The sequence below is a fragment of the Streptomyces sp. NPDC031379 genome, from assembly GCF_055569615.1.
Genome location: NZ_JBVIIT010000013.1, coordinates 1 through 55429 on the forward strand (window position 1 = coordinate 1; position 55429 = coordinate 55429).

General features: G+C 72.0%; 54 protein-coding genes (1 of these 54 cut by a window edge). 21 read left to right on the plus strand and 33 right to left on the minus strand.

Annotated elements, in window-relative coordinates:
* Positions 1–137: 137 nt before the first annotated feature.
* The 5 genes from ACZ5CW_RS19760 to ACZ5CW_RS19780 all read right to left on the minus strand — a co-directional run bounded on the left by ACZ5CW_RS19760 (position 138) and on the right by ACZ5CW_RS19780 (position 7223).
* Entirely contained in the window at positions 138–1139 is a 1002-nt protein-coding gene (locus tag ACZ5CW_RS19760; RefSeq protein ID WP_468602983.1) for a TerC family protein, read from the minus strand.
* A 221-nt stretch (positions 1140–1360) separates the two neighbouring features.
* Positions 1361–3352 (minus strand): TerD family protein, encoded by a 1992-nt coding sequence (locus ACZ5CW_RS19765; protein ID WP_468602985.1) that lies wholly within the window; start codon positions 3350–3352, stop codon positions 1361–1363.
* Positions 3353–3423: 71 nt separating this feature from the next.
* Positions 3424–4002 carry a TerD family protein gene (locus ACZ5CW_RS19770; protein ID WP_468602987.1) on the minus strand — a complete coding sequence of 193 codons (579 nt, stop codon included), beginning with the start codon at positions 4000–4002 and terminating at the stop codon, positions 3424–3426.
* Positions 4003–4156: 154 nt separating this feature from the next.
* The gene (uvrB, locus tag ACZ5CW_RS19775) at positions 4157–6304 is read right to left on the minus strand and encodes an excinuclease ABC subunit UvrB (protein WP_468602989.1); all 2148 of its coding nucleotides are present in this window, start codon (positions 6302–6304) and stop codon (positions 4157–4159) included.
* A 40-nt stretch (positions 6305–6344) separates the two neighbouring features.
* Entirely contained in the window at positions 6345–7223 is an 879-nt protein-coding gene (locus tag ACZ5CW_RS19780) for an MHYT domain-containing protein (protein ID WP_468602991.1), read from the minus strand.
* 277 nt (positions 7224–7500) lie between these two features.
* On the opposite strand from ACZ5CW_RS19780, the gene ACZ5CW_RS19785 reads away from it, so the two are divergent.
* Positions 7501–8394 (plus strand): glycerophosphodiester phosphodiesterase, encoded by an 894-nt coding sequence (locus ACZ5CW_RS19785; RefSeq protein WP_468602993.1) that lies wholly within the window; start codon positions 7501–7503, stop codon positions 8392–8394.
* 42 nt (positions 8395–8436) lie between these two features.
* Positions 8437–8991, plus strand: coding sequence for a methylated-DNA--[protein]-cysteine S-methyltransferase (locus tag ACZ5CW_RS19790; protein ID WP_468602995.1), 555 nt, complete (start codon positions 8437–8439; stop codon positions 8989–8991).
* Positions 8992–9005: 14 nt separating this feature from the next.
* On the opposite strand, the gene ACZ5CW_RS19795 is transcribed toward ACZ5CW_RS19790, so the two are convergent.
* Positions 9006–9437, minus strand: coding sequence for a VOC family protein (locus tag ACZ5CW_RS19795; RefSeq protein WP_468602997.1), 432 nt, complete (start codon positions 9435–9437; stop codon positions 9006–9008).
* A gap of 98 nt (positions 9438–9535) precedes the next feature.
* Between ACZ5CW_RS19795 and ACZ5CW_RS19800 the strand changes: the two genes are divergently transcribed.
* Positions 9536–10444 carry a pseudouridine-5'-phosphate glycosidase gene (locus ACZ5CW_RS19800; protein WP_468602999.1) on the plus strand — a complete coding sequence of 303 codons (909 nt, stop codon included), beginning with the start codon at positions 9536–9538 and terminating at the stop codon, positions 10442–10444.
* Positions 10429–11367 carry a carbohydrate kinase family protein gene (locus ACZ5CW_RS19805; RefSeq protein WP_468603001.1) on the plus strand — a complete coding sequence of 313 codons (939 nt, stop codon included), beginning with the start codon at positions 10429–10431 and terminating at the stop codon, positions 11365–11367. The genes ACZ5CW_RS19800 and ACZ5CW_RS19805 overlap by 16 nt, the downstream gene beginning before the upstream one ends.
* A gap of 132 nt (positions 11368–11499) precedes the next feature.
* Here ACZ5CW_RS19805 and ACZ5CW_RS19810 read toward each other — a convergent pair whose 3' ends face one another.
* Complete coding sequence (locus tag ACZ5CW_RS19810) at positions 11500–12294, minus strand: methyltransferase (RefSeq protein WP_468603003.1); 795 nt, start codon at positions 12292–12294, stop codon at positions 11500–11502.
* A gap of 216 nt (positions 12295–12510) precedes the next feature.
* Here ACZ5CW_RS19810 and ACZ5CW_RS19815 point away from each other — a divergent pair, with 216 nt between their 5' ends.
* Positions 12511–13638, plus strand: coding sequence for a magnesium and cobalt transport protein CorA (locus tag ACZ5CW_RS19815; protein WP_468603005.1), 1128 nt, complete (start codon positions 12511–12513; stop codon positions 13636–13638).
* 94 nt (positions 13639–13732) lie between these two features.
* On the opposite strand, the gene ACZ5CW_RS19820 is transcribed toward ACZ5CW_RS19815, so the two are convergent.
* Both ACZ5CW_RS19820 and ACZ5CW_RS19825 read right to left on the minus strand, forming a co-directional pair.
* Complete coding sequence (locus ACZ5CW_RS19820; protein ID WP_468603007.1) at positions 13733–14146, minus strand: PPOX class F420-dependent oxidoreductase; 414 nt, start codon at positions 14144–14146, stop codon at positions 13733–13735.
* Positions 14147–14214: 68 nt separating this feature from the next.
* Positions 14215–14847 carry a nucleoside/nucleotide kinase family protein gene (locus ACZ5CW_RS19825; RefSeq protein ID WP_468603009.1) on the minus strand — a complete coding sequence of 211 codons (633 nt, stop codon included), beginning with the start codon at positions 14845–14847 and terminating at the stop codon, positions 14215–14217.
* A gap of 268 nt (positions 14848–15115) precedes the next feature.
* Between ACZ5CW_RS19825 and ACZ5CW_RS19830 the strand changes: the two genes are divergently transcribed.
* The 3 genes from ACZ5CW_RS19830 (at position 15116) to ACZ5CW_RS19840 (ending at position 18283) form a co-directional block, all read left to right on the plus strand.
* Entirely contained in the window at positions 15116–15811 is a 696-nt protein-coding gene (locus tag ACZ5CW_RS19830) for a DUF2293 domain-containing protein (protein WP_468603011.1), read from the plus strand.
* 225 nt (positions 15812–16036) lie between these two features.
* On the plus strand, positions 16037–16516 hold the full coding sequence (locus ACZ5CW_RS19835) for an anthrone oxygenase family protein (protein ID WP_468603397.1): 480 nt from the start codon (positions 16037–16039) through the stop codon (positions 16514–16516).
* A 279-nt stretch (positions 16517–16795) separates the two neighbouring features.
* Positions 16796–18283: a glutamate synthase subunit beta gene (locus ACZ5CW_RS19840; RefSeq protein WP_468603013.1), complete on the plus strand. Its 1488-nt coding sequence runs from the start codon at positions 16796–16798 to the stop codon at positions 18281–18283.
* Between the two features lie 185 nt (positions 18284–18468).
* Here the strand turns inward: ACZ5CW_RS19840 and ACZ5CW_RS19845 are convergent, their stop codons facing one another.
* Positions 18469–19002, minus strand: a complete 534-nt coding sequence (locus ACZ5CW_RS19845; RefSeq protein ID WP_468603015.1) for a carboxymuconolactone decarboxylase family protein — start codon at positions 19000–19002, stop codon at positions 18469–18471.
* A 46-nt stretch (positions 19003–19048) separates the two neighbouring features.
* Between ACZ5CW_RS19845 and pdxR the strand changes: the two genes are divergently transcribed.
* Positions 19049–20503, plus strand: a complete 1455-nt coding sequence (gene pdxR / locus ACZ5CW_RS19850; protein WP_468603017.1) for a MocR-like pyridoxine biosynthesis transcription factor PdxR — start codon at positions 19049–19051, stop codon at positions 20501–20503.
* A gap of 221 nt (positions 20504–20724) precedes the next feature.
* Here the strand turns inward: pdxR and ACZ5CW_RS19855 are convergent, their stop codons facing one another.
* Positions 20725–20979, minus strand: a complete 255-nt coding sequence (locus ACZ5CW_RS19855) for a DUF397 domain-containing protein (RefSeq protein WP_071375516.1) — start codon at positions 20977–20979, stop codon at positions 20725–20727.
* Positions 20980–21840 carry a helix-turn-helix domain-containing protein gene (locus ACZ5CW_RS19860; RefSeq protein ID WP_468603020.1) on the minus strand — a complete coding sequence of 287 codons (861 nt, stop codon included), beginning with the start codon at positions 21838–21840 and terminating at the stop codon, positions 20980–20982.
* A gap of 214 nt (positions 21841–22054) precedes the next feature.
* Here ACZ5CW_RS19860 and ACZ5CW_RS19865 point away from each other — a divergent pair, with 214 nt between their 5' ends.
* The 3 genes from ACZ5CW_RS19865 to ACZ5CW_RS19875 all read left to right on the plus strand — a co-directional run bounded on the left by ACZ5CW_RS19865 (position 22055) and on the right by ACZ5CW_RS19875 (position 25490).
* Positions 22055–22762 carry an ATP-binding protein gene (locus ACZ5CW_RS19865; RefSeq protein ID WP_468603022.1) on the plus strand — a complete coding sequence of 236 codons (708 nt, stop codon included), beginning with the start codon at positions 22055–22057 and terminating at the stop codon, positions 22760–22762.
* 122 nt (positions 22763–22884) lie between these two features.
* Complete coding sequence (locus tag ACZ5CW_RS19870) at positions 22885–23283, plus strand: hypothetical protein (protein WP_468603399.1); 399 nt, start codon at positions 22885–22887, stop codon at positions 23281–23283.
* A gap of 263 nt (positions 23284–23546) precedes the next feature.
* On the plus strand, positions 23547–25490 hold the full coding sequence (locus ACZ5CW_RS19875) for an ABC transporter ATP-binding protein (RefSeq protein ID WP_468603024.1): 1944 nt from the start codon (positions 23547–23549) through the stop codon (positions 25488–25490).
* A gap of 48 nt (positions 25491–25538) precedes the next feature.
* On the opposite strand, the gene ACZ5CW_RS19880 is transcribed toward ACZ5CW_RS19875, so the two are convergent.
* The 6 genes from ACZ5CW_RS19880 to ACZ5CW_RS19905 form a co-directional block, all read right to left on the minus strand.
* A complete protein-coding gene (locus ACZ5CW_RS19880; protein ID WP_468603026.1) occupies positions 25539–25715 on the minus strand; it encodes a hypothetical protein in 177 nt (58 codons plus the stop codon).
* 152 nt (positions 25716–25867) lie between these two features.
* Entirely contained in the window at positions 25868–26512 is a 645-nt protein-coding gene (locus tag ACZ5CW_RS19885; RefSeq protein WP_468603028.1) for a DUF899 domain-containing protein, read from the minus strand.
* Between the two features lie 230 nt (positions 26513–26742).
* The gene (locus tag ACZ5CW_RS19890; protein WP_468603030.1) at positions 26743–27909 is read right to left on the minus strand and encodes a cytochrome P450 family protein; all 1167 of its coding nucleotides are present in this window, start codon (positions 27907–27909) and stop codon (positions 26743–26745) included.
* Positions 27910–27929: 20 nt separating this feature from the next.
* A complete protein-coding gene (locus ACZ5CW_RS19895) occupies positions 27930–29300 on the minus strand; it encodes an amidohydrolase (protein ID WP_468603032.1) in 1371 nt (456 codons plus the stop codon).
* Positions 29301–29497: 197 nt separating this feature from the next.
* A complete protein-coding gene (locus ACZ5CW_RS19900) occupies positions 29498–31351 on the minus strand; it encodes an FUSC family protein (protein WP_468603034.1) in 1854 nt (617 codons plus the stop codon).
* Positions 31352–31590: 239 nt separating this feature from the next.
* Positions 31591–32361, minus strand: coding sequence for a nucleotidyltransferase domain-containing protein (locus ACZ5CW_RS19905; protein ID WP_468603036.1), 771 nt, complete (start codon positions 32359–32361; stop codon positions 31591–31593).
* 181 nt (positions 32362–32542) lie between these two features.
* Here ACZ5CW_RS19905 and ACZ5CW_RS19910 point away from each other — a divergent pair, with 181 nt between their 5' ends.
* On the plus strand, positions 32543–32956 hold the full coding sequence (locus ACZ5CW_RS19910; protein ID WP_468603038.1) for a RidA family protein: 414 nt from the start codon (positions 32543–32545) through the stop codon (positions 32954–32956).
* Complete coding sequence (locus tag ACZ5CW_RS19915; protein WP_468603040.1) at positions 32953–33408, plus strand: GNAT family N-acetyltransferase; 456 nt, start codon at positions 32953–32955, stop codon at positions 33406–33408. Before ACZ5CW_RS19910 ends, ACZ5CW_RS19915 begins: the two co-directional genes overlap by 4 nt.
* A 108-nt stretch (positions 33409–33516) precedes the next feature.
* Here the strand turns inward: ACZ5CW_RS19915 and ACZ5CW_RS19920 are convergent, their stop codons facing one another.
* Positions 33517–34239 carry an aspartate/glutamate racemase family protein gene (locus ACZ5CW_RS19920; protein WP_468603042.1) on the minus strand — a complete coding sequence of 241 codons (723 nt, stop codon included), beginning with the start codon at positions 34237–34239 and terminating at the stop codon, positions 33517–33519.
* A 5-nt stretch (positions 34240–34244) separates the two neighbouring features.
* Positions 34245–35708 carry an NCS1 family nucleobase:cation symporter-1 gene (locus tag ACZ5CW_RS19925; RefSeq protein WP_468603044.1) on the minus strand — a complete coding sequence of 488 codons (1464 nt, stop codon included), beginning with the start codon at positions 35706–35708 and terminating at the stop codon, positions 34245–34247.
* A gap of 211 nt (positions 35709–35919) precedes the next feature.
* Here ACZ5CW_RS19925 and ACZ5CW_RS19930 point away from each other — a divergent pair, with 211 nt between their 5' ends.
* Entirely contained in the window at positions 35920–36582 is a 663-nt protein-coding gene (locus tag ACZ5CW_RS19930) for a GntR family transcriptional regulator (RefSeq protein WP_468603046.1), read from the plus strand.
* Between the two features lie 164 nt (positions 36583–36746).
* On the opposite strand, the gene ACZ5CW_RS19935 is transcribed toward ACZ5CW_RS19930, so the two are convergent.
* Entirely contained in the window at positions 36747–37442 is a 696-nt protein-coding gene (locus ACZ5CW_RS19935; RefSeq protein WP_468603048.1) for a uracil-DNA glycosylase, read from the minus strand.
* A gap of 175 nt (positions 37443–37617) precedes the next feature.
* Here ACZ5CW_RS19935 and ACZ5CW_RS19940 point away from each other — a divergent pair, with 175 nt between their 5' ends.
* Positions 37618–38334 (plus strand): RNA-binding S4 domain-containing protein, encoded by a 717-nt coding sequence (locus ACZ5CW_RS19940; protein WP_468603050.1) that lies wholly within the window; start codon positions 37618–37620, stop codon positions 38332–38334.
* A gap of 179 nt (positions 38335–38513) precedes the next feature.
* On the opposite strand, the gene ACZ5CW_RS19945 is transcribed toward ACZ5CW_RS19940, so the two are convergent.
* From ACZ5CW_RS19945 to ACZ5CW_RS19955, 3 genes are all read right to left on the minus strand, one after another.
* Entirely contained in the window at positions 38514–38999 is a 486-nt protein-coding gene (locus tag ACZ5CW_RS19945; RefSeq protein ID WP_468603052.1) for a DoxX family protein, read from the minus strand.
* Between the two features lie 166 nt (positions 39000–39165).
* On the minus strand, positions 39166–39858 hold the full coding sequence (locus tag ACZ5CW_RS19950) for a class I SAM-dependent methyltransferase (protein ID WP_468603054.1): 693 nt from the start codon (positions 39856–39858) through the stop codon (positions 39166–39168).
* 62 nt (positions 39859–39920) lie between these two features.
* Positions 39921–40832: an acyltransferase domain-containing protein gene (locus ACZ5CW_RS19955; protein ID WP_468603401.1), complete on the minus strand. Its 912-nt coding sequence runs from the start codon at positions 40830–40832 to the stop codon at positions 39921–39923.
* A 194-nt stretch (positions 40833–41026) separates the two neighbouring features.
* Between ACZ5CW_RS19955 and ACZ5CW_RS19960 the strand changes: the two genes are divergently transcribed.
* On the plus strand, positions 41027–41323 hold the full coding sequence (locus tag ACZ5CW_RS19960) for a DUF6343 family protein (protein ID WP_468603056.1): 297 nt from the start codon (positions 41027–41029) through the stop codon (positions 41321–41323).
* 41 nt (positions 41324–41364) lie between these two features.
* On the opposite strand, the gene ACZ5CW_RS19965 is transcribed toward ACZ5CW_RS19960, so the two are convergent.
* The 3 genes from ACZ5CW_RS19965 to ACZ5CW_RS19975 form a co-directional block, all read right to left on the minus strand.
* Positions 41365–41745, minus strand: a complete 381-nt coding sequence (locus ACZ5CW_RS19965; RefSeq protein WP_190017763.1) for a tetratricopeptide repeat protein — start codon at positions 41743–41745, stop codon at positions 41365–41367.
* A gap of 69 nt (positions 41746–41814) precedes the next feature.
* Positions 41815–42444 carry a dephospho-CoA kinase gene (gene coaE / locus ACZ5CW_RS19970; RefSeq protein WP_468603058.1) on the minus strand — a complete coding sequence of 210 codons (630 nt, stop codon included), beginning with the start codon at positions 42442–42444 and terminating at the stop codon, positions 41815–41817.
* Positions 42445–42662: 218 nt separating this feature from the next.
* Positions 42663–43601, minus strand: a complete 939-nt coding sequence (locus ACZ5CW_RS19975) for a PAC2 family protein (protein WP_468603059.1) — start codon at positions 43599–43601, stop codon at positions 42663–42665.
* Between the two features lie 241 nt (positions 43602–43842).
* Between ACZ5CW_RS19975 and ACZ5CW_RS19980 the strand changes: the two genes are divergently transcribed.
* Positions 43843–44802, plus strand: coding sequence for a right-handed parallel beta-helix repeat-containing protein (locus ACZ5CW_RS19980; protein WP_468603060.1), 960 nt, complete (start codon positions 43843–43845; stop codon positions 44800–44802).
* Positions 44803–44967: 165 nt separating this feature from the next.
* Here the strand turns inward: ACZ5CW_RS19980 and rpsA are convergent, their stop codons facing one another.
* Positions 44968–46461 carry a 30S ribosomal protein S1 gene (gene rpsA, locus ACZ5CW_RS19985; RefSeq protein WP_009322963.1) on the minus strand — a complete coding sequence of 498 codons (1494 nt, stop codon included), beginning with the start codon at positions 46459–46461 and terminating at the stop codon, positions 44968–44970.
* Between the two features lie 226 nt (positions 46462–46687).
* Between rpsA and ACZ5CW_RS19990 the strand changes: the two genes are divergently transcribed.
* Together ACZ5CW_RS19990 and hrpB are read left to right on the plus strand one after the other, a co-directional pair.
* The gene (locus ACZ5CW_RS19990) at positions 46688–47662 is read left to right on the plus strand and encodes a class I SAM-dependent methyltransferase (protein ID WP_468603061.1); all 975 of its coding nucleotides are present in this window, start codon (positions 46688–46690) and stop codon (positions 47660–47662) included.
* A gap of 88 nt (positions 47663–47750) precedes the next feature.
* Entirely contained in the window at positions 47751–50294 is a 2544-nt protein-coding gene (gene hrpB, locus ACZ5CW_RS19995; protein WP_468603062.1) for an ATP-dependent helicase HrpB, read from the plus strand.
* On the opposite strand, the gene pgfA is transcribed toward hrpB, so the two are convergent.
* The 3 genes from pgfA to ACZ5CW_RS20010 form a co-directional block, all read right to left on the minus strand.
* Positions 50284–51276, minus strand: coding sequence for a cell envelope lipid trafficking protein PgfA (pgfA, locus tag ACZ5CW_RS20000; protein WP_468603063.1), 993 nt, complete (start codon positions 51274–51276; stop codon positions 50284–50286). The genes hrpB and pgfA overlap by 11 nt on opposite strands.
* 27 nt (positions 51277–51303) lie before the next feature.
* Positions 51304–51438: an SPW_0924 family protein gene (locus tag ACZ5CW_RS20005; protein ID WP_400134884.1), complete on the minus strand. Its 135-nt coding sequence runs from the start codon at positions 51436–51438 to the stop codon at positions 51304–51306.
* A 163-nt stretch (positions 51439–51601) separates the two neighbouring features.
* Positions 51602–53359, minus strand: coding sequence for a lytic transglycosylase domain-containing protein (locus ACZ5CW_RS20010; RefSeq protein ID WP_468603065.1), 1758 nt, complete (start codon positions 53357–53359; stop codon positions 51602–51604).
* Between the two features lie 318 nt (positions 53360–53677).
* On the opposite strand from ACZ5CW_RS20010, the gene ACZ5CW_RS20015 reads away from it, so the two are divergent.
* Complete coding sequence (locus ACZ5CW_RS20015; protein ID WP_468603067.1) at positions 53678–54556, plus strand: DUF4184 family protein; 879 nt, start codon at positions 53678–53680, stop codon at positions 54554–54556.
* Here the strand turns inward: ACZ5CW_RS20015 and ACZ5CW_RS20020 are convergent.
* A complete protein-coding gene (locus ACZ5CW_RS20020; protein WP_468603069.1) occupies positions 54456–54887 on the minus strand; it encodes a hypothetical protein in 432 nt (143 codons plus the stop codon). The genes ACZ5CW_RS20015 and ACZ5CW_RS20020 overlap by 101 nt on opposite strands.
* 233 nt (positions 54888–55120) lie before the next feature.
* A protein-coding gene (gene polA / locus ACZ5CW_RS20025) for a DNA polymerase I (RefSeq protein WP_468603071.1) crosses the window boundary here: on the minus strand, positions 55121–55429 show its end. It continues 2418 nt past the right edge of the window; the window shows 309 of its 2727 coding nt (coding positions 2419–2727); the start codon falls outside the window, past its right edge; the stop codon is at positions 55121–55123.

Genomic DNA, 55429 nt, shown 5'->3' on the forward strand with positions numbered 1-55429 from the left:
CGTCGGGAGGATGAGAGGCCGGGTGACACACCCCCCGGCTTTTTTCTCCTTCTCTTTTCCTCCCCTTCCCCTCCTTTTTTTTGTGGCTTCCCTCCCCCCCCCCCCCCCCCCCCCCCCGCGTCGTCGGTCGAATGTGGTCAGGCGTCGAGGCTGTCCTTCGCGGCGGCCTCGCCGCCGGTGCACTCCGCCTCGGCGGCCGCCTGCTTCTTGCCGGCCATCAGGCTGGTGATCGTGGTGACGACCAGGACGGCGCAGATCACGCCGAGCGAGACCGGGATGCTGATCTCGGGCACATGGACCCCTGACTCGTGCAGCGCGTGCAGCACCAGCTTGACGCCGATGAAGCCCAGGATGATCGACAGGCCGTAGGAGAGGTGGACCAGCCTCTTCAGCAGGCCGCCGATGAGGAAGTACAGCTGACGCAGACCCATCAGAGCGAAGGCGTTGGCGGTGAAGACGATGTACGGGTCCTGGGTGAGGCCGAAGATCGCGGGGATGGAGTCCAGGGCGAACAGGACGTCCGTGGTGCCGATGGCGAGCATCACGACCAGCATCGGGGTCATGACCCGCTTGCCGTTCTGCTGGATCCACAGCTTGGTGCCGTGGTACCGGTCGGCCACACCGAACTTGCGCTCCGCCGCCTTCAGCAGCTTGTTCTCCTCGTACTCCTCGTCGTCCTCCTCGGCGCGGGCTTCCTGGACGAGTTTCCAGGCGGTCCAGATCAGGAAGGCGCCGAACAGGTAGAACACCCAGGAGAAGCTGGCGAGGATCGCTGCACCCGCGGCGATGAAGACGGCCCGCAGGACCAGGGCTATGAGAACGCCGACGAGCAGCACGCGCTGCTGGTACTGGGTGGGTACCGCGAACTTCGCCATGATCAGGACGAAGACGAAGAGATTGTCGACGCTCAGCGACTTCTCGGTGATGAAACCGGCGAAGAACTCACCGGCGGGCTGTCCGCCACCGAAGACGAGGAGGCCGAGGCCGAACAGCCCGGCCAGGGTGATCCAGACGACGGTCCAGATTCCGGCTTCCTTGATCGACACCTCATGGGGCTTGCGACCGATGAAGAAATCGACGGTGATCAGGGCGGCGAGACCCAGGATGGTAAGGACCCACAGGGTCATGGAGACTTCCACTGCACCTCCGGCATTACGTAACGGCAAACATCAGCGTTGACACTGCCGGAGGTCTCTTCCACCCGCGCGGGGCCGACGCCCCGGGACCGGAACCGGTCCGTATTGACGGGTGCGCCGCACTCAGGGAGTACTCCCCTCCGTACGGAAAACAGTACCCCAATCACCAAGGAACGGTAAAGAGCTTAGTAAAGGAAGGACCAAGTCGCCTGGTCAGCGGTGCTTTACCTGTGCTTGGTCCGGGCTCTCGCCACCTCGGCGAGCACCTGCTGGACGATCCGGCTCCCGGCCGGCACGAGCGACGGCTCGTAGGTCCAGGCGTGGCCGACCCAGGGGTCGGCGAGGTGGTCGTCGGGTACGGGGGTGAGTCGCATCAGCGAACGCCACAGCGGGTCGAGCAGGGGGCCGTAGGCAGCGGCGTCCCGGCGGTCCGCGATCATCAGCAGGTGGACGCCGACCGCCGGGCCCTCGTCGGCGAGGTAGCGCAGCCGGGTCACCGCCCGCTCGTCGAATCCGTGCGGGAAGTCGTTGACGATCAGCAGCTGCTGCGCGGTGTCGACGTCGGCCGGCAGCGACGCCGCCGCGCCGGCCCGCATCGCCATCTGCACCAGGTCGACCCGCCGGGTGAGCCTCTCCAGCACCTCTGTCACCCCCGCCGCCCCGGTCGCGGACGGAGCGGCGAGCACCCCCGCTCCCGTCAGCGGCAGGAACGCCCTCGATCCGGCGCCGGCCGGATCGATGACGTGCACGGCGAACTCCTCCGCCGGATGCGCGGCGAGCAGCCGGGTCGCGAGGGCGACGGCCGCCGCCATGGCCAGGTCCCGCAGTCCGGCGGGGTCCGGGAAGGAGTCGTCGAGCGCCGGCGTCGGACCGCTGTCGATCCACAGGCCTCGCTCGAGCGGCAGCCTGACCAGCATCGGGATGCGCAGCGGCGCGCTTTCGGGAAGGTGGAGGTCGCCGAGCCGCACAGCCATCGGCGGTTCGGCCGGCACCCGGTAGCCGTGCCACACGGGGCTGTCCCAGCCGGCGTACGCGGGCGGGAGCGCGGGCTCGACCACCTCTGCCTCGGCGGTGAGCTGGGCGAGGTCGCGGTCGAGGGCGGCGCGCGCCTGGTCGACCAGTTGGGTCCGGCGGGCGTGCGCCGCCTCCCGCGCGGCGTCTCCCGAAGTACCGAGCCGGCCTCGGGGGTCGGCGAGGGCCTGGTCGACTTCCTTCTCCATACGGGAATCGGCGAAGTCGACGGCGCTGCGGTAGGCGGCCGTGGTCCGGGCCAGATCCTCGAACATGCCCCACACCTGGTTGTACAGCCGTTCCTCCATCGACCAGCCCACGGCGTCGCCGGCGACGGGCTGGGCGGGCAGCCCGGCGGCCACCGGGGCCGCGGAGGGCGGGGGTGGGGGCGGGGTGCTGTGGCGGCGGGGGTGCGTGTAGTCGACCGGACCACCGAGGTCCTGCTGTCGGGGTTCGGCGCCCGGGGCCGGGACCTGGTACGGGTTGCGGCCGTCGTGGGAGGGGGCTTGCGGATCGTACGAGGAGGCCGCATCGGCCGTCCCGGGCGCGGAGGGCGCCGGACCGGAGGCGTCGTGCTGCGCGGGAGTCTGGGGCGCGGGGGCGGAGACGTCGTGAGGCGCGGGCGCGGAGGACGGTGCCGGGATCGCGCGGGCCTGGCTCTGGCCCGCGGACTCCTGGACGGCGGCCGCGAGTCCCGCGGCCTCCCGCAGCCCCTGGTCGGCGAGGAGCGCGGGGAGACCGCCCGCATAGCCCTGGCCCATCGCGCGTACCTTCCAGGCACCCTGACGGCGGTAGAACTCCAGGGCGATCACGGCGGTCTCGGCATCCAGGCCGGTGAGGGTGTAGGAGGCCAGGTCGGTGCCGTCGGCGCCCTCGACCGCGGTATGCGGGGCGGGCACGGCACCGAACCGGAGCGGCCCCGTGGTCCCGGCGGGCAGGGCGAGGAACACGTCGAGGCGGTGCACGGCCTCGGGCAGGGCGGCGAGGTCTACGGCCAGGCGGTGCTCGGCCACGGCCTGCCGGGACACCTCGACGCCGGGCAGTGCGGGGGTGCCGGGGTGGGCCACCCACTGGGGGCCGGGCACCGTGCCGTTCTCGTCGCCGAGTGCGGCTCCGGCCAGGACCGGCACTCCGGCCGAGATCCGGATCGTCAGCCGGACCTGGGACAGCGGGTGATTCTGTCCCCTCACCAGCTCGGCCGTCATCGCCGTCGCCCCCCTGTGTCGTGTTGTCGTGCGCCCGCCCCCGTGGAGGCGGGCGCTCCGGTGTGCCGGTCCTACAGGTGCGGCAGGATGGCCGGCATCAGGTCCTGGAAGGTGCGGCCGTTGGCCGGGCTGCCCAGGGCGGTCATCGTCCAGCCGGAGCCCGCCCGGTGCACCTTGGCCATGATCTGGGCGGTGTACTCGCCGCCGCCGGCCAGCGTGTAGCGGGCGAGTTCCTGGCCGTTGGTCTCGTCCACGAGGCGGCAGAACGCGTTCTCCACTTCATGGAACGTCTGGCCCGTGAAGGAGTTCACGGTGAAGACGATCTGGTCGATGTGGACCGGAACGCGCTGCAGGTCCACCAGGATCGCCTCGTCGTCCCCGCCCTGGCCGACGCCGCCCACGAGGTTGTCGCCGGTGTGGCGCACGGAACCGTCGTCGCTCACCAGGTGGCGGAAGAAGACCACGTCGACCGGCTGCTTCTCGGCGAAGAGCACGGCCGAGGCGTCCAGGTCGATCTCGCGGGTGCGGGAGCCGAACAGGCCGCGCCGCTTCGCCGCCTGCCAGCCGAGTCCCATGCGGACCGCGGTCAGGGTTGCCCCGTCCTTCTTCTCCAGGCTGATGGCCTGACCCTTGGTCAAGTTCACGGACACGGCTGGTTCCCCTCTCGACGTCCCCTGTTGCCGCGCAATGCGGTTGCCCAGAACCCTACGCAGGGGCACCGATCGTGCCGAACCCCGGCCCACGCTTTGTGTCGGTGTTGCAACACTTGGCGTATATGCCGAGGTCCGGCACGGTGACGGCATCTCAGGCGAGGCCCGCCTCACGCATCTGGCGCAGTTCCTTCTTCATCTCCGATACCTCGTCACGCAGCCGGGCGGCGATCTCGAACTGCAGCTCCGCGGCGGCGGCGCGCATCCGCTCGGTCATCTCCTCGATCTGCTCGGCGAGTTCGGCCGCCGGACGGTCCGTGGGCACCGCGGCCCCCGCCTTGCCCTTCGCGGACCTGGTGGCCTTCGCGCCCTTGGCCGCCTTGTCACCGAGCGACGGTACGGGAGCCTTGGCGCCCTTGCCGTCCTTGAGGTTGCGGTAACCGGAGCCGAGCAGCTGTTCGGTGTCGACCTCTTCGCGGGCGATCTGCGCGACGATGTCGTTGATCTTCTTGCGCAGCGGCTGCGGGTCGATGCCGTTGGCCTTGTTGTACGCGACCTGCTTCTCCCGGCGGCGGTTGGTCTCGTCGATGGCCTTCTCCATCGCCGGGGTGATCTTGTCGGCGTACATGTGGACCTGGCCGGAGACGTTGCGCGCCGCACGGCCGATGGTCTGGATCAGCGAGGTCCCGGAGCGCAGGAAGCCCTCCTTGTCGGCGTCGAGGATGGCCACCAGGGACACCTCGGGCAGGTCGAGGCCCTCGCGCAGCAGGTTGATGCCGACCAGGACGTCGAACTCTCCGGAGCGCAGCTCGCGCAGCAGCTCGACGCGGCGCAGGGTGTCGACGTCGCTGTGCAGATAGCGCACCTGGATGCCGAGTTCCAGGAAGTAGTCGGTGAGGTCCTCGGCCATCTTCTTGGTGAGCGTGGTGACCAGGACGCGCTCGTCCTTCTCGGTGCGCTTGCGGATCTCGTGCACCAGGTCGTCGATCTGGCCCTCGGTGGGCTTGACCACGACCTCGGGGTCGACCAGGCCGGTCGGACGGATGATCTGCTCCACGACGCCGTCGCCGCGGGACAGTTCGTAGGCGCCCGGGGTCGCCGACAGGTAGACGGTCTGCCCGATGCGCTCCTGGAACTCCTCCCACTTCAGCGGGCGGTTGTCCAGGGCCGAGGGCAGCCGGAAGCCGTGGTCGACCAGGGTGCGCTTGCGGGAGGCGTCGCCCTCGTACATGGCGCCGATCTGCGGGACCGTGACGTGGGACTCGTCGATGACGAGCAGGAAATCGTCCGGGAAGTAGTCCAGCAGGGTGTTGGGCGCGGAGCCGGGTGAGCGGCCGTCGAAGTGCATCGAGTAGTTCTCCACGCCGGAGCAGGTGCCGATCTGGCGGAGCATCTCGATGTCGTACGTGGTGCGCATCCGCAGGCGCTGGGCCTCCAGGAGCTTGCCCTGCTTCTCCAGCTCGGCGAGGCGCTCCCCCAGCTCCTTCTCGATGTCGTTGACGGCCCGCTCCATGCGCTCCGGCCCTGCGACGTAGTGGGAGGCGGGGAAGACGTACAGCTGCTGGTCGTCGCTGATGATCTCGCCGGTGAGGGGGTGCAGCGTCGACAGCGCCTCGATCTCGTCGCCGAACATCTCGATGCGGACGGCCAGCTCCTCGTAGACCGGGAAGATCTCGATGGTGTCGCCGCGGACCCGGAAGGTGCCCCGGGTGAAGGCCATGTCGTTGCGCGTGTACTGGATGTCGACGAAGCGGCGCAGCAGCTCGTCGCGGTCCATCTCGTCGCCGACCCGGAGGGGGACCATCCGGTCGACGTACTCCTGCGGCGTGCCGAGGCCGTAGATGCAGGACACCGAGGCGACCACGATCACGTCACGGCGGGTGAGCAGCGAGTTCGTCGCCGAGTGGCGCAGGCGTTCGACTTCCTCGTTGATCGAGGAGTCCTTCTCGATGTACGTGTCCGACTGCGGGACGTAGGCCTCGGGCTGGTAGTAGTCGTAGTACGAGACGAAGTACTCGACCGCGTTGTTCGGCAGAAGCTCGCGGAACTCGTTGGCCAGCTGGGCGGCCAGCGTCTTGTTCGGCGCCATCACCAGGGTGGGGCGCTGGAGCTTCTCGATCATCCACGCCGTGGTGGCGGACTTGCCGGTGCCGGTCGCGCCCAGCAGGACGACGTCCTTCTCACCGGCCTCGATGCGCTTGGCCAGGTCGGTGATGGCCGCCGGCTGGTCGCCGCTGGGCTGGTAGGGGCTGACGACCTCGAAGGGCGCCACCGTGCGTTCGATGTGGGAAACGGGCCGCATGTCATCCACCGTACGACCCCGCACTGACAACGGGTCCGGATCAGCGGTTCTGCGGGGTGCGGGAGCTGTGGTGCTCGGGCCGGCGGACCGGTTCGCGGCCCCCGTGGAGGGCGGGACGGCGGCCGGGGTGGGCGGTGACGGCGTCGGCCGGGACACCGGGTTTCTCCTCGACGGAGGTGCGGGCCGACCGGCCCATGATCATCAGCGGATCGAAGATCACGACGACGCCCGCGAGGAGCAGGAAGGCGAGCGGGCCGATCAGCATCGGCGCGAGCACGGACGCCGTGGGGCCGCCCCCGGCGGTGTGCGGGGCGCCGTCGAGCCGGACGCTGAGGGCGGCCATGCCGGTGTAGTGCATGCCGCTGACCGCGAGTCCCATGACGAGGCTCGCGCCCACGCTCCACAGGAAGCCCCGGACGCGTCCGGCGGCCCACAGGGCGGCGGTGGCCGCCACGACCGCTATGACGACGGAGGAGGCGACGGTGAGCGTGTTGTACGTGAACCGCCCGTGGAAGTGCATGCCGGCCATGCCGAGGTAGTGCATCGAGGCGACGCCCAGGCCGGTGATCGTGCCGCCGGTGAACAGGGCGGTGCCGGTGGCGCCCCGGTAGCCGACTATGAAGATCCCGACGCCGACCATGACGATGGCGAGGGCGAGACTCGCGTAGGTGATCGGCTTGTCGTAGTGGATCGACGTCTCCTGGATGGTGAAGCCCATCATCGCGACGAAGTGCATCGTCCAGATGCCGGAGCCGATCGCGGCGGCGCCGAGGGCCAGCCAGGCGGGGCGCCGGGAGTGCGTGACCAGCAGGGAACGGGTGGTGCAGCGCAGCCCGAGGGCACCGCCGAGGCACGCCATCACGTAGGCCACCAGTGGGGTGACGGCCCCGTAGCTGAATCCGTCGACCGTGCCTTGCATCCGCGGCTGCCCTTCCGCCTTCTTGCCCTGGAATATCTGCGATGTGCCCCCGTCCCAGGACCGCGCCGGCGGTCAGGGTTGTCGCAGAGAGTATGACCCCCACCGGAATGGTCGAACGATTTTCCGGCAAAGAAACACGGCCTTGCCGCAGTTGTGCGGCCCGCGTGAGCGGACCCGGACGCCTCCGTTCCATGTGTGGTCATCGTGCGGTTGGGCGTTGTTGACCCTCTGCTGTCACTCTGGTGCTGTGCGTATCCGCCCGACGTGAGGAGTCTGCATGCACGCGCGCGTGCTTTTCGCCGCGGCCGCCGCTGTCCTGGGGGCGGCGACGACCCTGCTGAGCCCCGCATCCGGCGCCCGGGCCGGCGAGGTCGGCGAGGCAGGCGCCGCGGTCGGCACACCCACGGTGATCGCCCACCGGGGAGCCTCCGCCTACGCTCCCGAGAACACGCTCGCCTCGATCGACAGGGCGGCGCAGCTGGGCTTCACCTGGGTCGAGAACGATGTCCAGCGGACGAAGGACGGCGAGCTGGTCGTCATCCACGACGACAGCCTGCGGCGCACCACGAACGTCGAGGACCTCTTCCCCGACCGGGCACCGTGGAAAGTGAAGGACTTCACCGCCGCCGAGATCGCGCGGCTGGACGCGGGCAGCTGGTTCTCCCCCGCGTACGCGGGCACGCGCGTGCCGACACTGAAGGAGTACATGCGCCGGGTCGAAAGCAACCGCGAGAGCCTGCTTCTGGAGATCAAGAACCCGGACCTCTACCCGGGCATCGAGCGGCAGACCCTCGAGCTGCTCGGCGATGCGGGCTGGCTGGACAGCGGCCACCGCAGACGGCTCGTCGTGCAGAGCTTCAGCGCCGACAGCGTGCGGGCGGTCCACGAACTGAGGCCCTTGGTCGTCACCGGCTACCTCGGTACGCCCACCGTGGCGCAGCTGCACCGGTACGCCCGGTTCACCGATCTGATCAATCCCTCGCACGGGACCCTTTCGTGGGCGTACGTCTCGGTCGTGCATGCCTTCCACGGGCCGCACGGCAGGCCGCTCGGGGTGTTCGCGTGGACGGTGGACGACGCGGACACCAGCCGCGAGGTCGCCGGTTACGGCGTCGACGGGATCATCAGCAACAAGCCCGATGTGGTGCGGTCCGCGGTGGGCTCGGGCTGAGCCGGGCGGGGCGTTGTCAGTCGCGGGTCGTACCGTGGGCGCATGGACAGCCTCGGGCAGGATGAGCAGCGGGTCGTGTGGGCCGTCGTCGGGAGCGACATCGGCCCGCTGATGCTGGCGGCGACCCGCGACGGCTTGGTCAACGTCGTCTTCCACGCCACGGACGCGGTGCGCGACCGGGCCCTGGAGCGGCTGGCGGCCCGGCTGGGCGGCCGGCCCGTGGAGGATCCCGGCTCGCCGTTGCTGGCGGAGGCGGCAGGACAGCTGCGGGCGTACTTCGCGGGCGAGCGGCACGACTTCGACCTGCCGCTGGACTGGTCGCTGATCTCCGGGTTCAACCGGCAGGTGTTGCGGGAGCTGGCGTCCGGTGTGCCGTTCGGCACCGTGGTGGGGTACGGCGACCTGGCCGGGCGGGTCGGGCAGCCCGGCGGGGCACAGGCGGTCGGCGCGGCGATGGGTGCCAATCCGCTGCCGGTGGTCGTGCCGTGCCACCGGGTGGTGGAGAGCGACGGCGGCATCGGCGGGTTCGGGGGCGGGCTGGAGACCAAGCGGAAGCTGCTCGCGCTGGAGGGCGTGCTGCCCGAGCCCCTGTTCTGACCGGCCGGAGCCGGCTACTCGTCGTAGTGCCGGGCTTCGAAGACGTTGCCGTCGGGGTCCCGGAAGTAGAAGTTCCGTGTGGCCTTGCCGCGGGCGCCGTACGCGTCGTGCCCGATGTCGCTCAGGGGGACGCCGTGTTCCCGCAGGCGGCTGTGCAGGGCGTCGAAGGCGTCGGCCGGCAGGGACAGACAGACATGGTTGACGGGGTGGCCCGCGCTGTCGGCCGAGTCCGGCAGCATCCTCATGCGGTCCGCGGCGCTGTGCGGAGCGAGGTCGAGGATCGTCTCCTCGTTGACGCGTACGGAGGGGAACGTCACCTTCCCCTCGGCGAACTCGACGACTCTCAGGGGCTCCAGGCCGACGGCCTCCTCGTAGAAGCCGGCGGCGGCGACCGGATCGGCCACCCACAGGACCACATGGTCGAGGCGCGCGCTCTTGCTCGTCATGCCACCAGGCTGGTGGCGTCCTCCACAGGCCGCAAGCGTTTAGCGGGGGCCGGTGCCCGCCAGAGATGAGGAAGGACCGACGGACAGGAGGCGGACGCGTGGTTCTGGTGGTGTCGGAAGAAGTCCGGGAGGCGATCGGCGGGCGGCGCCCGGTGGTGGCCCTGGAGTCCACGATCATCGCGCACGGCCTGCCGCGTCCGCGCAATCTGCAGGTGGCGCTGGAGCTGGAGGACGCGGTGCGGCGGGAGGGTGCCGTCCCGGCGACCGTCGCCGTGCTCGACGGACGTCCCCGGGTCGGCCTGGACAAGGAGCAGCTGGAGCGGGTCGCGAACGAGGAGGGCATCCGCAAGCTGGGCCACCGTGACCTGCCCCTCGCCGTGGCGGCGGGGGCGAGCGGGGCGACCACGGTGTCGGCGACGGCACAGCTGGCCGCGCTGGCGGGCGTCCGCGTGTTCGCGACGGGTGGTCTGGGCGGTGTGCACCGGGAGTGGACGGTGACGCAGGACGAGTCCGCCGACCTCGGACTGCTGGCGCGGACGCGGATCACGGTGGTGTGCGCGGGGGTGAAGTCGATCCTGGACGTGCCGGCGACGCTGCAGCGGCTGGAGACGCTGGGCGTGGCCGTCGCCGGGTTCGGCACGGACCGCTTCCCCGGCTTCTATCTGTCCGACTCGGGCCATCCGGTCGACTGGACGCTGAGCGGTCCGGAACAGGTCGCCGACGTCATGCGGGCTCAGGACGCGCTCGGCGCGCCGGAGTCGGCGCTGATCGTCGCCCATCCGGTACCGGAGGCGGAACAGCTCGATCCCGAACTGCACGCACGCGTGCTCGCCGACGCGCTCGCCGCCTGTGCGGAGCGGGGCATCACCGGACAGGCGGTGACCCCGTTCCTGCTGGACTACCTGGTCCGGCACACGGACGGCGCCTCCTTGAGCGCCAACCTGGCGGCCGTGCGCGGGAACGTACGGCTGGCGGCGCGGATCGCCGCGGCGTGGGCCAGGGGGTGACCGCGGGGCACCGGAACGGGGCGCTGCTGGTCGTCGGGGACGTGGTCACGGATGTGGTCGCCCGGCACGGGGGGCCGCTCGCGACCGGCACCGACACTGCCGCCGCGATCCGGACGCTGCCGGGCGGCGCGGGCGCCAACGTGGCCTGCTGGGCCGCCCATGCGGGCTGTGCGGACGTCCGGCTGCTGGGGCGGGTGGGCGCGGACGCGGCTGCCTGGCACGAACGGGAACTGGTGGCGGCCGGGGTGCGGCCCCGGCTGGTGGTCGACCCGGAGGCGGCGACCGGGACGGTGATCTGCCTCGTCGACACGGGTGCGGCGGCCGAGCGCACGTTCCTCACGGACAGCGGGGCGTCCTTGCGACTCGAGCCGGCCGACTGGTCGGACGCGTTGCTGGACGGGGTCGCCCGGCTGCATCTGTCGGGCTATCTGCTGTTCACGGAGTCGAGCCGGGCACTCGCCGGTGCGGCGCTCGCGGCGGCACGCGCGCGTGGTGTGCCGGTCAGCCTGGATCCGGCGTCGGCGGGCTTCCTGGTGGGGTTGGGAGTGGACCGTTTCCTGGCGTTCGCGGAGGGGCTGGACGTGCTGCTGCCCAGCCGGGACGAGGCGTGCCTGCTGACGGGGCTGCCGGATCCGGTGGACGCGGCGGCCAAGTTGAGCCGTCTCGTTCCGCTGGTGGTGGCCAAGGCGGGTGCGGACGGGGCGCTGGTGGCCCGTTCGGGCGCCGTGGACGCCCGGATTCCGGCCCCGTCGGCGACTCCTCGGGACACCACCGGTGCCGGTGACGCCTTCACCGGCGCGTTCCTCGCCGCTCTGGTCTCGGGCGCGACCCCGGAGGAGGCGGCGGCACGCGGGTGCGGGGCGGGAGCGGAGGCGGTGCGACGGGTGGGCGGAAGGCCGCCGCATCCGGGCAGGGGCGGCTAGAGCGGGCCGCCCGGGTGGGCGGACGACCGCCTCATCAGGGAGCGGAGGCTGGAGCGCGTCGCACGCCCGCGGACGCGGGCAGGCGGCGCGAACACCCGCGCGGTGACCGCCGGGCGGGCAGCCGACCGCCGTCTACGCCTTCCTGCCCCACGCGGAGATCATCGGAGCGGTGGCCAGGTCCATGCCGCCGGCCTCGACGTGGGTCAGGTGCCGGTCGATCTCCTCGTCGGTGGCCAGCCCGGCGGCGACGAGCCGGTCACGGATCTGACGGACCGTCGCGGCCTCCAGTGCGGTGCAGGCGGGCGAGGTCAGGGGGAAGTAGGCGTCGGCCTCCACCTCGTGCAGGCCGGCCTCGCGGAGGAGCCGCGGGAGTCTGCGGCCGTACGACAGGTCGGCGCCGCGTTCGGCGAGCAGGGTGGGGAAGCCCTGGCGAAGCCGGTTGGCGAGCCGCTGCTCGGGGCCGTGCTCGTCGGGACAGATCAGGGGTTGCAGAGCGGGGTCGGCGTCCTCGATCAGCAGCCGCCCGCCGGGCCGCAGCGCCTGGATCATGGAGCGCAACGCCCTTTCCCGGTCCGGGACGTGGACCAGGACGAGCCGGGCGTGGACCAGGTCGAAGCCTTCCCCCGGCGGTTGCCCGGTGCCCACGTCGTGGACGCGGACGTCCACCGGCGGGACGGCCACGGGGGCGAGCCGCGAGGTGTCGATGTCGGTGGCGACGACCTCGCCGGTCGGGCCCACCTTCGAGGCGAGCCAGGACACCACGGAGGTGCCGCCCGCCCCCACTTCCCAGCAGCGCCAGCCGGGGGCGATGCCGAACCCTTCGATGTGCCGGAAGGTCGTGGGATCGAAGAGGGCGGCGAAGGCGTCGAAGCGCCGGCCGGCTTCGCTCTGCCGGTTGTCCAGGAGGTACCCGTCGGATCGCGTCATGTCACGATCATCCCCGTCACCCGGCTTGTCCGGATCGGCCGCCTCCGCTCGCGGCGGGAGCCGAGGCGTGCGCCGGCCGGGCGCTGCGTCCACAGGCGGGAACCAAGCGGAACGTCTTGTTCCCACAGGTCTTTCCGCGTCATGCCCCCCGACTGGCAGACTTGCCGGGCAAGGCGCGCAAGCGTTGTGCGAGGAGATCCACGCGAGGAGATCCAGATGTCCATGGCAGGGAATCTGCGGAAGGTCACGGGGCTGGGCAGGGTCGGCGGCCTGCGCAAGGTGGCGCGGCTGGCCAGGCGGCGGCCGCGGGTGGACCTGAGCCACCCCGCCAGGTCACCGCTGGGCTCGTCGGTGGTGAACTGCGTGATGTATCAGGACGGCGTGCGCGTACCGGAGTGCGCGGATCTGGTGGACGCCGTGCGGCTGGTACGCAAGAGCGGTGAGGGGTTCGTCTGGCTCGGGCTGCACGAGCCGACGGATCGCGAGTTCGCGGGCATCGCCGAGCTGTTCGACCTGCATCCGCTGGCGGTGGAGGACGCGGTCGAGGCGCACCAGCGCCCGAAGCTGGAGCACTACGGGGACACGCTCTTCGCGGTGTTCAAGACCGTCTGCTACGTGGAGCACGAGGAGCTGACGGCGACCAGCGAGGTGGTCAACACCGGCGAGATCATGGTGTTCGTCGGTGAGGACTTCGTCATCACGGTGCGCCATGGCCGGCACGGCTCATTGGGGCCGCTGCGCGAGGAGTTGGAGGCGGATTCGCAGCAGCTCGCCAAGGGCCCGGCGGCGGTGCTGCACGCGATCGCCGACCATGTCGTCGACGAGTTCCTGAGCGTCACGGACGCGGTGCAGGCCGACATCGACCAGGTCGAGACTGAGGTGTTCTCGGAGATCGGCGCCCGGGTCGACCCGGGCCGCATCTACCAGATGAAGCGTGAACTGCTGGAACTCAAGCGGGCGGTGGTGCCGCTGGGCCGTCCGGTGGAGGACCTGGCCACCCGGCCCATTCGGGTCGTGGCCCCGGAGATACAGGCCTACTTCCGGGACGTGCTGGACCACCTGATACGGGCCAAGGAGCAGATCGCCGCGTTCGACGAGCTTCTCAACTCCATTCTGCAGGCGCACCTCGCGCAGGTGACCGTCGCGCAGAACGAGGACATGCGGAAGATCACGGCGTGGGCCGCGGTGATCGCCGTGCCGACGATGGTGTGCGGCGTGTACGGCATGAACTTCGACCACATGCCGGAGCTGCGCTGGCGGTTCGGCTATCCGCTGGTCATGGCCATGATGGCGGGGGCCTGCGTGGCGCTGTACCGGGGCTTCCGGCGCAACGGCTGGCTCTGACGAGGGGGGGTACCGGGGCTTCCGGCGCGACGGGCGGCTCTGACGAGCACGGGGTTGCCGCCGGTTGGCCGGTGCTCGCCACCTGCGCCGGCGGTCATGCCGAGAAGGACACGACCTTCTGCGGGACGATCCTGATGATCACCCGGACCTCGTCCTCCTTCTCGGCCGGCGGGTCGATGCCGAGGTACTTGTGCGACAGCTCGTACGGCAGCCGCTTGTTCTCGTCGGGCAGGATCTCGGCGACACCCCGGATCTCGGCCGAGTGGTAGGGGTTCGCCAGGTCGAAGACGGAGAGGCTGACGCGGGGGTCACGGCGGAGGTTGCGCACCTTCTGACGGTGGTCCACGGATGAGAAGAGCACGGTGTCGCCCTCGCGTTTGATCCAGACCACGGAGTTCTGTGGGGCGCCGTCGGGGCCGAGTGTGGCGACGCCGGCGAAGTTCTTGCCGTCCAGCAGAGCGCGGAGGGCGTCGTCGAAGGTGACGGAAGGGCGGGGCGAAGTCGTCATGACACCACTCTAGTTACATGCACGTGCATGTAAAGAGGTTTGCTGGATCTCCTGACCGGCTTTCCGGGTCAGCCGCCCCAGGCGGGATGGCGTGGGTCGTCGGCACGCACCAGGACATCCGCCGTCCCGGCGGGGTCCGTCTCGGACTCGTAGCGCTCGAAGGCGGCGAGCGTCCAGTGGTCGGCCTCGGGGGTCCGGCGGCGCAGCGCACCCGGAGAGAGGAGGACGTGCACGGTCAGGTCGAACGGGAACCAGTGACGCAACAGGAGGGGGCCATGGAGCAACAGGATCCCGCCGGGCGGGAGTGGGACGTATGGGCTGCGGGTGGCCCGGTCGGTGACCGGGTCCCACAGGTCGGGCAGGACCCGCCCGCTGCCTCCGGGGTCGAGCGGGCCGAAGACCTCGCGCCACAGGGCTCCGGTGTCGAACCATCCGCTGTAGTACGACTCCGCGTCCCGCCGCCCGTGTTCCAGGCGCAGGGAGGCAGGGCGCAGAAAACCCTCGGCGCCGACCACGAGCGAAGGCCGGCCACGCACGCGCAGCGCCTCGCCGACCCGCTCGGCCAGGTCTCCGGGGCGGGCGGCCGGCGCACCGTCGAGGCCGACGCGCGGCCAGGCGCCCCCGTCGGCCGGCTCCAGGCCGGTCAGCCGGTCGGCGAGCAGTTCGGCGAGCCGGTCCCAGGTGATCGCTTCGAGTCGCACAGGGCCCATGATGCCGGGTGCGCCGAGCGACCGGTGCCGCCGGCCGCCGCGAGAGGGGGCGGCGGCCGGAGACGGCGGCGGCGCGGCGAGGCCGCCGGCTCCCGGACGTGGTTGTCGTACGCCGGCATCGCGGTGACGGTGGTGGACGAGACAGAGACACCGGTGCGACGCCGCACGCGGGGGTCGGTGCTCACCTTCCGGCCGGACGAGGCGCCCCGGCGTCGGCCGGACAGGGGAGCCACGGGCCGGGACGGGGAAAGTACCGCGTATGGCACTTCCCTCAACTCCCCACTCCCCCAGTCGGCTTGTCGCCATCCAGCCTCTGAAGCACAAGCGGTGTGCCGGTTGCCGGCGCGGTCCGCTGTCGTTGCTCGTGCTGGAGGACGGGGCGCCGCGCTGCCTGGACTGCGCCGACCTCGGACACCTGGTGTTCCTGCCGCGTGGCGACACGGCGCTGACCCGCAGGTCGCGGGAGGAGAGCACGCTGTCGGTGGTGGTCGTCCGGTTCAACCGGCGCAAGAGCCGCTACGAACGGCAGGGCGTCCTCGTGGAGGAAGCGGCGCTGGCCCGGGCCGAGGAACGCTGCCTCGCTGACGCCGAGGCCCGGCGCCGGCGGCGAGCGCGGGACGCACGGCGCCGGGCGGTGGAGGACGAGCGGTTCGCGGCCGCCTTCGCCGCGGAGATCCTCCGGCTGCTTCCCGGCTGCCCGGCCGAGCGGGCCCGGTCCATCGCCGCGCACGCGTCCGTGCGGGGCAGCGGGCGGGTCGGGCGCAGCCCGGCCGGCCGGGCGCTGTCCGAAGGTGCGGTGATCTCGGCGGTCGTGGCGGCCGTACGGCATGTGGACACGCCGTACGACCAGCTGCTGATGAGCGGGGTGTCGCGGTACGAGGCACGGCGCCGTATCGCCCCGGCCGTGGAGAGCGTGCTGCGGGCGTGGCAGGGGGCCAGGGAGGACGTGGGCTGACGGGGGGAGGCGCGGAGGGGGAGGGGAAGGGGCGGGGAGGAGGTGGGGCGGGGCGGGGGCGGGGGGAGAAGAAGGACAGGGAGGACGCCGGGGAAACGCTCCCCCTGGACGCTCGCGTATGTCGCCGCGTCCCTCGGCCATGGTCGGTCGCCCGTACCGGGCGTTGACTGGAGGCGAGGTCGAGGCCGGGCCCCGGCCCGGGAGGAACGAGAAGAGGGCGTGGAGATGATCGACGGGCCGTTCTTCGTACTGGTCGTGCTGGGAACCCTGGGGACCGGACTGGTGGCCGGGGTGTTCTGCGGGTTCTCGACCTTCGTGATGCGGGGTCTGGCCGCGTTGCCGCCCGCGCAGGGCGTCGCGGCGATGAACGCGATCAACGTGGCCGCGGTGCGGCCCGCTTTCATGGCGGTGTTCACCGGTTCGGCGGTGCTGAGCGCACTGATCGCGGTGGTGGCGTTCGTGGTGTGGCCGGCCGACGGGAAGGTGGAGCTGCTGCTGGGCAGCGCGCTGTACCTGTTCGGCTCGTTCGGGCTGACACTGGTCGCCAATGTGCCCCGCAACGACAGGCTGGCCCGGCTGACCGCGGGTGCCCCGGAGGCAGCCGTGTACTGGCCGGAGTATGTGCGCGAGTGGACGTTCTGGAACCACGTCCGCACCGTCGCCTCCGCGGCGGCCGCCCTCGTCTACGTGCTGGCGCTTACGTGATCCTCACGTCGGCGCCTACCTGATCCCTTCTCGGCCAAGGCCCTCCGGTGCCACCGGTGCCGCCGGTGCCCCCGGCGCCCGCCCCCGGTGCCCCCGGCGCCGCTGCCCCGTCCCTGCCCCGCCCCTCCCCTCCCCCGGAACCCGACCCGGCAGCAAGCGCTGTCCGCCACTCTGCGCGGCTGTCGGCGTGGACGTATCGTGGCCGAAAGAGTGCCGCCGATGACGCACGGCCCGTCGTACACCCGGTGCCTCCGGTACCCGTACGCGAGGAAGACGACCATGGCCGATCCCAAGGGGTTCATGACCACGCCGCGCCAGGAGTGGCCGCGGCGGCCCGTCGAGGAGCGGGTCCGGGACTGGGACGAGGTGTATGTCCCGGGCGCGCTGCTGCCCATCATCAGCAAGCAGGCCGACCGCTGCATGGACTGCGGCGTCCCGTTCTGCCACGACGCCTGTCCGCTGGGCAATCTCATCCCCGAATGGAACGACCTGGTCTCGCGGGAGGACTGGCGGGCCGCGAGCGACCGGCTGCACGCCACCAACAACTTCCCCGAGTTCACCGGGAGGCTGTGCCCGGCGCCGTGCGAGGCGGGGTGCGTGCTGGCGATCAACCAGCCCGCCGTCACCATCAAGAACGTCGAGTGCGCGATCGCCGACCGGGCGTGGGAGGAGGGATTCACCTCCCCGCGGCCTCCCGAACGGCTGTCGGGCAAGACGGTCGCCGTCATCGGTTCCGGGCCCACCGGGCTGGCGGCGGCACAGCAGCTGACCCGGGCCGGGCACACGGTCGCCGTGTTCGAGAAGGACGACCGGATCGGCGGGCTCATGCGGTACGGCATCCCCGAGTTCAAGATGGAGAAGCGGCATCTGGAGCGGCGGATCGCGCAGATGCGGGCGGAGGGGACGAAGTTCCGTCCGTCGACGGCGGTCGGGCGGGATCTCGCGGCGGCGGAGGTGCGGGCGCGGTACGACGCGGTGGTGATCGCCACGGGAGCGACGGCGTGGCGGGAACTTCCGGTACCGGGTAGGGAGTTGGACGGGATACACCAGGCGATGGAGTATCTGCCGCTGGCCAATCGGGTGCGTGAGGGGGACTTGGAGGTCTCGCCGCTGTCCGCGGCCGGCAAGCACGTGGTGATCGTCGGCGGCGGGGACACCGGGGCGGACTGTCTGGGGACGGCGGTGCGCGAGGAGGCCGCGTCCGTGAGCCAGCTGGACATCTACGCACAGCCGGACGCCGAGCGCGACGAGGACACCGAGCCGTGGCCGACGTACCCGAAGATCTACCGCTTGTCGGCCGCGCACGAGGAGGCGCGGGACCTGCGTACGGCGCCGGCGGCGGACGCGGACGCGCGGCTGTTCGCGGCGTCCACGCTCCACTTCACCGGGGACGACGCCGGACACGTACGGTCGCTGGGCCTCGTGGAGGTCGACGCGCGGCGGCAGCCGGTGCCGGGTACCGAGCGGATGCTTCCCGCCGACCTCGTGCTCCTCGCGCTCGGATTCTCCGGGCCCGACCCGGAGGACGGGCTGATCGAGCAGTTGGGGCTGGCGCTCCAGCCGCGCGGCACGATCGCCCGGGACGACGGCTTCGCGACCAACGTTCCCGGTGTGTTCGCCGCCGGGGACGCGGCGCGCGGGCAGTCGCTCATCGTGTGGGCGATCGCGGAGGGTCGGGCGGTGGCCGCGGCCGTCGACCGTTATCTCACGGGAGGTTCACGGCTGCCGGCGCCGGTCTCTCCGAGGGATCGGCCGATGAGGGTGTGAGAGCGGCGCCGGTGGTGGCCGCGGTTGTCATGGTCGAACGCCGTCGTGATCGATGGCGGTCGTGATCGATGGCCGCCGTGATCAATCGCCGCTGCGGCGGGGCCACCACCTCTAGAGGTCGAGGCGGCGGCGCCACCACCTCTGGAGGTCGAGGCGGCGGGGCCACCGCGTCCGGGGGCGCGAAGTCAGCCGCGCCTCTCGTCCGTCCCCGCCACCTTGGCCGTCGCCAGGGCCACCCGGTTCCAGGTGTTGATGGTGAGGATCAGAGAGAGGACGTGGGCCAGTTCCTCCTCCTCGAAGTGGGCGGCGGCCTCGGCGTAGACGGCGTCGGGGACGCCCGCGTCGGCGACCAGGGTCACCGCCTCGGTGAGTGCGAGGGCCGCCTGCTCCTTCGGTGTGAAGAAGTGGCGGGCCTCCCGCCAGACGGCGACCATGTGGAGCCGGTCCTCGCTCTCACCGGCCTTGCGGGCGTCATTGGTGTGCATGTGCAGGCAGTAGGCGCAGTGGTTGAGGTGCGAGGCTCGGATCTGGATCAGCTCGACCAGCGCGGGGTCGAGGCCCGCACGGGCGGCGGCGTCGAAGCCGACGAGGGCACGGAAGACCTTCGGAGCGGCCTTCGCGAAGTCCAGGCGGGTGCGGGCTGCCTCGGCCCCGGCGACCCCGGAGGCGGTGTCAAAGGTCGGGTGGGCCGGGCGAGTTGCGGTGGTGTTCGTCGTCATGTCTTCAATCTAGGGTGCGGAAAGACCGGCTGTAGGGTGCATTTCCATGGCGGAATCGTGGGTCAATTCGGCGGAGCGGATCGGGGCCGATCTGCACCTGGAGCTGTCGGGGCCGGGCGGACGGCGGGCGGCGCTGATCCGGGCGCTGCGGGAGGCCGTGCGCAGCGGACGCCTCGCTCCGGGCACCCGGCTGCCGCCGTACCGGTCGCTCGCGGCCGACCTGGGCCTGGCTCGCAACACGGTGGCCGACGCGTACGCGGAACTGGTGGCGGAGGGCTGGCTGGCCGCTCGGCAGGGTTCGGGGACGCGGGTCGCGGTGGGGGTGCCTCACGCACCTCTCGGGCAGCGCGGGAGGGCCGAGCCGCAGCATCACGCCGTACGGACGCCGGTGAAGGTACCTCCCCGCGCGCGTGGGCCGCGGCACGATCTGCGGCAGGGTGCGCCGGATGCGTCGGCGTTCCCGCGTGCGGCCTGGTCGGCCTCGTACCGGCGGGCGCTGCAGGCGGCGCCGAGCGAGGCGTTCGGGCCGGGGGACCCGGCCGGGCGCCGGGAGTTGCGGGAGGCGCTGACGGAATACCTGGCACGCGCGCGTGGAGTGCGTACCGAGCCGGACCGGATCGTCGTCTGCTCGGGGTTCGCGCACGCGCTGCGGCTGCTGTTCGGCGAGGGTGCGGGCGGGGTGCTGCGCGGCCCGCTGGGTGTGGAGGCGTACGGGCTGGACTTCCACCGGGGGCTGCTCGCTAGGGCCGGTGTGCGGACGGTGCCGCTGCCGCTGGACGAGCACGGCGCGCGGGTGGAGGCGCTCGGCAAGGAGCGGGCCGTGCTGCTCACACCGGCGCACCAGTTCCCGACCGGTGGCCCGCTGCACCCGGAGCGCCGCGCCGCCGTGATCGACTGGGCCCGCGCTCGGGGTGCGGTGGTGCTGGAGGACGACTACGACGGCGAGTTCCGGTACGACCGCCGGCCCGTCGGCGCGCTCCAGGGCCTCGATCCGGAGCGGGTGATCCACATCGGCTCGGTCAGCAAGAGCCTGTCACCGGCGCTGCGGCTGGGCTGGATGGTCCTGCCGCAGCGGTATGTCGGTCCCGTGCTCGCGGCGAAGGGCGAGCGGGAGGCATGGGCGAGCGTGCCGGACCAGCTCGCACTCGCGGACTTCGTGGTCTCGGGGTCGTACGACCGTCATGTGCGGCGTATGCGGCAGTGCTACCGGCGGCGCCGTGACCGGCTCGTCACCGTGCTCGCCGCGCACGCGCCGCACGTCGAGGTGACGGGGATCGCGGCCGGTCTGCACGTGGTGCTGCGGCTGCCGCCCGGCACCGAGCGGTCCACGGTGAAGGCCGCCGTGTGGCAGGGCGTCGCCCTCGACGGCCTGGCCGCGTTCCGACATCCGCAGTCGCCCACGACGGCGGGTGAGGGTCTGGTGGTGGGATACGCGGCCGCCGCCGAGCACGCCTATGAGGCGGCGCTGGAGGCGCTGTGCGGGGTGCTGCCGCCGGAGTGACGGCGATGCGCCGGACGCGCCTACCGCTTGCGTGCCGGCGCTCCGTATCAGCGGCCGCCAGGTTCCTGTCGTGTCGTGTTTCTGTCGTGTCGTGTTCCTGTCGTGTCGTGCGGGGCCTCCGTGGGTGTCGGACACATCGGATGATCAAGTCACTGTCACAATTAGGGAGTTGAGCAAGATACAAAACCGCCGGATCGGCACCGCCGCACCTTCGGCAGGGTTCAGGACAGCAGGAAGTCGGCCTCCCCCGCCTTGGCGCCTTCTATGAACGCGGTCATCTCGTCCGTGGTGTAGATCAGCGCCGGTCCGTCCGGGTCGGTCGACTGGCGTACGGCGATCCGGCCGTCGGCCAGCTTCATCGCCTCCAGGCAGTTGCCGCCGTTGCCGCCGCTCCAGGGCTTGTGCCACCCCTCGCTGCCCAACTCCCGCGCGGGCATGCCGTTGTAGACGTGTCCGCGCGGCGTGATGCGATCCATTCACAGCTCCTTGCGGAGATCCCGGAGGATCTCCTTCGTGCGTTGTGCCGTAGCGGCCTGCGCCGCCATGCGGTCCATGACCTCCAGGTGGGTCGCCACCTCGGCGCGCGCGTCCAGGTAGACGGCGCCGGTCAGGTACTCGCTGTAGACCATGTCCGGCAGTTCTGACATGGCAAATCGGAACAGCACGAAGGGCCCGTACGTCCCCGGGTGCGGCCCGTTGGCGAACGGGGCGACCTGGAGCGTCACATGGGGCAGCTTCGTGGCCTCGAGCAACTTGTCGATCTGCGCGCGCATCACCTCCGGGCCGCCGACCGGGCGGCGCAGGGCGGTCTCGTCCATCACCGTCCAGAAACGGGGGGCGTCGGGACGGGTGAGCAGTTCCTGGCGTTGCATGCGCAGCGCCACATGGCGCTCGATCTCGTCCGGGCTCGTCTGTCCGACGGCACCGGACTTGAGCACCCCGCGCGCGTAGTCCTCGGTCTGCAGCAGGCCGGGGACGAAGTGCGGCTCGTAGGAGCGGATGAGGTGGGCCGCGCCCTCCAGGCTGACGTACATCGAGAACCAGCCCGGCAGGATGTCGTGGAACCGCTGCCACCAGCCGGGCCTGTTGGCCTCCTCGGCCAGCTGGACGAAGACCTCGGCCTCCTCGTCGGGTACGCCGTAGGCCTTCAGCAACAGTTGCAGGTAGGGGATTTTGAGGGCGACCTCGGCCATCTCCATGCGGCGGACGGTGGCGGGGGCGACGCGGAGGACGCGGGCGGCCTCCTCGCGCTTGAGTCCGGCGCGTTCCCGCAGGTCCAACAGGCGTCGGCCGAGGACGACCTGGCCCACGGTCGGCGCGGACCGCGGTTCGCTCACGCTCCACCTCCACCGAAAGCTCCACCGAAAGTTCCCTGACAGCCCTGCGGCGCCATTCGAAGACTCATTCGAAGATCGGGTCGGATCTCCGATGACCCCAATTGGCGCCGCGCGACGTGCTGTTGCGAGCAGTGTGCCACGGCCTCTGACCGAGTCACACAGCACTCTGCAATTTTCAGAGTGACACTTGCCAAGTGTTCACGGCGGGGAGATAGTGGCAAGCGTGATTCCGTCCGCGCCCTTAGGAACAGACGCCGCCGCAGACCGTTCCGGTCTCGGTGCCGCCACGGGAGCAACCCCTCCGGGGGTCGCTGCCCAGCGCCGGTTCCGCTTCGAGCTGGCCGCACATCCGGGTTCCGTCGCCCAGGCGAGACGCCTGGCGCATGCCCGGCTGACCGGCTGGGCGGTGTGCGCGGACACCTGCGACAGCGCGGCCCTGGTCATATCCGAGCTGGTCACCAACGCGATCGTGCACACCGCGAGCAGTCGCGTCGTGTGCGAGCTGCACGACCACGACGACACGGTGCGCATAGCCGTACGCGACGAGGGCTGTGCCCCCGGAGAACCCCACCCGTCCCCGCAGCGGCCCGATGAGGAGCACGGGAGGGGATTGCTTCTCGTCGACGCCCTGTGCCAGGCCTGGGGTGCGCAGGAACACGGCTCCGGGCTGCTGGTCTGGGCCGAGCTGGCCCATCAGGCCGACGCGGCCCACGGCAGCGGTGAGCCGCGCAACGACCTGGGCTGGGGTGCCCGCCCCAAGCCGGGCCGCCCGGACGATTCCGGCGGCGACGACCCGGCCGAGGCCCACCGCCGCTCTCCGGAGCAGCACCGGCACCGCCCCGCGGCCCGGCCCCTGCAGCACACCCCGGCCCAGCCCCAGCACCGGGCCCCGGGGCAGCGGCGTGCCGGGGAACGGCCGTGACCGGCACCGGCGGCTTCGACCGGTACGGCCGGACCGGTTCCGACCGGCACGGCGCCACCGGCTCCTTGCGGTACGAGGCGGCCGGTTCCGCGCCGGGACGGTCCGCCCGGCCCGAGGGGCCGATCGGGCTGGACACCCTGGTGCGTCTGCAGCGTCGCCGGCCGGCTCCGGACACGGCCCGCCGGCTGCCGATGCCGGACGGGATGACGGCCCCGCTCGGCTATGACGCCGTGGCCGTGCCCGACCGCCTCGGCCCCCTCGTCGTACCGCGGCTGCCCCGGCTGGGGTGTGTGTACGCCGACGGAACCCACTGGTGGTGGATCGTTCCGGCGGACTCGGACTACGCCCTGCGCTGGCCGTCCCCCGCCCAATACGCCTCCGGCGCCCTGGTCACCGGTACCGCCCGGCTCATCCACCGCCCCGAGGGCACGGTCCCGTACACCCCGCCGATCCCGCTGTATCTGTCCCTGTGCCGGGTGACGGGGACGAGCCCGGACTGGTCGAGGGCCGTATCGGCGTAAGGGCCGGGCGCCTGCCCCAGCCGTGCAGCGTCCCCGGCACGACCGCACCGCACGCCGCACTACACGCCGCACAACCGCACCGCACGCCGCACGACCGCACGACCGCACCGCACGCTCCCCGCGTCCGGCGCACTCCACCGGCCGTCCCGACCCCCTCACGACCCGCGCCCCCTCCGCGCCCCCCATGACGTCCTCTCGCGCCCTGCCCAGACACGGGGCGTGCCCGCGATAGTGGCCGTTCCGTCGCGATCCGGGAGGTCAGGGTGAGCAAGAGGCGGGCGGCGGCCGAGCCCACGGTGTCGGAGTCGGAGCGGCTGCTGTTCGGGGGGCCACTGCGGTACGACATGGGCTGGAACAAGCATGCGGACGCCTTTCTGCAGCTGAACTTCCGCGCGATGGTGGTCCGGCTGCCCGGCATGCTGGTGTCCAGCCTCCGGCTGGCCCGGCAGGCCGACCCGCGGGCCGCATGGATCGTGCTGGCCGCCGAAATGGGCCGGGGCGCCGCCCAGGCGGTGAGCCTGCTGGCCGTGAACAGCGCGCTCGGCAAGCTGCTCACCGGCCCGGACATCGCCCACCGGCTGCGCGCGGCCGCGCCCGCCCTGGTCGTCGTGGCCGCCGTGATGCTGGTGGGCGCCCTGCTGCGGGCCGCCTCCGTCTACGCCACCGGGCGGCTGGAGCCCAAGGTGGAACGGGTGGCGACCGAGCTGTATCTGGAGCGCGCGGCGAACGTGGAACTGGCCGCGATCGAGGACCATGCCTTCCACAAGCTGCTCGACACGGCGCAGTACGGCGCCCGGTCCGCCCGGCGCATGATCGGGTACGGCACCCAGGTGATCAGCGCCATGATCTCGCTGGTCGCGGCGGCGGGTGTGCTGACCGTGCTGCACCCGGCGCTGCTCCCACTGCTGGTCACCATGACCCTGCCCAGCGCCTGGAGCGCCCTGACCAACGCCCGGCGCCACTACGAGTCGTTCCACACCTGGGTGCAGCACGCCCGTGCCGGTCAGCTGCTCAGCAGTCTGCTCACCGAGCCGGGCGCCGCGCCGGAGATCCGGGTGCACGGGATGGGCCCGTTCCTGCTGCGGCACTTCCGGGCCATGTCGGAGACGGCGGAGGCGGAACAGGCCCGGCTGTCCCGGCTGGCCGCCCGGACCGGCCTGATCGCGGCGGCCTGGACGGGCCTCGCCACGCTCGCGACGTACGCCACGCTGGGCGCGCTGCTGCTGGCCGGCGCGATGGCCCTGTCCGTCGCCGGTACGGCGGTCCTCGCGATCCGTACGGGCGCGGCGAGCCTGGACACGCTGGTGCTGCAGATCAACCAGTTGCACGAGGAGGCCCTGTTCGTGGGCGATCTGGAACGGCTGTACGTCGAGGCGGCCGCCCGGGCCATCCCGGCGGGCGGGGAGGCCCTTCCGGAGAACCCGAAGGAGATCCGGTTCGAGAACGTCACGTTCAGCTATCCGGGTGACGCGCCCCGGCCCGCCCTGGACGACGTCACCCTCACGATTCCCCTGGGCCGGATCATCGCGCTCGTCGGCGAGAACGGCTCGGGCAAGACGACGCTGGTCAAGCTGCTCGCGGGCCTGTACACGCCGGACCAGGGCCGGATCCTGTGGGACGGGGTCGACGCCGGGCGGGCCGACCGTCGGCGGCTCGCCGAGCGCATCGCGATGGTGGCGCAGGACTTCAAGAGATGGCCGTTCACCGCCCGGGTGAACGTGGCGGTCGGCCGCTCCGCCGCGCCGATGACCGAGGAGCGGCTGGCGTCGTCGATCGCCGACGCGGGGGCCGAGGAGGTGGTCGCGGACCTGCCGCGCGGCCTGGACACACTGCTGGCCCGCAACTTCAGCGGTGGGCACGAGTTGTCCGGCGGCCAGTGGCAGCGGCTCGGCATCGCCCGGGCCGCGTACCGGCGCGGGCACATCCTGATCGTGGACGAGCCGACCGCTGCGCTGGACGCGCGGGCCGAGCTGGAGGTGTTCGAGAAGATCCGGGCGCTGGCCGGCAGCGGGCAGACGGTCGTCCTGATCACCCACCGGCTGGCCTCGGTCCGGCACGCCGACCTGGTGCATGTGCTGGAGCACGGGCGGCTGGTGGAGTCCGGCACCCCGGATGAGCTGCTGGCGAGGGGCGGTGTCTACGCCGAGCTGTACGCGCTCCAGGCGCGGCAGTTCACGGCGAAGATCCCGGCACCGAAACCGGCCTGAACGAGCCCGGCGGCACGGTCCTGCCGCGGCTCGTCGGCGTCGGCCGCCTCATTCGACGGCGTCGCCCCCGCGCACGATCACGAGGAACGTGTCCGTCGCGAGGTCCATGACGACCTCCGCGGGCAGGCCCTCCTGACGCCGCGCGTGCGCGAATTCCTCCGCGGGCCAGGATCCGCGTGGACCACCGGCGGGAAAGCGTTCGAGCACCGTTCGCCCGTTCACCATCTCGCACCTCCAGAAGCGTCGTACTTGTAGGAGTTAACGCTTCGGAGAAGGGAAAAGCCTCGCTCGGTGACGGTACTGAGACATTCTCGACACCCGTTCGGCGCGGACGGTGAGGATCCGTTCACGTCGTGACACGAACCGCACCCTCCGTGTCAGTATTCGTACTCGTCGTGAAGGCGGAGGTGGTCGCTGCCCGCGGGGGTGCGGCCGAGCGCGGTCAGGTCGAGGAGGCCGGCGACGGTGCCGAGTCCGTCCAGCCCGTCGTCGTACACCGAGTAGGTGTGGAAGATCCGGTCGCGGTCGCGCAGGAAGCAGCTCAGGCCCGGCCGTTCGACCAGTGCCCCGTCGGCCGCGACGGTGGCCTCGAAGTCGGGGTTGAAGTCGCCGTGCCCCGAGGAGTACCAGGGCACCGCCCAGCCCATCCGCGCCTTGAACGGCAGGATGCGGGTGAACGGCGCCCGGGACACGGCCGCGAACGAGGTGTTCCGGGCGCGCAGGTGGGAGAGATGGCCGACCTGGTCCAGGAAGGCCGCGCAGCAGGGGCAGCCGGCCTCCCACTCCGGCGCGAACATGAAGTGGTGGACGACGAGCTGGGCCCGCCCCTCGAAGAGGTCGAGGAGGGTGACCTTGCCGTCGCCGCCCTCGAAGACGTACTCCGGGTCGACCTCGACCATGGGCAGCCTGCGCCGCTCGGCGCCCAGCACCTCGCGCGCCCGTCTGACCGCCTCCTCCTTGCGCAGCAACTCCTCGCGAGCCGCGCGCCACTGCTCGCGCGAGACGATCTCCGGAAGCGACATGAGACCTCCTGTCCGACGGTCGGTCAGAGGTGGTGACCGTCCTCGGATACGGAACTCATCGCTGCGCACGGGAATTTTTTTCCGCCACTTTCCCGCGGAGTCTCCCGCCACTGTCCGGCTGCGCCTTTCCGGCACTCCCCGGCTGCGCCTCCCTGCACTTCCCGACTGCGCCTTTTCCGGTGCTTCCCGGCTGCGCCTCCCTACACTTCCCGGTCCTCTCGAGCGGACCGTCAGTACGTCACCGGCAGTGCCACCAGTCCCCGGGCGCGCAGCGACGTCCGCCACCGCAACTCGCCCGTTCCCAAGGCGATGTTCGGGAACCTCTCGAGCAGGGCCGCCAGGGCGATCTCCGTCTCGGCGCGAGCCAGTGGGGCGCCCAGGCAGTAATGGATGCCGTGGCCGAGCGCGAGTTGGCCGACGGCGTCCCGGGAGAGGTCGAGCCGGTCGGGGGCGGGGAAGCGGGCAGGGTCGCGGTTGGCGGCGGAGAGCGACACCCAGACCGTCTCGCCGGCCGGGATGGTCACCCCGGCGATCGTCACGTCCTCGACCGGGAACCGGCGCATGGCCAGCAGCATGGGCCCTTCGTAGCGGGCGAACTCCTCGACGGCGGCGGGGAGCCGTTCCGGGTCCTGGCGCAGGGCGGCGAGCTGGTCCGGGTGCCGGAGGAGGGCGAGCACGGCGTTGCCGATGAGCTGGACCGTGTTCTCGTACCCGGCGAAGAGGATGAGGAAGGACAGGGACATCAGCTCGTCCTCGCCGAGCCGGTCGCCCTCGTCGCGTACGGCGATGAGGGCGGAGAGCAGGTCGTCGGCGGGCGCCCGGCGCTTGGTCGCGAGCAGTCGGGCGAGGAAGTCCTGCATGGCGGCCATCGCCTCCTTGGTGGCATGGGGGCGGGCCGGGTCGGGGGCCGTGAGGCTGTCGGTCCACTCCCGGAAGTCCAGCCGGTCCCCCTGCGGGATGCCGAGCAGGTCGCAGATGACGGTGATCGGCAGCGGGGCCGCGTAGGAGGCGACGAGATCGGTGCTGCCGTGCGGGCCGAGGGCGTCGAGGAGCCGGTCGGCGGTACGCCGGATCGGCTCGCGGAGTTGCTCGACGCGGCGCGGGGTGAAGGCGCGGCCGACCAGGCGCCGGATGCGGGTGTGGTCGGGCGGGTCCATGTTGAGGAGGTTGGCGTCGAGCGCGGTCGGCAGGGAGAGACCCTTGTACGTGCCGGCCGTGCCGCGCCGTTTGTCCAGGGAGAGCCGTGGGTCGGCGAGGGCGGCCCGGACGTCGTCGTACCGCGTCACCAGCCAGGCCGGGGTGCCGTCGGGTCCGGTGACGCGGTGCACGGGTGCGGTGTCGCGCAGGCGCCGGTAGACGTCGTAGGGGTGGTCGAGAAGGCCGTCCGCGGGATCCATGGCAGGCAGCCTAGTCCGGCTCAGGTGTCGTACTCCTGGATGCGCCGCCCATGGCCCCGGTCGGTCAGCGCGGGCATCCGCCGCTCCAACTCCTGTACGACGGAGGGTACGTCGACGGTGAGGAGTTCCCGTTCCCGCATCAGTACGCGGCCGTCCACGATGGTGGTGCGGACGTCGGCGGACCGGGCGCTGTGCACGAGGGTGGCGGCGAGGTCGTGGACGGGCTGGGTGTGCGGGCCGCTGAGGTCGACCAGGATGATGTCGGCGCGGCGGCCGGGGGCGAGGCTGCCGACGCTCTCGCCGAGGCCGACGGCGCGGGCGCTCTGCAGCGTGGCGTGGTGCAGGGCCTGACGGGAGGTCAGCCAGCGTGGGTCGCGCTGCGTGGACTTCTGGATCAGGGAGGTCAGTGCCATCGACTCCCATACGTCGAGGGAGTTGTTGGATGCCGCGCCGTCCGTGGCGAGGCCGACGGGGACGCCGGCCTCGCGCAGGGACCGGATCGGAGTGGTGTCGGGCCAGGCGAACTTGAGGTAACCGCGCGGTGCGGTGGCCACGGCCGTGCGGCCGCCGGTGCGGGCCAGCAGCGGCAGGTCCCGTTCGGTGATGCCGGTGCCGTGGGCGATGAGCAGGTCGGTGTCGAGGAGCCCGGCGCGGTCCAGGACCTCGATGGGGGTGAGGCCGTGCCGGGCGAGGCTGGTGTCGGTCTGGTCGCGGTTCTCGGCGGCGTGGATGTGGACGGGCAGGCCGTGGTCGCGGGCGACTGCGGCGGTGGCGGCGAGGTCGGCGTCGGTGACGGTGTAGGGGGCGTGCGGGGCGAGCGCGGTGGTGATGCGGCCGTCGGCGGAGCCGCGGTGCCGGAGCGCGAACTCCAGCGACGTCTCCCGCCCTCGCGGGCCCTGCGAGGAGAAGTAGGCCTCGCCGAGGTGGGCGCGCAGCCCGCACTCGGCGACGACGGCGGCGACCGTGTCCATGTGGAAGTAGTGGTCGGCGAAGCAGGTCACTCCGCCCCTGATCATCTCGGCGCAGGCGAGCCGCGCCCCCGACTCCACGTCCTTCCCGCCGAGGTTGGACTCCACGGGCCAGACGACGTCGTTGAACCACTCCTCGGTCGGCAGGTCCTCGGCCAGGCCCCGCAGTGCCACCATCGGCGCGTGGGTGTGGCAGTTGATCAGCCCCGGCATCGCGACCTGCCCGCGTGCCTCGATCCGCTCCACGGCGGCCAGGCCCGCGACGGCGGCCGACGTGGTCACCGCCTCGATCACGCGGTCACGCACGACGATCGCCGCGTCCGCGCGGAATCCGATCCGCTCCTGCGCGTCGTGGACGAGGACCGTGCAGCCGGTGACGACGAGGTCGGCGGGAGAGGTGCTCAGGGTCCCAGCGGCAGTCATGCGCCCAACGTACGGTCCGGTCGTACCGCGGGGGAGCCGAATCGCGCGGGAGGCCTGCGGCCTGGAGGCGCCCGCGGACCCGACCGGGACGGCGGGCGCCCGACCCGCACGGGAACTCCGGATTCCTTGCTCCTGGCTCCTTCCCCTTGCTCCTTGCTCCGGGCTCCGGCCCCTTGCCCCGGGCTCCGGGCGTGTGGTCATGCCGCCGCGGGAAGCGGCACCCGCTCTCCTTGCAGCTCCAGCTTCCCCAGTGCCTCCTCCAGTCGTCGGACGTGCCGGGCGGTGAGCCGTCCGGTGTCGTCGAGGTGGACGGCGCAGGCCGTGGTCGTGTCCACCAGCCGTTCCAGGGCGTCCGCGACGGTGTCCGTGCCCTCGCTGTGCCGGGCGAGCGGGGGCAACTCGGCGGCGGCGAGCGCGATGGCGGTACGGGCCTCGGAGAGGGTGCGGTAGGCCTCCCGGCGCAGCGCCCACCGCTCGGCACGGTCACCGGACTCGCCGAGGACGTGCAGCAGATAGGCGTGCGCGGCGTCCCCGGCCGCGGCGAGCCGGGCCCGTACCCCGCCGCCGCGCTGCCCCGGCATCGGCAGATGCCCGACGACCAGCACGAGTGCGCAGGCCAGCAGCGTCTCGCCGATCCGGCTGACGGAGGCCTGCGGCTCCCCGCCGACCATGACCAGCGCGAGCACGAGGACCGTGACGGCGGCGGTCAGGGCGGCGAAGTGCCGGGTGGCGACGGGGACGAGCGCCCCGCACACCGCGACCAGTGCGATCAGCCCGGCCGGCCGGGGCAGCAGCGCGGCGAGGCCGGCGAAGACCAGGGCGCCCAGCACGGTTCCGGCCGCCCGGCACAGCACACGGGAGGCGAGCGGCCCGAGGTCGGGTTTGACCAGGAAGACGGCGGTGGCGGGCAGCCAGTACCAGTGCTGGTGCTGGCCGTACCAGCGGGTGTGGTGCAGGGCCTGGGCGATGGCCGCGCTGCCACCGAAGCAGAGGGCGACCCGCAGCCCGTACTCGCGTCCGCCGGTCCCGAACGCGGCCCGAACCACGTCCTGGACGCTGCGGCGCCGGGCGACCAGCCGCCGCTGGGTGCCCTCGGCCCGGTCGAAGGCCTCTGCGGCGCGCAGCAGGGCGTCGTCGAGGGCGCGGAGCGCGGGCGCGGAGCGGTGTGGGGCGGGCAGCGGGCCGGTGCCGGTGTTGCCGCGGACGGCGGCGGCGAGCCGCCGTGGCCCTTCCGCCGCCCGCGCCGCGACGGGCTTCCCCGTCCAGTACAGGGCGGTGGCGGCCTCGGCGAGGGGCAGCGCGGCCGCGTACTGGGCGTGCAGCCGGCGCTCGGCGGCGGAACTGGCGTACCGGCGCAGCCGGGGCCCGGCCAGCGCGTCCTGGGCATGGTCGAGGGCGGCGGTGAGCGCGGCCCGCCGGGCGGTGGCGTGCTCACCGCCCACGGCGTCGAGGAGCGTGGCGATCGCGTCGTACACATCGGCGACCGCCTCCCGCTCCCCGTCGAACCGGAAGTCCCCGGGGAGCGAACCGGGCGTGGGCAGGGCGAGCCGCAGCAGGATCAGCCAGCCGGCGCCGGCGAGGAAGGCGAGGGCGCGCTGCCAGCCGCTCTCGGCCGCCGGCATCCCGGCGCCGACGGCGGCGGCGACGAGCAGTTGCGTCCCGGCGGCGGAGGCGACCGGTCCGACGGCACTGAGGCCTCCGGCGACCAGCCCCAGCGCGGTGAGCACCAGGGTCAGCGGTACGGCGGTCATCCCCTGTCCGGCGCAGGTGCCCACGAGCAGCCCGAGGGCGCCGGCCAGCGCGGGCAGCCCGAGCCGTTTGACGCAGGCGCGCCGGCTGCCGGGCCGGTCGTTGATCCCGGCGAGCATCGCGGCGATGGCGGCGATCACCCCGGCGGGCGTCAGTCCGCCGAGCACACCGGCGAGCAGCAGGGGCCCTGCGGCGAGCGCACCCCGGGTCATCGCGCTCCAGGGAACGGGACCGCGCTGGGCACGGAGGGCGTGGGCGAGCCAGGGAGGTGCGGCGGGCCGGGACACGGGGCTCCTGTTCATTCGAGGGCGGGGTGGGCCTTCGGACGACGGTGGCCGGGCGGTGTTCCCACGGGGTGCCATGGGATCTCTTTCCACGGTAAGCCGCGTTCCCCGAGCAAACGGGACGATCACGTTTCGGGGAGGTGAAAGGTGCCGGGGAGGGGGGTTTCTTTATGAACGCAATGCCCGGACCTCGCGGGCTGCCCGCCGCGCGCACCGGTCGCACCCCGGAGTCCGGCGAGCGTCCGAACCCCGTTCCCTCAGGGGCCGGCGCTGTCGCAGATCGCCCGGGTCCGGGTGATCGCCTGTGTCAGGTCAGCGGCTGTCGCCCCGGCGGGCAATGCTGCGAGGACTGCGTCGACTGCCCGCAGCCCGGCCCGCTCCAGCAGTCGTTTCTCGTTCGTCACCCATTCTCCGCGCGCCGCGAGTACGGCGTGCGCGGTCTGGGCGGTGGCGGTGGCGATGGCGCCTACGGTCTCCGTGAGGCGACCGTGGGGAGCGTGGGCGGACTCGGCGTAGGCCAGGGTGGCGCGGGCGGTGTCGTGCCAGCGTTCGGCGGCGGTGACCCGCAGCGCGGCCGGGTAGCCCGCCGGTCGGGGCAGGGTGCCTGTGAGGACCTGGTTGAGGGCCAGCTCGGCGACGATCAGGTAGGTGGGGATGCCGGCCAGGTGGAACAGCAGCGGCTCCACCCGGAACCGTCCCTCCTCCGCCTCCGCCAGCTCGTGCTCCACGACGTCCAGGTCCCGGTAGTGCACGTCGACCCGGCGTCCGTCGATGGTCAGCCAGGCCCCGCCGTTGAAGACGCCGCCGCCCCAGCCGCCGACCTCGGACACCTCGCCCTGCCAGCCGAGGGCGCGCAGATCGCCGGGGTCGAAGGGGCCCCGGTAGTAGACGGCCAGGTCCCAGTCGCTGTCCGGGCGGTGGGTGCCCTGGGCCCGGGAACCGCCCAGGGCCACCGCCCGGACGGTCGGGAGGGCGGCCAGGCGGTCGGCGGTGGCGGAGAGGAAGACCGGGTCGGACGACTGGTGCATGCGCCCAGCCTGCCGCAGCCACACCCCGGTCCGCTCCTGAAATTCAGTCACGGCGGCAGCGCTCCGGCGCGGTCCGCTTCGTCCCGGCTGCCTGGGGGCGGCCCCGAAATTCGGATGCGTTCGCGGCCGAAGAGACAGATCATCGGGAGATCGTCCGCTGACCGTCGTAGGAGCAGCTCCCATGATCCGGCGAGTGACCGCGCCCGGGCTCTTCCCGCCCCCCACGTACTCCCACGCCTCCGTCGTCGAGGCGGGCACGAAGCTCGCGTTCCTCGCCGGGGCCGTGCCGCTCGACGAGAAGGGGGACATCGTCGGTCCCGGGGATCCGGTGCGGCAGGCCGAGCGGGTGATCGCCAATCTGCGGGAACAACTGCGGGCCGTCGGCAGCGACCTGGAGCACGTGCTGGTGACGGAGGTGTACGTCGTCAGCGCCGAGCCCTCGGTGCTGTCCGCGGTGTGGGAGGTCGTGGAGGCCTCGGGGCTGAGCAAGGGGCCCCACTCCTCCACGCTGCTCGGCGTCGCCTGCCTCGGGTACACCGGGCAGTTGGTGGAGATCACGGCGACGGCCGTGGTACCGGACCAGGGAGCACGGTGACGACGGAGGTCGTCCTCAGGCGCGCCCTGGCGGCCGACGCCCGTGCCGCCGCCGACGTCTGGCTGCGGTCGTTCGCCGCCGCGCTGCCCACCGTCGTCCGGCCGCGCACCGACGACGACGTACGGGACTACATCCGGGACGTCGTCGTACCGCTGCGGGAGACCTGGGTGGCGGAGGCGGCCGGGACCGGCGTCGTCGGCCTGATGGTCCTCGACGGGCAGTTGCTGTCCCAGTTGTATCTGGACCCCGAGTGGCGGGGGCGGGGCCTCGGGGACCGGTTCGTCGCGCTGGCCAAGGAGCGCAGCCCGGGCGGGCTGGCCCTGTGGACCTTCCAGGTCAACGCGCCCGCCCACCGCTTCTACGAGCGGCACGGCTTCACCGCCGTCGAGTTCACCGACGGCAGCGGCAACGAGGAGCGGGAGCCGGACGTGCGCTACGTCTGGCAGCCCTGAGGCATCGGCGACGCCGACCGTGGCGGGAGCCGGAGGTGCGCCGCGGTGGCCCCGGAGTCTGTCGTCAGGGGTGTCGACCGGCCCGGCTCGCGGCCCGCTCCGCGCTGCTCACGCCTCGCCGCGCCCCCACCTCCTCTCCTTGGGCAGCGGCTTGTCGTAGCCGCCCGCCCGGCTCGTCGTCAGGCCCATCGCCACGAGCGACTCCGCGAGTCTCACCGCCGCCGCCACGCCGTCGACCACCGGAAGGCCGAGCTTCTCCCCCACCACCCGCTGCAGGCCCGTCATCCCGGCGCAGCCCAGGACCAGGACCTCGGCGCCGGCGTCCCTGGCCCGCTCGGCCGCGGCCAGGAACGCCGCCTCCGTACGGGCGGGATCGTCGGCGAGGTCGAGGACACCGAGGCCGGTACCGGTGACGACGGCGCAGTTGCGGGCGACGCCGGCGGTCTCCAGGCTGTCCTCGATCTGGCTGCGGGAGCGGTCGAGGGTGGTGACGACGCCGTAGCGGCGGCCGAGGAGACAGGCGAGGTGGGCGGCCGCCTCGGTGATGTCCACGACCGGGACGTCGACCAGCTCGCGTACGCCTTCCCGGCCGTGCTCGCCGAAGCCGGCGAGCACGACGGCGTCGTACGCGGGGCCGTCGTACGTCCGCAGCGTGTCGAGGACGGCCGCCGCCGAGAGGTAGCTGTCGAGCCAGCCCTCGGCGGACGCGGGGCCCCAGGCGGGGGTCAGCCCGGCCACGGTGGTGCCCGGGCCCGCGGCGGCCCGGGCCCCTCGGACGATCTCCTCGGTCATCTCCTGCGTGGTGTTGCAGTTGGTGACGACGATCCGCACGTCCCTCAGACCTCCGCCACCGTCGGCTCCACCGTGCGCTCCCGCCGGCACAGCATCGCGTACACGGCGGCGGCGAGTGCCGTGCCGATGAACCAGGAGTACGGCGCCACGTCGCTGAAGCTCTTCACGAGCGCCAGCACGGCGGCGACCGCGGCGGAGGGCAGGAACGCCCACAGGGCACGGGGGTTGACGCCCTTGCGGTAGTGGTAGCGGGAGCCGGGCGTGGCGTCGAACAGCGCCTGCACGTCGACCCTGCCGCGCTTGACCCAGTAGTAGTCGACCATGATCACGCCGAACAAGGGGCCCAGGAAGGCGCCGAGGCCGCCGAGGAAGTAGTTGACGACGGTCGGGTTGGAGAAGAGGTTCCACGGGGTCACGACCAGCGCGGCGACCGTGCTGATCATGCCGCCGACCTTGAAGGTGATCTTCTGCGGCCAGACGTTGGCGAGGTCGTACGCCGGTGAGACGAAGTTGGCGACGATGTTGACGCCCATGGTGGCGACCGCGAAGGTGAACGCGGCCACGACGAGCACCCAGGTGTTGCCGACCTTGGCGACCAGCTCCGCCGGGTCGGTGATGGCCTGTCCGAACGCCTCGAGCGACCCGGCCGTGACGATCACCGAGACGACGACGAAAGCGGTCGAGTTGATGGGCAGGCCCCAGAAGTTGCCGCGCCGGACCGTCCTGTAGTCGGGGGCGAAGCGGGAGAAGTCGCAGAAGTTGAGCATGAGCGTGCCGTAGGTGGCGAGGATGAGGCCGATCGCGCCGAACCACTGGCGCCACTGCTCACCCACGGAGACGGGGTGCGGGGTGGAGGTGAGCGAGATGCTCCAGTGGGCCTTGGCCAGGACCCAGAGCGCCAGCGCGATCATCACCAGCCAGATCGCGGGACCGCAGAAGTCCTGGAACTTGCGTACCGATTCCATGCCCTGGCTGATGATCAGTGCCTGGATCAGCCAGAGGGAGACGAAGGAGATCCAGCCGAGCGCGTCCAGGCCGAGGAAGGAGTGCCTGGTCAGTGACTCGAGGTCCGGCCAGGCCGCGAGCAGCATGACGTTGACGGCTACGGAGGCCAGATAGGTCTGGATGCCGTACCACATGATGGCGATCACGGCCCGGATCAGCGCCGGGATGTTGGCGCCCCAGACACCGAAGCTGATGCGGCTGACAACGGGGAAGGGCACTCCGTGGCGCTGGCCGATCCGGCCCATCCGGTTCATGCCGACGAAGATCAGCACGAAGCCGACGAGCAGTGAGGTGAACACCTGCCAGACGTTCATGCCGAGAACCAGCAGGCCGGCGGCGAAGGTGTAGTTGCCGAGGTTGTGGACGTCGGACATCCACAGGGCGAACAGGTCGAAGACCTTCCAGTTCCGCTGCTCGGCGGGGGCGAGGTCTTCGTTGGTGAGGCGGGGGTCGGGGACGAACGCGGGAGCGCCGGTGGCTTCGGCACGGTCGGCGAGGGACACGGGGCCTCCTGAACAAGGGGACGAAGGGGCCATACCGCAGGAACTCGGACGGACTACGAGACGGTGGACCGACACCTAGGTGCACCGCGCCCGCAGTGAGCCGCGTTTGGTATACCAAACTGCGGTCATGGTCTCGCCGTCAAGCGTTCGGACCGATGTCGTTGCCATTACGGCCCCGTAAAAGACCCCTCGCTTCGGCGAAGATGGGCCCATGACGAAGATCGAACCCCTGGGCGCGGTGCGCGAACGGGTCCTGGCGAGTCTGCGGGAGGACATCATCGCCGGGCGCCTCGGGCCCGGCGACCGGCTGGTCGAGCGGGAGCTGGCCGAGCGGTTCGGCGTCTCGCGGGTGCCGGTACGGGAAGCGATCCGTGCGCTGGTCGCCGAGGGTTTCGTCCTGTTCGAGTCGGCCCGCCGCGCGGTCGTACGCCGGCTGACCCCGACCGACGTCAAAGAACTCTTCGAGCTGCGCGAGGCGTTGGAGGTGTACGCGGCGGGGCTGGCGGCCTCACGGGTGACGCCCGAGGCGCTCGCGGAGCTGCGCGACCTGCTCGACCAGGCGGCCCGGGCGACGCGGGAGGGCGACGCCGAGACGATCACGGACATCAACACACGCTTCCACGACCGCATCCTCGCCCTGGCCGGCAACAGCCTGCTGATCTCGGTCATGGAGCCGGTCGACGGCCGACTGCGCTGGCTCACCCGGCGGAACGAGGAGTGGCCCCAACTCCTCGCCGAACACCGCGAGTTCTACGAGGCGATCGCCTCCGGCGACCCGGACCGAGCCCGCGCCCACGCACTCGACCACGTCCGCGCCAACTACCGCTCGACGGTACGACACCTCTTCGGAACGGACCCGGCGGACACGGACTGAGGGGCGACCGCGACTGCCGGTCGACTCGGTCACTGAGTGAGGGACGGTTGCGGATGCCGCGGTGATGTCCGCCGCCTGGAGGCGACTGCGGTGCGGCACAGGGCTGCGGCAAACCGGCCGCGTGCGGGGGCGGGAACGGGTGCGGGTACGGGTGCGGGTGCGATCTATGGCAGTCCGGCCGTGTCCGCCGCCGTGCGCAGCACCTCGCGCAGCATCTCGGCGGTGAGCCGGCCGGTGAAGGTGTTGCGCTGGCTGACATGGAAGCAGCCGAAGAGGTCGAGGCCGTCCAGGGCGACCCGGGTGCCGTGGGCGAAGGCCGGACGGGGTCGGGGCACGGTCCAGCCCGCCTCGGCGAGCGCGGGCAGCGCGGCCTGCCAGCCGAAGGCACCGAGGACGACCGCGGTCTTCAGCGTGGGACGCAGCAGCTTCAGCTCCTGGACCAGCCAGGGGCGGCAGGTGTCACGTTCGCCGGGGGTCGGCTTGTTGGCGGGCGGGGCGCAGTGCACGGGCGCGGTGACGCGGACGCCGTACAGTTCCAGGCCGTCGTCGACGCTGACGGAGGTGGGTTGCGAGGCGAGCCCCACGTCGTACAGCGCCTGATAGAGCACGTCCCCGGAGCGGTCACCGGTGAACATCCGTCCGGTGCGGTTACCGCCGTGCGCGGCCGGGGCCAGCCCGATGATCACCAGCCGTGCGTCGGCCGGTCCGAAGCCGGGCACCGGCCGTCCCCAGTACGTCCAGTCGGCGAACGCGGCCCTCTTGGTCCGGGCCACCTCCTCACGCCAGTCGACCAGGCGAGGACAGGCCCGGCAGTCCGCGACGCGCCGGTCGAGCCGGGCGAGGGCGCTGCTGTCGTCCATACCGCCACCGTATGCCCCGGCGACGTGGGCCGATGCGTCCACGCGGGGCCGGACGTGAAGGCGCAGGATGCCGAGGCGCAGGACACGGAAGCGCAGGCCTGGGGCGCCGGGTCGCTGTGTGCGGCGCCGGGAAATTACATCCGGCTCTCGCTCCGTGGGGCGTTAAGGTCGGGGCATGGCTTCCGAGGATGCGGACGAGAACGTGAACCGTGGGACCGGCGGTCCGGGCGGAACGGACCCCGCCCGGAATGCCGAGGGCTCCGGCGCCAGCCCCTCCTCCGATCAGCCGCTCGATCCCAAGATCGCCGCCGCGGTGGCCGCCGCCGAGGCCGCGGGGCCGGCCGGCGGTGAGACGGTCCGGGTCGACAGCTGGATCTGGGCCGTACGCCTGATCAAGACGCGTTCCCTGGGCGCCGCCGCCTGCCGTGGCGGGCATGTACACGTGAACGGCGAGCGCGTGAAGCCCGCCTACTCACTGCGCGTCGGCGACGAGGTGCGCCTGCGGCAGGAGGGCCGGGAACGGATCGTGATCGTCAAGCGTCTGATCCGCAAGCGGGTCGGTGCGCCTGTGGCCGTCCAGTGCTACATCGACAACTCCCCTCCGCCCCCGCCCCGCGAGGCCGTCGCACCCGCCGGTCTCCGCGACCGAGGCGCCGGGCGCCCCACCAAGCGGGACCGCCGCGAGCTGGAACGCCTCCGCGGTCTCACCGGCCCGACCGGCCCGACCGGCGCTGGAGGATTCGGCGGCTTCGCCGGACTCGGCGGCCCAGGCGCGCCGGGCACACCGGGCGGACCGGGAAGCACCCGTGGGGCCGGCGGGCCGGGAAGCACCCGAGGCTCAGGTGGGCCGGGAAGCCCCCGTGGATCCGGGGGGCGAACCCGGGGACGGTGATCCCGGCCGGGGTCCGGCATGGTGAATCCGGGCCGGGGCCCGGCACAGTGATCCGAGCCAGGGTCCGGCATCGCGATCCGGCCCATAGTCCGGCACGGTGATCCGCTCCGGCGTCCGACGCACCCAGTCCGGCGGCCGGGCCCCCGCGCCGGGCCGACGGTGTCGGTGGTCGGCCGGGGTCACCGGCGCCGCATCAGGCTCAGCAGCTCCCTGTTGTACCCGCGCCGGGTCCAGGCGATCAGTGCGAGCGGCACAATGAGGATGAGCGGGGTCGCCGCGTTGTGGCCGTCGAACGCGGTGAGCTGGACGATGAACGCTCCCACCATGAGCGCGCCGAGTGCCGTCGCCGCGACGGACTGCAGGACAGGGATCAACAGTGCCACGCCGCCGGCGAGTTCGAGCGCACCGATGGCGTACATCGCCCCGCTGCCCCAGCCGATCCGGTCGAAGGCCTCCACCGCCGACGGGTGCGCGATGAGCTTGGGCAGGGCGCTCGCGATGCCGTAGAACAGGGCGAGCAGCACCTGCACGGAGCGCAGCGCGATCCGGGCCCATCGCGCCCGGCCGGTGGTCGTGCCGATGGAAGCCGCGGGCGTCGCCATGGACGCTGTGGACGCCGCGGACGTCATCGTCGGGGAGCTGACGGGAGCGGTGGTCTCGGACATGAGGGTCTCCTGGTGAAGCGGTCCTGATTGCTCTCACCGAGATAGACCGGCCGCGGTCCGCGAACTCATCGCCATCCGCCGGCACAGTGCAAACCCGCGGTCTCGCTGGCCGTCCCCCTGAGCCGTCCACGGCCTCCTCTCCCGTCACGGCCGGCGCGACGGTCACCTATGCCGTCGGTACCGCCCTCACCCACATCCCGTCCGGTGTCAGATAGGCGTCCACCTCCAGTCCCGCCTCCGCCAGCGCCGACTCGAACTGCTCCTTGGTCAGAGGCCGGGACAGGAACGTCTGCGTCCAGACCACATCCGGGAACACGTACTCGGCCCGGACCGAGTCCACCCCGTCTCCGACCGGCTCCGCCGACGCGATCCGCACGGTGAAGCCGCTCGGGTCGACCCGCTCCCTGGGAATGTTCGTGTGATAGTCCGCGCCCTCCCGCTGGAGGAGCACGCAGCCGCCCTTCGCGACGTGCTTGGCGCAGGTGCGCAGCATGCCCCTGCGGACCTCCTCGTCACCGTTGTGCACGAGGAACGACGCGAGCATCACCACGTCGAACGTCTCGTCCAGGTCCAGGTCCTCGATCGGGCTGCATATCGTGCGCGCCCCATGGATCCGAGCCAGCATGTCGGCGGACTCGTCCACCGCCGTGACCGTGAAGCCGCGCTCCAGCAGGGGACGGGTCACCCGGCCCACTCCGCTGCCCAGCTCCAGGATGTGCGCCCCGGCGGGTACCGCCGCGGCGATGATGTCCGGCTCGTCGCCCACCGGCAGGCGCTCGTACAGCTCGACCGCGCAACCGTCCGGGGTGATCGCACCGGGTCCCGTGCCCTCGTATCCCTCACGCATCTCGACCGTCATGCCCGAACAACGGCCCACCGCAGCAAGCCCGTTCCCGTTCGACCGCGGTTCACTCGTTCGAGCTATCGGGCCCGGAACGGGAACCATCCGTGCCCGATGTACCAGTGGCCCCCGGACCGCAGGTGGTCCCCCACGGCACGCTCCACGGACGTGCGGCGGGGCAGCTCGCTCACCGGCAGGTCCGGATCCCCGAAGACGAACTGGACCGGCTCGGTGTCAGCCGGTTCGGTGTCTTCGCGGGCGACGCGGAACCTGTCCTGGAAACGGACGATGTTGGAGTCCGGGGGCAGGTACGCCTTCAACTGCGGGTCGAGCAGCCAGGAATGGCACAGCGCGGCCTCCGGGTGTTCCTCGGGAAAGTGCAGGGCGAAGAACTCACGGGCCAGCGCCAGGGAGCGGTCACAGGCGGACGGCGTGAGCGGTCCGTGGAAGTCGGGGATGTGCAGGTTCAGGCAGGGTGTGTCCGGCGCCGACCGGAGTCCGGCGGCCGCGAGCGCCGGTGCCGTGCGCTGACCGATCCGGGTCCGCTCGAACTGCAGCCTCCCCAGCTGGTACAGCTCGCCACGGAAGTGACGGACCAGCCAGCGCCGCGCCTGGACGCCGGCCCTGCCGTGCCTCCTGCGGTGCGCCGCGATGTGGCGGCCGAGGTCGGCCAGGGTGCGCCGGGAGATGTCGGCCGGGATCCCGCGTTCCCGGTGGTGGGCGAGGGTGTGCGGGAGCGCGGCGAGGAAGACGTACACGGGGAAGGTGTCGGTGAGTTCGGCCGGTGCGGCGGTGAACAGGTCGCCCAGGTCGGGGGTGCGGCCCAGGTCCCCCGGGTTCCGTAACAGCTCCTCGACGCACGCCTCCAGGAGCCTCAGCGTGCCCGGGTCACCGGTCACCCTGCGCCGCAGTGCGACCAGTTCGTTGACGTCCTCGTGCGGCACGGCCAGGTCGAGGAGTAGTTCGGGCAGGTCGTCGGCGTCCGGCAGCATGGGTCCCCCTTCGACGAACAGCACACCTTCGACGACCACCACGGCATCGACGACGGCACGGCTTCGACGAACAGCATCGCGCCGAGCACCGCCGCCCGTCGCCGTCGCCGTCGCACGTCACGCATCACGTATCGCGTCGAGCGTTGATGCATGTCGTCCTCGAAGAGTACGTTGCAAGGAGGAGTGGTGATCCGATGCGTACGGGCAGTGAACCGGCGACCGCGCGCAGTGCACTGCGGGCGCGCTTCTGGCTGAGCGTGTGGGGACTGGTCTGGGCGATCTTCGGCACAGCGGCGTTCGCGTTCACCGGGCACCCCGGCTGGGCGGCTGCCTGCGGGGTGCTGTGGCTGGTGGTCACCGCCGACATGACCATGATCCTCAGGCACATGCGGCAGGGCCCGCACTATCAGCCGGGCCGTGACATACCGCCCTACCGGCCACCGGAAGGCGGACCGCCGTACGCGGGACCGCCCAGGCACCGGCATCCGTGACGACGAGGACGCCGATCGAGGCCGAGGACGCGTGACGACGCTCAGTCGTCGAAGTGGGCCGCCTTCAGGTACTGCGGGTTCGGGTCGAGCGCGGCCGCCAGCCGAAAGTGGCGCTTGGCCTGATCCGGGCGGCCCTGGCGCTCATAGGTACGGGCGAGCGCGAAGTGCGCGAACGCGTTGTCCGGCTCGCGCTCGAGCACGATGGTGAACTCCAGCTCGGCGGGGCGCAGCTGAGCCGCGGCGAAGAAGGCACGCGCGCGGAGCAGGCGGGCAGCGGTGTTCTCCGGGTGCGCGGCGATGACTCCGTCCAGCAGCTTCACCGCACCCCGCGGGTCCCGTGCATTGAGCAGGTGCTCGGCGGCACGGAAATCGATGACATGCGTCTCCGGAGTACGTCCGGCGGAACCGCTGGTCTCGGGCACGGCAACATTCCTTCCCTCACTACGGCACTTCAACGCCCGCACGAGCGCGCGCTATTCCGGGCCGCCGCCTCACGGACGTCTGCCGTCGGGCTCCTCTCCTCCCCCGCGCACCCGTCGCGCGAGGTCGTCCCACACCTCTGCGACGCGTTTCCTCAGGGCGTCCAGCGGTACGTCGTTGTCGATCACGAGGTCCGCGATCTCCCGGCGCTGCTCGCGCGTCGCCTGTGCGGCCATGCGCGCGCGTGCGTCGTCCTCGGTCATGCCGCGCAGCCGGACCAGCCGGTCGAGCTGGGTCTCGGGGCTCGCGTCCACGACGACCACGACGTCGTAGAGCGGCGCGAGGCCGTTCTCGGTGAGGAGCGGCACGTCGTGGATCACCACGGCGTCGTCGGCCGCGGCGGCCTCCAGCTCGCGGGAGCGGGCACCCACCAGGGGATGGACGATCGAGTTGAGGACGGCGAGCTGGTCGGGATCGGCGAAGACGATCGAGCCGAGCCGCGGCCGGTCCAGGCTGCCGTCGGCGGCGAGGACGTCCTCGCCGAAGGCCTCGACCACGGCCGCGAGGCCAGGCGTGCCGGGCGCGACGACCTCGCGCGCGATGCGGTCCGCGTCGATCAGCACGGCCCCGTGCTCCACGAGCAGCCGGGACACCTCGCTCTTGCCGGCACCGATGCCGCCGGTCAGCCCCACTTTCAGCATGAGCGGAAGCTTAGGCCCTCCCCCTGACAGGGCCACCCCCGGCACCGGCGACGACCGGCAGGCATCAAACAACCACCGGCAGGCACCACCAAGCGCAGGCAGGCATCAACAAGCCCCGGCAGGCACCACCCAGCGCAGGCAGGCACCGGACGGCACCCGCACCGGCGCCTGCACCAGCCTCTACCAGAGCGCGCCCCGCCCCCGCGCGGGGCGCGTTCCTAGGCTTCGCCCTCTCGCTCCGCCAGGAACCGCTCGAACTCCCGCCCGATCTCGTCGGCGGACGGGATCTCCACGGGCTCGGCGAGCATGTTGCCCCGGGTCTCGGCGCCCGCCGCGGCGTCGTACTGGTGCTCCAGGCCCTGGACGAGCGCGGTGAGTTCCTCGTCGCCCTCCTGGATCTGCCGGTCGATCTCCGTCTGCGTGCGGTGCGCGTCCGTGCGCAGGGAGTGCGCGATGCCGGGGAGGACCAGTCCGGTGGCGGCCGTGATGGCCTCCAGGACGGTCAGGGCGGCGTCGGGGTACGGAGAACGCGCGATGTAGTGCGGGACATGCGCGGCGACGCCCAGGACGTCGTGCCCGGCCTCCATGAGGCGGTACTCCACCAGCGACTCGGCGCTGCCCGGCACCTGGGCCTCCTCGAAGGGGCTGCGATGGCCGGGGACGAGGTCGGTGCGGTTGCCGTGCGGGGTCAGGCCCACGGGGCGGGTGTGCGGGACACCCATGGGGATGCCGTGGAAGTTCACGGACAGGCGGACCCCCAGCCGCTCCACGATCTGGCGTACGGCGGCCGCGAACCGCTCCCACTCCACGTCCGGTTCGGGGCCGGACAGCAGCAGGAAGGGCGCGCCCGTGGCGTCCTGGACGAGGCGGACCTCGATGGCCGGGACCTCGTAGTCCTCCCAGCGGTCCCGCTTGAAGGTCAGCAGGGGCCTGCGGGCCCGGTAGTCCACGAGCCGGTCGTGGTCGAAACGGGCCACGAGCTGGTGGGGCAGTGAGTCGAGCAGCCGGTCGACGATCTGGTCGCCGGTCTCACCCGCGTCGATGTATCCGTCGAAGTGGTAGAGCATGACAAGGCCGGCCGACTCCTGGGCGAGCGCCATGTCGACCACGGCGAGGCCCTTCGGCTCCCATGCGTACAAACCCTGCGGATCAAGCACTGTGACCGCTCCTCCTCGTGTTCGTCATGGACAACGCGCCCTGGGGCGGGGGCATTCCCGTGCCAGGGCGCTGATCAGGCATCTCGTGCAGCACATCTTGACGGCCCGTCAGCTGGTTCGTACCTTCACGAGGGCGATGTTCACATACTCGTCCATTATTCATGCATGAAACCGCATGAAACCACGTGAGATCGCACGAGACCGCATGAGACCACGTTCGTACGACAGGAGGGCACCCCCCATGCACACGCGCACGCTGCTCACCTCCCTGCTCGCCGCGACCACCGCCACCGGCGGTCTGCTCCTCTGCGCCGGCCCCGCTCCGGCGGCCTCGACCATCGAGGTCGGCTCCGTCGCACAGCTGAAGACCGCGCTCGCCGGTGCGAAGCCCGGCGACACGATCCGCCTGGCGGACGGCACGTACACCGGCAACTTCAAGGCGACCGCACCGGCCACCGCCACGGCCCGCATCACCCTCACCGGTTCCCCCAAAGCCGTACTCACCGCGAGCGGCGGCTACGGCCTCCACCTGAACGGCGCCTCCTACTGGACGGTCAGCGGGCTGACCGTGACCGGCGGGCAGAAGGGCATCATGATCGACACCGCCCGTGGTGTGGTCCTGGACGGGGTCACGGTGCACGGCCTGGACATGGAGGGCGTGCACTTCCGCAACTCCAGCACGGACGGCGTGATCAGGAACTCGACGATCTACGACACCGGGAACGACGGCAGGGGCATGGGCGAGGGCGTGTACGTGGGCACGGCCAACACGCTCTCCGACCGCAGCGACCGCATCCAGATCCTGCGCAACACCATCGGCCCGGACGTGGGCGGCGAGAACATCGACATCAAAGAGGGCACGACCGGCGCGCAGATCATCGAGAACACGTTCGACGGCAGCGGGCTGACGGGAGCCAACTACGACGACTCCTGGGTCGACGTGAAGGGCAATGACGTCCTCGTCCGGGACAACACCGGCAAGAACACCACGAACGACGGCTACCAGACCCACACCCAGCAGTCGGGCTGGGGCTGCGGCACGGTCTTCCAGGGCAACAAGTCGACTTTGACGAGCGCCACCGGTTCGACCCGGCTGGCGATCGACGTCACCAACTACGGCGACGGCTGCAGGACGACGGTCTACGGCAGCAACACGGTGACGGGCGGCAAGGGGCTGACGAACATCCCGGTGACTTCCTGATCGGGGACGCGCTGATCCCCTAGGGGCGCGGGGACCACTCGGCCGTCCCCAGCCGGCCGACGCCCGCAGGACTGCCCGCAGCCCAAGAAAACCCTGAGGGGCCGCACCTCGAAAGGTACGGCCCCTCAGCGACTATCGCTGTTGGCTAAGCCTCAGCGGCAGCGTTCAGCTCTGACCACCGGCCAGCTTCTCGCGCAGCGCGGCCAGCGCCTCGTCCGAGGCGAGCGCACCGGAGGTGTCCGCACCCTCGGAGGAGTACGAACCGCCACCCGACGCGGCCGGAGCAGCGGCCTCGCCACCCTCGGCGGCAGCGGCAGCGTCGGCCTCGCGGGACTTGATGACCTGCTGCTGGTGCTGCTCGAAGCGGGACTGCGCCTCGGCGTACTGGCGCTCCCACTCCTCGCGCTGCTTCTCGTAGCCCTCGAGCCAGTCGTTGGTCTCGGGGTCGAAGCCCTCGGGGTAGATGTAGTTGCCCTGGTCGTCGTAGGACGCGGCCATGCCGTACAGGGTCGGGTCGAACTCGACCGAGGCCGGGTCGGCACCGAAGGACTCGTTGGCCTGCTTCAGCGAGAGGCTGATGCGACGACGCTCGAGGTCGATGTCGATGACCTTGACGAAGATCTCGTCGTTGACCTGGACGACCTGCTCCGGGATCTCCACGTGGCGCTCGGCCAGCTCGGAGATGTGGACCAGACCCTCGATGCCCTCGTCCACGCGGACGAACGCACCGAACGGAACCAGCTTCGTGACCTTACCCGGGACGACCTGGCCGATCTGGTGGGTACGGGCGAACTGCTGCCACGGGTCTTCCTGGGTCGCCTTCAGCGACAGGGAGACGCGCTCGCGGTCCATGTCGACGTCGAGAACCTCGACGGTGACTTCCTGGCCGACCTCGACAACCTCGGACGGGTGGTCGATGTGCTTCCAGGACAGCTCGGAGACGTGGACCAGACCGTCGACGCCACCCAGGTCCACGAAGGCACCGAAGTTGACGATCGAGGAGACGACGCCGGAACGGACCTGACCCTTCTGGAGGGTCGTGAGGAACGTCTGGCGGACCTCGGACTGGGTCTGCTCGAGCCAGGCGCGGCGGGACAGGACCACGTTGTTGCGGTTCTTGTCCAGCTCGATGATCTTCGCCTCGAGCTCCTTGCCCACGTAGGGCTGGAGGTCGCGGACGCGACGCATCTCGACCAGGGAGGCCGGGAGGAAGCCGCGGAGGCCGATGTCGAGGATGAGACCACCCTTGACGACCTCGATGACGGTACCGGTGACGATGCCGTCCTCTTCCTTGATCTTCTCGATGGTGCCCCAGGCACGCTCGTACTGGGCGCGCTTCTTCGAGAGGATCAGGCGGCCTTCCTTGTCCTCCTTCTGGAGGACCAGGGCCTCGATCTCGTCACCGACGGCGACGACCTCGTTGGGGTCGACGTCGTGCTTGATCGAGAGTTCGCGGCTCGGGATGACACCTTCGGTCTTGTAACCGATGTCGAGCAGGACCTCGTCCCGGTCGACCTTCACGATGACGCCGTCGACGATGTCGCCGTCGTTGAAGTACTTGATCGTCTCGTCGATCGCGGCGAGGAAGGCTTCCTCGTTACCGATGTCGTTGACCGCAACCTGCGGGGTGGTGGCGGTGGTCTCGGTGCTGCTCGTCATGTGGGAAAGGGCTCCGGTACGGACATTGAAGTCGTAGGTACTGCTTACGCCGGGAGCCCGTTTCGCTCTGCAGAAGCCGGACAGCCAAGGAAGCGCCACACAAAACCGCTGGTGGCGCCTCGAGAACCGAGGGGACATACAACAGATGCGAGCGCAGCCTGCTACGTCTGAGGTGCGCAGGCTCGCAGCGCAACTTGTAGCATACGGGGGCAGCCGGACAGGGTCAATGCGCGAAGGCGCACACCCGGGGCGGATCGCCGCATTCCCGGCAGAAGAATCGTCCCAGGAGGCCACACGGGCCCGTGGGATCGCTTCCGCGACCGCCCCCCGGCGGGTTGGACGGAAGAGTACGACGAGGGAGCCGATCATCCAAGAGCCGGAAACGCACGAATCCGAAGGTCCCGAAGGGTTCGAGCCCGAAGCCACCCGGCGTGACGCCGACGTCGCGGAGAGTGCGCGGGCCAACCGGGGCTGGTGGGACCGCAACGCGGACGAGTACCAGATCGAGCACGGCACGTTCCTCGGTGACGACCGCTTCGTGTGGGGCCCGGAAGGCCTGGACGAGGTGGAGGCCGAGCTGCTGGGGCCACCGGAGGACCTGAAGGGCAGGGACGTCCTGGAGATCGGCGCGGGGGCGGCGCAGTGCTCGCGCTGGCTGGCCGCCCAGGGGGCCCGCCCGGTGGCCCTGGACCTCTCGCACCGCCAGCTGCAGCACTCCCTGCGGATCGGCGGCTCGTTCCCCCTCGTGTGCGCCGACGCCGGCGCGCTGCCCTTCGCGGACGGCTCCTTCGACGTGGTGTGCTCCGCGTACGGGGCGCTGCCGTTCGTCGCCGATCCGCGGCTGGTGCTGCGCGAGGTGCGCCGGGTGCTGCGGCCGGGCGGCCGGTTCGTCTTCTCGGTGACGCATCCGATCCGCTGGGCCTTCCCGGACGAGCCGGGCCCGGAGGGCCTGTCGGTGTCCGGCTCGTACTTCGACCGCACGCCCTACGTCGAGCAGGACGAGGAGGGCCGCGCGGTCTACGTGGAGCACCACAGGACGATCGGCGACCGGGTCCGGGACATCGTGGCCTCGGGCTTCCGGCTGGTGGACCTGGTGGAGCCGGAGTGGCCGGCCTGGAACACCTCGGAGTGGGGCGGCTGGTCCCCGCTGCGCGGGAACCTGATCCCGGGGACGGCGATCTTCGTGTGCGAGCGGGACTGATCCACTCTCCACTCCCTGCACGCGCGCGTGCAGGGAGTGGATCACGCGCGCGTGAAGGGCGTTCTCGGCGTCGTACGACACTAGGGGCGTGATCCGTTACGACGCCCTGGACGCGCTGCCCGTGCGTTCCGCCCTGCCCGCCCTGACCGACGCCCTGGAGGGGGACGGCACCGCCGTCCTCGTGGCGCCGCCCGGTACCGGCAAGACGACGCTGGTGCCGCTCGTGCTGGCGGGACTCGTCGGGGGCGGTCCCGCGCGGCGGGTGGTGGTGGCCGAGCCGCGGCGGATCGCGGCGCGGGCGGCGGCCCGGCGGATGGCCTGGCTGCTGGGTGAGAAGCCCGGCGAGAGCGTGGGCTTCACGGTGCGCGGCGAGCGCGCCGTGGGGCGGCGCACACGCGTGGAGGTCGTGACGACCGGTGTGCTGCTGCAGCGGCTGCAGCGCGACCAGGAGCTGGCCGGTGTCGATGTCGTCGTCCTCGACGAATGCCACGAGCGGCATCTGGACGCCGACACGGTGGCCGCGTTCCTGTGGGACGTGCGGCAGGCTCTGCGGCCCGAGCTGCGACTGGTGGCCGCGTCGGCGACCACGGACGCGGAGGGGTGGGCCCGGCTGCTGGGCGGGGCGCCGGTGGTCGAGGCCGCGGGCGTCACGCATCCCGTGGAGGTGCTGTGGGCGCCTCCGGAGCGCCCGGTACGTCCGCCCCACGGGATGCGCGTCGATCCCGAGTTGCTGGCGCACGTGGCGTCGGTGGTGCGGCGGGCGCTGGCCGAGCGGGAGGGGGACGTCCTGTGTTTCCTGCCCGGCGTGGGCGAGATCGCGCGCGTGAGCGGCCGGCTCGGGGACCTCGGCGAGGTGGACGTGCTCCAGGTGCACGGGCGGGCCCCGGCCGCCGTGCAGGACGCGGTACTGGCGCCCGGGGCGCGGCGCCGGGTGGTGCTGGCCACGTCCGTGGCGGAGTCGTCGCTGACGGTGCCCGGGGTGCGGGTGGTGGTGGACTCGGGGCTCGCGCGAGAGCCCCGGGTGGACCACGCGCGCGGGCTGAGCGGCCTGACGACCGTACGGGCGTCGCGGGCGGCCGGGCGGCAGCGGGCGGGGCGGGCCGGGCGTGAGGCGCCGGGGGCGGTGTACCGGTGCTGGTCCGAGGCCGAGGACGTCCGTCTTCCGGCGTTTCCGGCGCCGGAGATCAAGGTGGCCGATCTGACCGCTTTCGCCCTTCAGGCGGCCTGCTGGGGCGATCCGGACGCCTCGGGGCTGGCGTTGCTCGATCCGCCGCCGGGCGGGGCGATGGTGGCGGCGCGGGAGGTTCTCTCGGCCGTGGGAGCGGTGGACTCCGCCGGGCGGGCGACGGAGGTCGGGGGGCGGTTGGCTCGGCTGGGCGTACATCCTCGGCTGGGGCGGGCACTGCTGGACACGGCCGGTGAGGGGGCCCCGGTGGTGGCTCTGCTCTCCGAAGAGGTGCCGCGGGACTACGGCGATGATCTTGCCGGGGCGTTGCGGCGTGCCCGGCGCGGGGGTGACGCCTACGCGGGGCGGTGGGCCGCGGAGGTGCGGCGGCTGCGGGGCGTCGCCGGTTCTCCCCGTCCGCCCGTCCGGAGCCCTGGGCCGCGGGCGGACGTCGGGGCAGGAACAGGAACGGATGCCCGGTGGGCCGGTGCCGGGGAGGAGGCGCTCGTCGGGGTCGTCGCCGGGCTCGCCTTTCCCGAGCGGGTCGCCAGGCTGGACGGTGGGTCGTACCTCATGGCGTCCGGGACTCGGGCCGAGCTGTCCGAGGACTCCGGTCTGCGGGGGGCTCCCTGGATCGTCGTCGTGGTCGCCGACCGGCCCGGCGGGAAAGGGCACGCGCGCGTGCGGCTCGGGGCCGCCGTGCCGGAGGAGGTGGCGCGCGCCGCGGCCGGGGCGCTGCTGGCGGAGCGGGACGAGGTGCACTGGGCCGACGGGGAGGTCGTGGCCCGGCACGTGGCACGGCTGGGGGCGATCGAGCTGGCCGTGCGGCCCCTGAAGGGCGCCGACCCGGCCCTGGTGCGCGCCGCCCTGCTCGAAGGACTCCGGCGGGAAGGGTTCGGGCTGCTGCGCTGGTCGGCGGAGGCGGAAGGGCTGCGGCAGCGGCTGGCGTTCCTGCGCGCGCACCTCGGGGAGCCGTGGCCGGACGTGTCGGACGATGCGCTGCACGCGCGCGTGGACGAGTGGTTGGAGCCGGAACTGGGCAGGGCCCGGCGGCGGGGCGATCTGGGCCGGATCGATGCCGGTCAGGCGCTCGCGCGGCTGCTGCCCTGGGCGAGCGGGGATGCCGCCCGGCTGGACGAGCTGGCGCCCGAGCGGATCACCGTACCGAGTGGGTCCGGAATCCGGATCGACTACGGGGATCCTGAGCGGCCGGTGCTCGCGGTCAAGCTGCAGGAGATGTTCGGGCTGCGGGAGACGCCGGCCGTGGCGGGGGTGCCCGTGCTCGTGCACCTGCTCTCCCCCGCCGGGCGGCCCGCCGCCGTCACGGCCGACCTCGCCTCCTTCTGGGCGGACGGCTACAGGGGCGTACGGGCGGAGCTGCGGGGGCGCTACCCGAAGCATCCGTGGCCCGAGGATCCGGCGACCGCCGAGCCCACGCGGCACACCAACGCGCGGCTCAGGCGCTGACCGGGTCGGGCTCCTCCGTCTGCGTGGGTGCGGGGTCCTGTGGGCGGCGGGTGCGGGCCTCCAGGCAGAGGGAGAGCGTAAGGAGCAGCAGGCCGAGGGTCAGGGAGCCCCAGGGCACGTACGAGGTGAGCATCAGGACGAGGGTGCGGTTGTGCTTGACGAGGGCGACCGTGTGCTCGACGTAGTCCTCGCGCATCTTCACGTGTCCGGCGAAGGCCGTGACCTTGGCGCGACCGCCGAGCAGGGTGCCGCCGCGCAGTTCCTCCTGGTGGATCTCGTCGCCGTAGACGGGGGCTCCGGTGACCGGTTCGACCCAGAACCGGCGGACGGTGGTGTACCAGCGGGTGGTGCCCGTCCTGGCGACCGACTCCGGTGTGATGCCCTTGACGGGCATGGTCTTCGGCATCGGGACCTTGGTCCAGGGGATGGTCTGTTCGAAGGAGTAGACCTTCAGTCCGCGGAAGGTCCGGGTGCCCTTGTAGTGGATGGGGCGGGTGGTGCGGGTCTGCGCGTCGAAGTACCGGTAGTCCCGTTTCTGGGTCAGGAAGGGCCACTTGAACTCGATGCCGTCCCGCTCGACCGGGTCGCCGTCGACCGTCTCGCCGGTCGCGTGGACGGGATCCTGGCTGTGGGCGTCGAAGATGTAGCGCTCGGGGATGCGGGAGACCATCTTGCCGTCGGGGCCCTGGATGTAGGAGAGGCCGTCCCAGACGACGACCGGCCGTCCTGCCGTCCTCTCGATCCTCCTGGCGGCCTCCACGTCGCCCTTGAGGGTCTGCACGACGGTCACCTTGGAGACCTTCTTGGCGCGCATGGTGCCGTAGTCGAGGAGGGTGGCGCCCTTGGCCTCCAGGACCATGTCCTGGTACTGGTTCGCGGGGATCCTGGCCAGGCGCGGGAAGGCGTACCAGCGCAGCAGCGGGGACAGCGCCGCGCAGAACACGGCGCAGGCGAGCAGGACCAGGCTTGCCTTGCGGCGCATTCCGGCCTCCCTCCCGGACGGGTGCGGCTACGGGTGCGCGGGCACCGTCGTCAGCAGCGGTTTGGGGGACGTGCGGCCCGACGGCGAGCCCATCGCACTGATGGTGAGGACCAGGGCGAGCGCGAGGGCGAGACCGGTCGCGGCGGCTATCAGGGCGCGCATGCGGGGCCTCCCGGCGGACGGTCGGTGTCCTGACTGATTCCTGATGGGTCGTCAGGTCCCGCACCGTAGCAACGGGCGGGCGAGATGAGAACAGCGGTGCACGCACGAACGAGGGCGCCCTCCCCGTCGGAGCGGGGAGGGCGCCCTGGTGCCGTGCGGGGCCTCAGGAAGAGGCGGACGGGCTCGGGGACGGGCTCTCCGAGGAGTCGGTGGCGGCCGCCACCTTCAGCTCCACGGTGAGCGTCGCGCCGCCCGTGGTGGTGACCTGGAGCAGGAAGGTGCCGGTGGCGTCGTCCGCGTACAGCTTCGGCAGCGTCAGCAGGCCCTTGTCGTCCGTCCGGAGGTCAGAGAGGGTGCGCACCGGCTTGCCGTCGGCGTCCTTGAAGTAGGGACCCTTGTCGTTCTCGGTGGCGTCGGTGGTGTCGGTGGCCGGCTTGATCAGAGTGGCGGTGGCGGCGACCTTGTCCGCGACGGCGCCCTTGTACGTCGCCTTCAGCTGGACCTGCTCGGCGAACTCGCCGCCCGGGGTGCAGGTCAGCGGGGTGTCGCTGGTGCGGGCCAGGGTGTCGGCGGCGCGCGCGGTGACGGTGGCCGTGTAGTCGGCGCCCTTGACCGAGCGGCCGACGACGGTCGCGGTGACCTTGAAGTCGCCGGTCTTCTCGCCCGCCTGGAGGGCGGGGGCGAGAGCGACGCCCTTGGCGTCCGTGGCGACGGTGGCCACGCTCTCGCCGCCGGTGAAGGTGGCGTCGGTGTCCCCGGTGATGGTGAACCTGATCCGGACCTTGCCGACGGCCTTGCCGGCCTTGGTCTCGGCGCGGGTGCCGATCCGGTCGGCGAAGGCGTCGCCGGCCATCGCGGTGAGTTCGGCCGTACCCGCGTCCTCGAGGTGGTCCACGGTGTCGGTGGGGGTCTGCGGGGGCGTCGGCGGGACGGGCGGCTTCGGCGGGGCCGGCGGGCTCGGGCGGGGGCTCTCGTCGCCGCCGCCGGGGTGCTGGGGCTTCGGGTCCGGCTTGGGGTCCGGCTTGGTCCGCGGCGGGTCCGAGGGCTTCCGGGGCTTGCCGTGCGGGGAGCTGTCGTCGCTGCGGTGCCGCGGCACCTGGCCGGTACCGTCGGGCACGGAGTGGGTGCCCTTGCGGTAGTAGTGCAGCCAGTTCAGGACCAGGTTCAGGTAGTCCTGCGAGTTGTTGTAGCTGAGGATCGCGCTGTGCAGTCCGGCCTCGCCGGACATGTCCCAGTTGTTGCGGCACAGGTAGTGGCCGGCGGCGAGGGCGGCGTCGTAGACGTTGTTCGGGTCCTTGGCACCGTCGCCGTTGCCGTCACGGCCCGCCCAGGCCCACGTGGACGGGATGAACTGCATGGGGCCGACGGCCTGGTCGTACTGGCTGTTGCCGTCGTACGCGCCGTGGTCGGTGTCCTGGATGAGCGCGAAGCCGTTGCCGTCGAGCTGCGGGCCGAGGATCCGGCCCAGCGTGGTGCCGCCCGCGTCGACCCGGCCGCCGCGGGCCTGGCCCGACTCGACCTTGCCGATCGCGGCGAGCAGCTGCCAGGGCAGGTTGCAGCCGGGCTTGGAGGCGCGCAGTTCGGCCTCGGCCTTCTTGTAGGCGTCGAGGACCGTCGCGGGGATGCCGGCCTCGGTCCCGCCGCGGGAGACGGGGGTGCCGACCTCCGACGAGGGGCTGGGGTTGGGGCTGTTCAGCGGCGGCAGGTCCGTGTAGTAGGGCGAGTTGCCGGTGGCGTCGCCGCCGGCGGCCGTGTCGGGTACGGGCGTGGAGGCGCCGGCCGTCGACTGTCTCCCGTGGTCCTCACCGGTCGCTCCGGTCGCTCCGGGAGCCTGGGACGCGGAGAGCGCCGCGACCGCTGCCGCGGCCACCGCGGTGGTCGCCGCTCCCTTGCGCAGCCGCCTGCCGAAATGCGCCGCCATAGAGTGAAACCCTCCCCTGGACGCCGCTGCGTCCGTCTCCGTCTGTCTGCCTCGCTCTGGTGTGACGGTCGACCCGGTGCTGTGGTTGCCCCTGTTCCGCCTTTCCATGTGTGCGACGTGCGTTCGACCGTGCGCCCGGCACGGCGACGCAGGTGACCCTACGACAACTTGCTTTGCGTGGGCACTGTGCACGCCCGGTTTTCACCTGTTGGCCAACTATCGCCGCCGTACGGCCCTCGGACAGCGGTCCCGCATACTGGACGGACGCCCGATCACCGGTTCCGGTGCCGCGGCCGACGACCGTACGAGGGGGCCCTGTTGCCGTTCACGCTCAGCCACGCGGCGGCCGTGCTGCCGGCGATCCGCCGGGACGGGAGCGGCAGGGGCCGGCTGGGGCCGGCGGTCCTCGTCGCCGCCTCCTTCGCGCCCGATCTGACCTTCTATGCGGCGAGTGTTCTGCCGGGCGCCATGCAATTCGGAGTGTTCACCCACTCGTTCGCCGGGGTCACCACGGTGGACGTGCTCATCGCCTGGGCGCTGGCGGGGCTGTGGCTGCTCGCCCGCGAGCCGTTGGTCGCGCTGCTGCCACGGGCCCGGCAGGGCCGGCCGGCCGGTCTGCTGCGCTGCGGTACGCCGCACGCGCGCGTGCGGGCCGTTTCAGTGGTGTGGTGGTACGTCTCCGCGGTGCTGGGCGCGCTGACCCACGTGGTGTGGGACGCGTTCACCCATCACGACCGGTGGGGCACGCGGCTGATTCCGGCCATCGGGCGGGACCGGCCGGCGGGCATGCCGCTGTACTCGTGGCTGCAGTACGGCTCGTCCGCGGTGGGTGCCGCGGTGATCGCTGTCGTCCTGGTACGAGCGCTGCGGCGGACGCCCGGCGGGGAGCCGGCGGGGGTGCCGGTGCTGTCCGTGCGGGACCGGTGGTGGGCGCTGCTGGTGATCGGCGGCTGTGCGCTGACCGGGGCGGTGCAGCGGGCGACGCGGTGGCGGGAGCACCAGGGTGCGTCGGTGCGGCCGTGGGAGCTGGTGCCCACCCTGTGCTTCGGGGTGGGCGCCGGGACGGTCCTGGGGCTGCTGCTGTACGCCGTCGGGGTCAGGGTGTGGCGTCCGGGCCCGCTTCCGGGCGGCCCTGGGGCCGCGGGGAGTCCCGGTGGGCCGGTCGGTGCGGGCCGGGGGCGGCCGGTCTCTCGGTGAGGGACGCGACGAAGACCGTGAGCCTCTGCCGGGGGCGGCGGGATCTCGGGAGCAGGGTGAGCGCGAGGGCGAGATAGCCGCGGGCCAGGTCGGCCCGTGGTCGCCAGTGAGGGGCGGGGTCCGCGCGGTGGGTCAGGACGAGGAGTCCGCGCCGGAGGCCGGTGGCGGCCCTGCGTACGGTCGCGGCGAGGTCGGCCGGGATGCGGGCGGTGCTTGCGTCGGCCGCGAGGGCCGGGACCGGCGAGGCGGGCATGGCCTGCGCCGAGGCGGTGTCCGCCCAGGCCCGGGTGACTGCCTCGGGCGTCCGGCGGTGAAGCATGCGTATACCCATGCCCGCAGTCTTGCGGCCACGAGGGGTGGGGGGCGTTTTGGCGGGGGCCACGTGAGTGACGGTCCCTCCGGGGCCCGGCCGACTCTGCCGGGCGGAGGTCGGGCCGTCGTGCCGGTGGGCGGACTTCGGGGCGCCGCACGCTGCGTGCGTACGACGCCCCTCTTTCACGGGTCCACGGCCTCAGCCCTCACGGACCACGGGCTCGGCGCCCCTCGGCCGGAGCGCCGCAGACCCTAGTGCGCCGCTGATTCCCAGTCGGGGCCCACGCCCACCGAGACGTCCAGGGGGGCGCGGAGCCGGACCGCGTCGGCCATCTCGCGGCGGACGATCTGCTCCGCGGCCGCCCGCTCGCCGGGGGCGATCTCCAGGACGATTTCGTCGTGGACCTGGAGGAGCATGCGGGACTTGAGGTCGGCCTCGCGCAGCGCCTCGTCCACCCTGAGCATGGCGATCTTGACGATGTCCGCCGCCGTGCCCTGAATGGGCGCGTTGAGGGCCATGCGCTCGGCCGCCTCACGGCGCTGGCGGTTGTCGCTGTTGAG

Excerpts from the sequence above, each read along its gene's own strand:
- ACZ5CW_RS19765 (WP_468602985.1), bottom strand. The coding sequence starts at position 3,352 with ATGACGGCCGAGCTGGTGAGGGGACAGAATCACCCGCTGTCCCAGGTC.
- uvrB (WP_468602989.1), bottom strand. The coding sequence starts at position 6,304 with ATGCGGCCCGTTTCCCACATCGAACGCACGGTGGCGCCCTTCGAGGTC.
- ACZ5CW_RS19780 (WP_468602991.1), bottom strand. The coding sequence starts at position 7,223 with ATGCAAGGCACGGTCGACGGATTCAGCTACGGGGCCGTCACCCCACTG.
- ACZ5CW_RS19785 (WP_468602993.1), top strand. The coding sequence starts at position 7,501 with ATGCACGCGCGCGTGCTTTTCGCCGCGGCCGCCGCTGTCCTGGGGGCG.
- ACZ5CW_RS19790 (WP_468602995.1), top strand. The coding sequence starts at position 8,437 with ATGGACAGCCTCGGGCAGGATGAGCAGCGGGTCGTGTGGGCCGTCGTC.
- ACZ5CW_RS19795 (WP_468602997.1), bottom strand. The coding sequence starts at position 9,437 with ATGACGAGCAAGAGCGCGCGCCTCGACCATGTGGTCCTGTGGGTGGCC.
- ACZ5CW_RS19810 (WP_468603003.1), bottom strand. The coding sequence starts at position 12,294 with ATGACGCGATCCGACGGGTACCTCCTGGACAACCGGCAGAGCGAAGCC.
- ACZ5CW_RS19815 (WP_468603005.1), top strand. The coding sequence starts at position 12,511 with ATGTCCATGGCAGGGAATCTGCGGAAGGTCACGGGGCTGGGCAGGGTC.
- ACZ5CW_RS19820 (WP_468603007.1), bottom strand. The coding sequence starts at position 14,146 with ATGACGACTTCGCCCCGCCCTTCCGTCACCTTCGACGACGCCCTCCGC.
- ACZ5CW_RS19830 (WP_468603011.1), top strand. The coding sequence starts at position 15,116 with ATGGCACTTCCCTCAACTCCCCACTCCCCCAGTCGGCTTGTCGCCATC.
- ACZ5CW_RS19835 (WP_468603397.1), top strand. The coding sequence starts at position 16,037 with ATGATCGACGGGCCGTTCTTCGTACTGGTCGTGCTGGGAACCCTGGGG.
- ACZ5CW_RS19840 (WP_468603013.1), top strand. The coding sequence starts at position 16,796 with ATGGCCGATCCCAAGGGGTTCATGACCACGCCGCGCCAGGAGTGGCCG.
- ACZ5CW_RS19845 (WP_468603015.1), bottom strand. The coding sequence starts at position 19,002 with ATGACGACGAACACCACCGCAACTCGCCCGGCCCACCCGACCTTTGAC.
- pdxR (WP_468603017.1), top strand. The coding sequence starts at position 19,049 with ATGGCGGAATCGTGGGTCAATTCGGCGGAGCGGATCGGGGCCGATCTG.
- ACZ5CW_RS19855 (WP_071375516.1), bottom strand. The coding sequence starts at position 20,979 with ATGGATCGCATCACGCCGCGCGGACACGTCTACAACGGCATGCCCGCG.
- ACZ5CW_RS19880 (WP_468603026.1), bottom strand. The coding sequence starts at position 25,715 with ATGGTGAACGGGCGAACGGTGCTCGAACGCTTTCCCGCCGGTGGTCCA.
- ACZ5CW_RS19885 (WP_468603028.1), bottom strand. The coding sequence starts at position 26,512 with ATGTCGCTTCCGGAGATCGTCTCGCGCGAGCAGTGGCGCGCGGCTCGC.
- ACZ5CW_RS19890 (WP_468603030.1), bottom strand. The coding sequence starts at position 27,909 with ATGGATCCCGCGGACGGCCTTCTCGACCACCCCTACGACGTCTACCGG.
- ACZ5CW_RS19895 (WP_468603032.1), bottom strand. The coding sequence starts at position 29,300 with ATGACTGCCGCTGGGACCCTGAGCACCTCTCCCGCCGACCTCGTCGTC.
- ACZ5CW_RS19900 (WP_468603034.1), bottom strand. The coding sequence starts at position 31,351 with ATGAACAGGAGCCCCGTGTCCCGGCCCGCCGCACCTCCCTGGCTCGCC.
- ACZ5CW_RS19905 (WP_468603036.1), bottom strand. The coding sequence starts at position 32,361 with ATGCACCAGTCGTCCGACCCGGTCTTCCTCTCCGCCACCGCCGACCGC.
- ACZ5CW_RS19910 (WP_468603038.1), top strand. The coding sequence starts at position 32,543 with ATGATCCGGCGAGTGACCGCGCCCGGGCTCTTCCCGCCCCCCACGTAC.
- ACZ5CW_RS19930 (WP_468603046.1), top strand. The coding sequence starts at position 35,920 with ATGACGAAGATCGAACCCCTGGGCGCGGTGCGCGAACGGGTCCTGGCG.
- ACZ5CW_RS19935 (WP_468603048.1), bottom strand. The coding sequence starts at position 37,442 with ATGGACGACAGCAGCGCCCTCGCCCGGCTCGACCGGCGCGTCGCGGAC.
- ACZ5CW_RS19940 (WP_468603050.1), top strand. The coding sequence starts at position 37,618 with ATGGCTTCCGAGGATGCGGACGAGAACGTGAACCGTGGGACCGGCGGT.
- ACZ5CW_RS19945 (WP_468603052.1), bottom strand. The coding sequence starts at position 38,999 with ATGTCCGAGACCACCGCTCCCGTCAGCTCCCCGACGATGACGTCCGCG.
- ACZ5CW_RS19950 (WP_468603054.1), bottom strand. The coding sequence starts at position 39,858 with ATGACGGTCGAGATGCGTGAGGGATACGAGGGCACGGGACCCGGTGCG.
- ACZ5CW_RS19955 (WP_468603401.1), bottom strand. The coding sequence starts at position 40,832 with ATGCTGCCGGACGCCGACGACCTGCCCGAACTACTCCTCGACCTGGCC.
- ACZ5CW_RS19960 (WP_468603056.1), top strand. The coding sequence starts at position 41,027 with ATGCGTACGGGCAGTGAACCGGCGACCGCGCGCAGTGCACTGCGGGCG.
- coaE (WP_468603058.1), bottom strand. The coding sequence starts at position 42,444 with ATGCTGAAAGTGGGGCTGACCGGCGGCATCGGTGCCGGCAAGAGCGAG.
- ACZ5CW_RS19980 (WP_468603060.1), top strand. The coding sequence starts at position 43,843 with ATGCACACGCGCACGCTGCTCACCTCCCTGCTCGCCGCGACCACCGCC.
- rpsA (WP_009322963.1), bottom strand. The coding sequence starts at position 46,461 with ATGACGAGCAGCACCGAGACCACCGCCACCACCCCGCAGGTTGCGGTC.
- ACZ5CW_RS19990 (WP_468603061.1), top strand. The coding sequence starts at position 46,688 with ATGCGCGAAGGCGCACACCCGGGGCGGATCGCCGCATTCCCGGCAGAA.
- pgfA (WP_468603063.1), bottom strand. The coding sequence starts at position 51,276 with ATGCGCCGCAAGGCAAGCCTGGTCCTGCTCGCCTGCGCCGTGTTCTGC.
- ACZ5CW_RS20005 (WP_400134884.1), bottom strand. The coding sequence starts at position 51,438 with ATGCGCGCCCTGATAGCCGCCGCGACCGGTCTCGCCCTCGCGCTCGCC.
- ACZ5CW_RS20010 (WP_468603065.1), bottom strand. The coding sequence starts at position 53,359 with ATGGCGGCGCATTTCGGCAGGCGGCTGCGCAAGGGAGCGGCGACCACC.
- ACZ5CW_RS20020 (WP_468603069.1), bottom strand. The coding sequence starts at position 54,887 with ATGGGTATACGCATGCTTCACCGCCGGACGCCCGAGGCAGTCACCCGG.